The sequence below is a fragment of the Candidatus Neomicrothrix sp. genome (genome assembly GCF_035329545.1).
GTDB classification, from domain to species: domain Bacteria; phylum Actinomycetota; class Acidimicrobiia; order Acidimicrobiales; family Microtrichaceae; genus Microthrix; species Microthrix subdominans.
Window position 1 is genome coordinate 1 of the sequence record NZ_DAOLGP010000024.1, and the last position, 57,105, is coordinate 57,105.

54 protein-coding genes (1 of these 54 only partly in view) are annotated in these 57,105 nt (G+C 69.1%); 31 read left to right on the forward strand and 23 right to left on the reverse strand.

All coding sequences use genetic code 11. The annotated features are described in order from the left end of the window. The first annotated feature begins 325 nt into the window (after positions 1-325). The 7 genes from PKD89_RS13105 to PKD89_RS13135 are packed head-to-tail and all read left to right on the forward strand — an operon-like array spanning position 326 to position 6,861. Positions 326-1,336, forward strand: coding sequence for a substrate-binding domain-containing protein (locus tag PKD89_RS13105; RefSeq protein ID WP_289011431.1), 1,011 nt, complete (start codon positions 326-328; stop codon positions 1,334-1,336). Further along, positions 1,333-2,271 (forward strand): PstC family ABC transporter permease, encoded by a 939-nt coding sequence (locus PKD89_RS13110; protein ID WP_287378858.1) that lies wholly within the window; start codon positions 1,333-1,335, stop codon positions 2,269-2,271. The genes PKD89_RS13105 and PKD89_RS13110 overlap by 4 nt, the downstream gene beginning before the upstream one ends. A gap of 13 nt (positions 2,272-2,284) precedes the next feature. Then, positions 2,285-3,265: a phosphate ABC transporter permease PstA gene (gene pstA, locus PKD89_RS13115; protein ID WP_287378860.1), complete on the forward strand. Its 981-nt coding sequence runs from the start codon at positions 2,285-2,287 to the stop codon at positions 3,263-3,265. Continuing rightward, positions 3,262-4,182: a phosphate ABC transporter ATP-binding protein PstB gene (gene pstB / locus PKD89_RS13120; RefSeq protein ID WP_320413474.1), complete on the forward strand. Its 921-nt coding sequence runs from the start codon at positions 3,262-3,264 to the stop codon at positions 4,180-4,182. Before pstA ends, pstB begins: the two co-directional genes overlap by 4 nt. A gap of 23 nt (positions 4,183-4,205) precedes the next feature. After that, on the forward strand, positions 4,206-4,982 hold the full coding sequence (gene phoU / locus PKD89_RS13125; RefSeq protein ID WP_324332491.1) for a phosphate signaling complex protein PhoU: 777 nt from the start codon (positions 4,206-4,208) through the stop codon (positions 4,980-4,982). 23 nt (positions 4,983-5,005) lie between these two features. Then, entirely contained in the window at positions 5,006-6,151 is a 1,146-nt protein-coding gene (locus PKD89_RS13130) for a sensor histidine kinase (RefSeq protein WP_287378865.1), read from the forward strand. After that, positions 6,148-6,861: a response regulator transcription factor gene (locus tag PKD89_RS13135; protein ID WP_287378867.1), complete on the forward strand. Its 714-nt coding sequence runs from the start codon at positions 6,148-6,150 to the stop codon at positions 6,859-6,861. The genes PKD89_RS13130 and PKD89_RS13135 overlap by 4 nt, the downstream gene beginning before the upstream one ends. Here PKD89_RS13135 and PKD89_RS13140 read toward each other — a convergent pair. Continuing rightward, on the reverse strand, positions 6,837-7,262 hold the full coding sequence (locus tag PKD89_RS13140) for a cupin domain-containing protein (protein ID WP_287378869.1): 426 nt from the start codon (positions 7,260-7,262) through the stop codon (positions 6,837-6,839). The genes PKD89_RS13135 and PKD89_RS13140 overlap by 25 nt on opposite strands. A 55-nt stretch (positions 7,263-7,317) precedes the next feature. Next, on the reverse strand, positions 7,318-8,307 hold the full coding sequence (locus PKD89_RS13145; RefSeq protein ID WP_287378871.1) for an aldo/keto reductase: 990 nt from the start codon (positions 8,305-8,307) through the stop codon (positions 7,318-7,320). Between the two features lie 22 nt (positions 8,308-8,329). Between PKD89_RS13145 and PKD89_RS13150 the strand changes: the two genes are divergently transcribed. Next, the gene (locus PKD89_RS13150) at positions 8,330-10,912 is read left to right on the forward strand and encodes an ABC transporter permease (protein WP_324332492.1); all 2,583 of its coding nucleotides are present in this window, start codon (positions 8,330-8,332) and stop codon (positions 10,910-10,912) included. Between the two features lie 4 nt (positions 10,913-10,916). On the opposite strand, the gene PKD89_RS13155 is transcribed toward PKD89_RS13150, so the two are convergent. Then, a complete protein-coding gene (locus PKD89_RS13155) occupies positions 10,917-11,897 on the reverse strand; it encodes a fatty acid desaturase (RefSeq protein WP_289011428.1) in 981 nt (326 codons plus the stop codon). 27 nt (positions 11,898-11,924) lie between these two features. Here PKD89_RS13155 and PKD89_RS13160 point away from each other — a divergent pair, with 27 nt between their 5' ends. Genes PKD89_RS13160 through PKD89_RS13175 form a run of 4 tightly spaced genes read left to right on the forward strand, consistent with a single transcriptional unit; the run spans position 11,925 to position 15,111 of the window. Then, a complete protein-coding gene (locus PKD89_RS13160) occupies positions 11,925-12,743 on the forward strand; it encodes a PaaX family transcriptional regulator C-terminal domain-containing protein (RefSeq protein ID WP_289011427.1) in 819 nt (272 codons plus the stop codon). An 18-nt stretch (positions 12,744-12,761) separates the two neighbouring features. Further along, on the forward strand, positions 12,762-13,196 hold the full coding sequence (locus PKD89_RS13165) for a nitroreductase family deazaflavin-dependent oxidoreductase (RefSeq protein ID WP_287378883.1): 435 nt from the start codon (positions 12,762-12,764) through the stop codon (positions 13,194-13,196). Next, the gene (locus tag PKD89_RS13170; protein ID WP_289011426.1) at positions 13,196-14,242 is read left to right on the forward strand and encodes an NAD(P)H-dependent amine dehydrogenase family protein; all 1,047 of its coding nucleotides are present in this window, start codon (positions 13,196-13,198) and stop codon (positions 14,240-14,242) included. Before PKD89_RS13165 ends, PKD89_RS13170 begins: the two co-directional genes overlap by 1 nt. After that, positions 14,239-15,111 (forward strand): LLM class F420-dependent oxidoreductase, encoded by an 873-nt coding sequence (locus PKD89_RS13175; protein WP_287378888.1) that lies wholly within the window; start codon positions 14,239-14,241, stop codon positions 15,109-15,111. Before PKD89_RS13170 ends, PKD89_RS13175 begins: the two co-directional genes overlap by 4 nt. An 8-nt stretch (positions 15,112-15,119) precedes the next feature. Here the strand turns inward: PKD89_RS13175 and PKD89_RS13180 are convergent, their stop codons facing one another. The 6 genes from PKD89_RS13180 to PKD89_RS13205 form a co-directional block, all read right to left on the reverse strand. Then, the gene (locus PKD89_RS13180; RefSeq protein ID WP_287378890.1) at positions 15,120-15,755 is read right to left on the reverse strand and encodes a DsbA family oxidoreductase; all 636 of its coding nucleotides are present in this window, start codon (positions 15,753-15,755) and stop codon (positions 15,120-15,122) included. Positions 15,756-15,786: 31 nt separating this feature from the next. After that, entirely contained in the window at positions 15,787-16,521 is a 735-nt protein-coding gene (locus PKD89_RS13185; protein WP_289011425.1) for a type 1 glutamine amidotransferase, read from the reverse strand. Continuing rightward, positions 16,511-17,779 (reverse strand): DUF3089 domain-containing protein, encoded by a 1,269-nt coding sequence (locus PKD89_RS13190; protein ID WP_289011424.1) that lies wholly within the window; start codon positions 17,777-17,779, stop codon positions 16,511-16,513. The genes PKD89_RS13185 and PKD89_RS13190 overlap by 11 nt, the downstream gene beginning before the upstream one ends. A 25-nt stretch (positions 17,780-17,804) precedes the next feature. Continuing rightward, positions 17,805-18,722 carry a cation diffusion facilitator family transporter gene (locus tag PKD89_RS13195; RefSeq protein WP_287378896.1) on the reverse strand — a complete coding sequence of 306 codons (918 nt, stop codon included), beginning with the start codon at positions 18,720-18,722 and terminating at the stop codon, positions 17,805-17,807. After that, on the reverse strand, positions 18,719-19,648 hold the full coding sequence (locus PKD89_RS13200; protein WP_287389896.1) for an LLM class flavin-dependent oxidoreductase: 930 nt from the start codon (positions 19,646-19,648) through the stop codon (positions 18,719-18,721). Before PKD89_RS13200 ends, PKD89_RS13195 begins: the two co-directional genes overlap by 4 nt. Before the next feature lie 124 nt (positions 19,649-19,772). Next, on the reverse strand, positions 19,773-20,369 hold the full coding sequence (locus tag PKD89_RS13205) for an NUDIX hydrolase (RefSeq protein ID WP_287389894.1): 597 nt from the start codon (positions 20,367-20,369) through the stop codon (positions 19,773-19,775). Positions 20,370-20,389: 20 nt separating this feature from the next. Between PKD89_RS13205 and PKD89_RS13210 the strand changes: the two genes are divergently transcribed. From PKD89_RS13210 to PKD89_RS13230, 5 genes are read left to right on the forward strand one after another with little or no spacing between them, the layout of a single operon-like run. Beyond that, positions 20,390-21,976, forward strand: a complete 1,587-nt coding sequence (locus PKD89_RS13210; RefSeq protein WP_287389892.1) for a hypothetical protein — start codon at positions 20,390-20,392, stop codon at positions 21,974-21,976. A gap of 39 nt (positions 21,977-22,015) precedes the next feature. After that, on the forward strand, positions 22,016-23,056 hold the full coding sequence (gnd, locus tag PKD89_RS13215) for a phosphogluconate dehydrogenase (NAD(+)-dependent, decarboxylating) (RefSeq protein WP_287378906.1): 1,041 nt from the start codon (positions 22,016-22,018) through the stop codon (positions 23,054-23,056). Further along, positions 23,053-24,537, forward strand: coding sequence for a glucose-6-phosphate dehydrogenase (gene zwf, locus PKD89_RS13220; RefSeq protein ID WP_287378909.1), 1,485 nt, complete (start codon positions 23,053-23,055; stop codon positions 24,535-24,537). Before gnd ends, zwf begins: the two co-directional genes overlap by 4 nt. Before the next feature lie 2 nt (positions 24,538-24,539). Further along, the gene (locus PKD89_RS13225; protein ID WP_324332493.1) at positions 24,540-25,256 is read left to right on the forward strand and encodes a 6-phosphogluconolactonase; all 717 of its coding nucleotides are present in this window, start codon (positions 24,540-24,542) and stop codon (positions 25,254-25,256) included. Next, entirely contained in the window at positions 25,253-25,636 is a 384-nt protein-coding gene (locus tag PKD89_RS13230; RefSeq protein ID WP_287389889.1) for an RNA-binding S4 domain-containing protein, read from the forward strand. Before PKD89_RS13225 ends, PKD89_RS13230 begins: the two co-directional genes overlap by 4 nt. A 23-nt stretch (positions 25,637-25,659) precedes the next feature. On the opposite strand, the gene PKD89_RS13235 is transcribed toward PKD89_RS13230, so the two are convergent. After that, on the reverse strand, positions 25,660-26,046 hold the full coding sequence (locus tag PKD89_RS13235; protein WP_287389888.1) for a CrcB family protein: 387 nt from the start codon (positions 26,044-26,046) through the stop codon (positions 25,660-25,662). A gap of 69 nt (positions 26,047-26,115) precedes the next feature. Here PKD89_RS13235 and PKD89_RS13240 point away from each other — a divergent pair, with 69 nt between their 5' ends. After that, positions 26,116-26,604: a fluoride efflux transporter FluC gene (locus tag PKD89_RS13240; RefSeq protein ID WP_289011421.1), complete on the forward strand. Its 489-nt coding sequence runs from the start codon at positions 26,116-26,118 to the stop codon at positions 26,602-26,604. Here the strand turns inward: PKD89_RS13240 and PKD89_RS13245 are convergent. From PKD89_RS13245 to PKD89_RS13255, 3 genes are read right to left on the reverse strand one after another with little or no spacing between them, the layout of a single operon-like run. After that, positions 26,601-27,698 carry a Zn-dependent alcohol dehydrogenase gene (locus PKD89_RS13245; RefSeq protein WP_289011420.1) on the reverse strand — a complete coding sequence of 366 codons (1,098 nt, stop codon included), beginning with the start codon at positions 27,696-27,698 and terminating at the stop codon, positions 26,601-26,603. The two genes, PKD89_RS13240 and PKD89_RS13245, sit on opposite strands and share 4 nt — an antisense overlap. A 56-nt stretch (positions 27,699-27,754) precedes the next feature. Continuing rightward, on the reverse strand, positions 27,755-28,444 hold the full coding sequence (locus PKD89_RS13250) for a YaaA family protein (RefSeq protein WP_287389885.1): 690 nt from the start codon (positions 28,442-28,444) through the stop codon (positions 27,755-27,757). Positions 28,445-28,501: 57 nt separating this feature from the next. Then, on the reverse strand, positions 28,502-29,959 hold the full coding sequence (locus tag PKD89_RS13255) for an AMP-binding protein (protein WP_289011419.1): 1,458 nt from the start codon (positions 29,957-29,959) through the stop codon (positions 28,502-28,504). A gap of 223 nt (positions 29,960-30,182) precedes the next feature. Between PKD89_RS13255 and PKD89_RS13260 the strand changes: the two genes are divergently transcribed. After that, positions 30,183-30,647, forward strand: a complete 465-nt coding sequence (locus PKD89_RS13260; protein WP_289011418.1) for a DUF3054 domain-containing protein — start codon at positions 30,183-30,185, stop codon at positions 30,645-30,647. A 79-nt stretch (positions 30,648-30,726) separates the two neighbouring features. Beyond that, on the forward strand, positions 30,727-32,844 hold the full coding sequence (locus PKD89_RS13265) for a GAF domain-containing SpoIIE family protein phosphatase (protein ID WP_289011417.1): 2,118 nt from the start codon (positions 30,727-30,729) through the stop codon (positions 32,842-32,844). Positions 32,845-32,858: 14 nt separating this feature from the next. Here the strand turns inward: PKD89_RS13265 and PKD89_RS13270 are convergent, their stop codons facing one another. Together PKD89_RS13270 and PKD89_RS13275 are read right to left on the reverse strand one after the other, a co-directional pair. Then, entirely contained in the window at positions 32,859-34,274 is a 1,416-nt protein-coding gene (locus tag PKD89_RS13270; RefSeq protein WP_289011416.1) for a hypothetical protein, read from the reverse strand. Then, complete coding sequence (locus PKD89_RS13275) at positions 34,271-36,112, reverse strand: carboxyl transferase domain-containing protein (RefSeq protein ID WP_289011415.1); 1,842 nt, start codon at positions 36,110-36,112, stop codon at positions 34,271-34,273. Before PKD89_RS13275 ends, PKD89_RS13270 begins: the two co-directional genes overlap by 4 nt. Before the next feature lie 125 nt (positions 36,113-36,237). On the opposite strand from PKD89_RS13275, the gene PKD89_RS13280 reads away from it, so the two are divergent. Continuing rightward, entirely contained in the window at positions 36,238-36,540 is a 303-nt protein-coding gene (locus PKD89_RS13280; protein ID WP_287378921.1) for an arsenate reductase family protein, read from the forward strand. A gap of 3 nt (positions 36,541-36,543) precedes the next feature. On the opposite strand, the gene PKD89_RS13285 is transcribed toward PKD89_RS13280, so the two are convergent. From PKD89_RS13285 to PKD89_RS13295, 3 genes are all read right to left on the reverse strand, one after another. After that, the gene (locus PKD89_RS13285) at positions 36,544-37,911 is read right to left on the reverse strand and encodes an amidase (protein WP_289011414.1); all 1,368 of its coding nucleotides are present in this window, start codon (positions 37,909-37,911) and stop codon (positions 36,544-36,546) included. Positions 37,912-38,111: 200 nt separating this feature from the next. After that, a complete protein-coding gene (locus tag PKD89_RS13290; protein ID WP_289011413.1) occupies positions 38,112-38,936 on the reverse strand; it encodes an Ltp family lipoprotein in 825 nt (274 codons plus the stop codon). A gap of 855 nt (positions 38,937-39,791) precedes the next feature. Next, entirely contained in the window at positions 39,792-41,630 is a 1,839-nt protein-coding gene (locus tag PKD89_RS13295; protein WP_289011412.1) for a chloride channel protein, read from the reverse strand. A 42-nt stretch (positions 41,631-41,672) separates the two neighbouring features. On the opposite strand from PKD89_RS13295, the gene PKD89_RS13300 reads away from it, so the two are divergent. The 10 genes from PKD89_RS13300 to PKD89_RS13345 all read left to right on the forward strand — a co-directional run bounded on the left by PKD89_RS13300 (position 41,673) and on the right by PKD89_RS13345 (position 52,240). Continuing rightward, positions 41,673-42,539 carry a TrmH family RNA methyltransferase gene (locus tag PKD89_RS13300; protein WP_287389862.1) on the forward strand — a complete coding sequence of 289 codons (867 nt, stop codon included), beginning with the start codon at positions 41,673-41,675 and terminating at the stop codon, positions 42,537-42,539. Continuing rightward, positions 42,539-43,531, forward strand: coding sequence for a homocysteine S-methyltransferase (mmuM, locus tag PKD89_RS13305; protein ID WP_324332494.1), 993 nt, complete (start codon positions 42,539-42,541; stop codon positions 43,529-43,531). The genes PKD89_RS13300 and mmuM overlap by 1 nt, the downstream gene beginning before the upstream one ends. 17 nt (positions 43,532-43,548) lie before the next feature. Continuing rightward, positions 43,549-45,018, forward strand: coding sequence for an alpha,alpha-trehalose-phosphate synthase (UDP-forming) (locus tag PKD89_RS13310; RefSeq protein WP_287378926.1), 1,470 nt, complete (start codon positions 43,549-43,551; stop codon positions 45,016-45,018). Continuing rightward, entirely contained in the window at positions 45,015-45,842 is an 828-nt protein-coding gene (otsB, locus tag PKD89_RS13315; protein ID WP_287378927.1) for a trehalose-phosphatase, read from the forward strand. Before PKD89_RS13310 ends, otsB begins: the two co-directional genes overlap by 4 nt. A gap of 77 nt (positions 45,843-45,919) precedes the next feature. Further along, positions 45,920-46,810 (forward strand): AEC family transporter, encoded by an 891-nt coding sequence (locus tag PKD89_RS13320; RefSeq protein WP_287389858.1) that lies wholly within the window; start codon positions 45,920-45,922, stop codon positions 46,808-46,810. 49 nt (positions 46,811-46,859) lie between these two features. Beyond that, positions 46,860-48,131 (forward strand): cytochrome P450, encoded by a 1,272-nt coding sequence (locus tag PKD89_RS13325; RefSeq protein ID WP_289011410.1) that lies wholly within the window; start codon positions 46,860-46,862, stop codon positions 48,129-48,131. A gap of 279 nt (positions 48,132-48,410) precedes the next feature. After that, positions 48,411-49,397 (forward strand): glycine betaine ABC transporter substrate-binding protein, encoded by a 987-nt coding sequence (locus PKD89_RS13330; protein WP_289011409.1) that lies wholly within the window; start codon positions 48,411-48,413, stop codon positions 49,395-49,397. Positions 49,398-49,456: 59 nt separating this feature from the next. Further along, on the forward strand, positions 49,457-50,122 hold the full coding sequence (locus PKD89_RS13335) for an ABC transporter permease (protein WP_287389851.1): 666 nt from the start codon (positions 49,457-49,459) through the stop codon (positions 50,120-50,122). Positions 50,123-50,186: 64 nt separating this feature from the next. After that, positions 50,187-51,452, forward strand: coding sequence for an ABC transporter ATP-binding protein (locus PKD89_RS13340; protein WP_289011407.1), 1,266 nt, complete (start codon positions 50,187-50,189; stop codon positions 51,450-51,452). Continuing rightward, entirely contained in the window at positions 51,449-52,240 is a 792-nt protein-coding gene (locus tag PKD89_RS13345) for an ABC transporter permease (RefSeq protein ID WP_289011406.1), read from the forward strand. Before PKD89_RS13340 ends, PKD89_RS13345 begins: the two co-directional genes overlap by 4 nt. 12 nt (positions 52,241-52,252) lie before the next feature. On the opposite strand, the gene PKD89_RS13350 is transcribed toward PKD89_RS13345, so the two are convergent. From PKD89_RS13350 to PKD89_RS13370, 5 genes are all read right to left on the reverse strand, one after another. Beyond that, a complete protein-coding gene (locus PKD89_RS13350; RefSeq protein WP_289011405.1) occupies positions 52,253-53,080 on the reverse strand; it encodes a PhzF family phenazine biosynthesis protein in 828 nt (275 codons plus the stop codon). A 94-nt stretch (positions 53,081-53,174) separates the two neighbouring features. Further along, positions 53,175-54,239: a CPBP family glutamic-type intramembrane protease gene (locus tag PKD89_RS13355; protein ID WP_289011403.1), complete on the reverse strand. Its 1,065-nt coding sequence runs from the start codon at positions 54,237-54,239 to the stop codon at positions 53,175-53,177. Between the two features lie 27 nt (positions 54,240-54,266). Next, positions 54,267-55,271, reverse strand: a complete 1,005-nt coding sequence (locus PKD89_RS13360) for an aldo/keto reductase family protein (protein WP_287378936.1) — start codon at positions 55,269-55,271, stop codon at positions 54,267-54,269. Positions 55,272-55,277: 6 nt separating this feature from the next. Further along, the gene (locus tag PKD89_RS13365; RefSeq protein WP_287378937.1) at positions 55,278-56,468 is read right to left on the reverse strand and encodes an ABC transporter ATP-binding protein; all 1,191 of its coding nucleotides are present in this window, start codon (positions 56,466-56,468) and stop codon (positions 55,278-55,280) included. A gap of 25 nt (positions 56,469-56,493) precedes the next feature. After that, positions 56,494-57,105, reverse strand: the 3' portion of a protein-coding gene (locus PKD89_RS13370) for an undecaprenyl-diphosphate phosphatase (protein WP_287389839.1). It continues 483 nt past the right edge of the window; only the last 612 of its 1,095 coding nucleotides appear in the window; the start codon falls outside the window, past its right edge; its stop codon occupies positions 56,494-56,496.

Sequence of the window (57,105 nt, forward strand, 5' to 3'; positions counted from 1 at the left end):
AAACACAACCGCTGGAAACAGAAGGGCTTCCGGATCCAGCGGGACCCGACCGGCACGTGGCACACCACCCGCCCCGACGGCAGCCAACTCGAATGAGCGCCAACCGGCAGTGAATCGAGGTGGGGGAGTGATGAACCAATCGGCAGTGACCCACCCGGGCCTGACCCACCCGGGCTGAGGCTGTCACCCGAAGGTTCGCCATCTGTTCAGCTGGCGTTCACCTGGGCAGCACCTGCGCGTCAACTCACCTCCGTACCGTTCGTCTCCTCACCACGAATTCCGTCCTACATCTGGCGGAACACCACCTGACACCGAGGAGACGAGAGTGAAGAAGCGAACCCGTCCAGCCTTTCGATTTGCAGCACTTGCGCTGGCCGGTGGCCTTGCCGTCAGTGGTTGCAGCGGATCGAGCAATAGCGGCGGCGGCGAAGGAGCGGCCGAAGGCGAGATCGCCATCTCGGGCTCGTCCACCGTCGAGCCCATCTCGGTGCGAGTCGGCGAGCTCTTCGCCGAGTCCGGCGGCGTGTTGCCTTCCGTTGAAGGCCCCGGAACCGGCGACGGTTTCAAGAAGTTCTGCGCCGGCGAGACCGACATTTCGGACGCCTCCCGGGCCATCAAGGACGAGGAAAAGGCCACCTGCGAAGAGGGGGGCGTGACCTATACCGAGCTGCGGATCGCCAATGATGCGATCACGGTGTTGACCAACGCGTCCAACGACTCGGTGCAGTGCCTGACCTTCGATGACCTCTACGGCTTGGTGGGTCCCGAGTCCGAGGGCGTGAAGACCTGGTCCGAGGCCACCGCCAAGGGCGCCACATCCAAGCTGCCCGATGCACCGCTTGAGATCTTCGCCCCGGGCACCGAGTCGGGCACCTACGACTCCTTCTATGAGCTGGCGATCAAGGACATCGCCGATGAGCGAGGCATCCCCGAGGACGCGCAGATCCGTCCGGACTACGGAGGCCTGGCCAACGACAACGAGATCATCTCCGGGCTTCAGTCCGTGGATTCCAGCTTCGGTTGGGTGGGCTTCGCCTTTGCCGAAGAGGCGACCGGCGTGCGGGAGATCGAGGTCGATGGCGGTGAGGGCTGTGTGGCCCCGTCGGCTGAGACCGTCGCAGATGGCACCTACCCCCTGGCCCGGCCGCTGTTCATCTACGTGAACAACGAGAAGCTGGCCGACAATGCGGCACTGTCCGACTTTGTCGACTTCTACCTGTCCGATGAGGGCATGGCCGCCGTTCCCGAGGTGGGGTACGTACCGCTGACCGACGCCGACCTCGAGGCCACCCGCACCACCTGGACCCAGGCCAAGGCCGGGGCCCCCAAGTCATGAGCTCCGGGCTGACGTTGGCCGATCTGGCCGGCTCGAAGCAGCGCAACCGCATCGAATCGCTGGTGAAGGCCGGCGTCGGCTCGGCTGCGTCCCTCAGCATCGTGATCAGCGTCGCCATCCTGGCCGTGCTGGTCATCCGATCGGCCGGGTTTCTGACCCAGGTGGAGTGGTCATCGCTGGTCAGTTCCCTGGGCTGGTTCCCCCGCAGCAACCGGTATGACCTGGTGACGCTGCTGCTGGGATCGCTGTGGGTCACCGGCATCGCTCTGGCGGTCGCCACGCCTGTCGGGGTAGGAGCGGCGGTCTATCTCTCCGAGTACGCCTCGAAGCGGGTACGCCGGTGGTTGAAGCCGTCGGTGGAGATTCTCGCCGGGTTGCCGTCGGTGGTTGTGGCGTTCTTCATCCTTCAGGTGATCTACCCCACCGCACTGGAGGGCGTGCTCGACTCGAAGTACACGCTGTTCGCGGCGGGCATCGGCGTGGGCATCCTGACGATCCCCATCGTTGCCTCGGTCACCGAGGACGCCTTGTCGGCCGTGCCGAACTCGCTTCGGGAGGCCAGCGTGGGCCTGGGTGCCCGCAAGGCGGTCACCACCGTGCGGGTCGTGCTGCCGGCGGCGGTCTCCGGCATCACCGCAGCCCTCATCGTCGGCGCCAGCCGAGCGCTGGGCGAGACCATGTTGGTCACCCTGGTGGCCGGCGGTGCCAACGGTTCGGCTCGGGCGTTTGGTCCGGGGTCGGCTGGTGGTGGCGTCACGATGACGTCGGCCATGGCAAACCTCGCTGCCGGGTCGGATTCGGTGGCCGTTAGCAGCGGCGTGACGCTCAACCCGGTCAACTCCTTGTACGTCGTTGGCCTCGTGCTGTTCATGTTCACGTTGGGGCTGAACCTGATCGGCGACCGGCTCGTTCGCCGCTTCCGCCAGAGCTATTGAGAAGGACGTAGCCATGACGATTGCATTCACCCGCCGCCGCCAGCGCGAGGCCACCGCCGAGGCGGTGCGCCAGGCCATCACCCGGGGCGGCATCGATGTGTCCGGCTTGGTGTTCAAGGGCTTGGTGGCGGGATGTCTCCTGGTGGTCATGGGCCTCCTCGTGTGGCTGTTCGCCGACGTGGTCATAGCGGCCCAGCCCTACCTCGCCGAGCGAGGGTTCATGGGCTTTCTCGGTGGGACGTTGTCGAGCCAGCCCGGCACCTACGGGGTGTCTCAAGGCATCATCGGTACGGTCTGGATCCTCGTGTTCGTGGCCGTCTTGGCTTTCCCCATCGGGCTTGCCGCCGGGATCTATCTGGAGGAGTACGCACGGGACACCAGGTTCACTCGTCTGGTGAACCTGGTCATCCGCAACCTGGCCGGGGTTCCGTCGGTCGTCTACGGCATCTTGGGGCTGGCCGTCTTCAAGGAACTCCTCGGCGGCGCCGGGAAGGCCAACCCTGCGTGGTATCAGTTCACGGGCGGTCCTACGCTGATCGCCGCAGGGATGACGATGGCCATCCTGGTGTTGCCCATCGTCATCATCACCTCGGCCGAGGCGATCCGGGCGGTGCCGGGCAGCTTGCGTGAGGCGGGATTCGGCGTGGGGGCAACCCGGTCCGAGGTCATCCGCAGTCACGTGCTGCCCTATGCGGCGCCGGGCATTCTCACCGGCACGGTGCTGTCGTTCGCCAGGGCCATCGGTGAGGCCGCCCCACTGCTCATGGTGGGCGCCATCACCGGATTGTTGCCCACCTACGGCACCGTCCCCGATCAGCTCACCGGCAAGTTCACAGCACTGCCGATGGTGATCTACGGAACCCTGAGGAAACCCGAGTCCCAAGGTTGGCCCGCCGTAACGGCCGCCGTGATCCTCGTGCTGATGGCGGTGTTGTTGGTGGCCAACGCCGGTGCGATCTTTGCTCGCAACTACTTTGAGAGGAAGCGCCAATGAATTCCAAGAGCGTACGACCGGCGGCCACGACCCCACCGACCTCGTCCGCAGGTCGCACCGGCCGTCGATTTCTCGGAGGTGCCAACGCCACCGCCGTCGTCGATAAGGATCTGCACCTCATGCCTGACCTCGTGACCGCCCCCGTGTTCGAGGTGTCGGACCTGTCGGTGTACTACGGCGGGTTCCAAGCTGTGCGAGATGTTGGCCTCACCGTTCGAAGCGGCGAGATCACTGCGTTCATTGGTCCCTCCGGCTGCGGCAAAAGTACCGTGCTGCGCTGTTTCAACCGCATGAACGACCTGATCGACAGTGCCCGGGTGACCGGTTCCGTCAATTTTCGGGGCGTCGACCTGTACGACCCGGCGGTTAACCCGGTGGAGGTGCGGCGTCGGGTGGGCATGGTGTTCCAGAAGCCCAACCCCTTCCCCAAGTCGATCTACGCCAACGTGGCCTACGGCCCCAAGGTGGGTGGCGCCAAGAAGGCCGACCTCGAAGAGATCGTTCAGACCAGCCTGACCAAGGCGGCGTTGTGGGACGAGGTGAAGGATCGGCTGGGCGACTCGGCGATGGGACTGTCCGGCGGCCAGCAACAACGTTTGTGCATCGCCAGGGCCATCGCATCCCAGCCTGAGGTGGTGCTGATGGACGAACCATGTTCGGCGCTTGACCCCATCGCCACCGCCCGCATCGAGGAGCTGATGCGCGAACTTCAGCACGAGTACACCATTCTGATCGTCACCCACAACATGCAGCAGGCGGCGCGGGTGAGCGATAAAACGGCCTTCTTTACAACCGAAGTGAGCGAAGACTCCGACCGCCGAACCGGTATCCAGGTGGAGTTTGACGACACGGAGAAGATCTTCTCCAACCCGTCCGATGAGCGCACCGAGAACTACATCACGGGTCGGTTCGGGTGAGTCAGCCACACACAGGTGCGATGATGAGCGACGTGGTCGACCCTCATGACATCCGCAAAACCTTCCACGACGACCTGGATGAGATCACCAATCAGCTCGTCGCCATGGCGGCGTTGGTGACCGAGACCATTCCCAGGGCCACGGAGACGTTGCTGGCGGTCGATCTGGCCGAGGCCCAGGCGATCATCGTCGACGACGACATTCTCGACGGGCTGATGGTGGAGGTTGAGGAGTCGTGCTACCGGGTGCTGGCGCTGCAACAGCCGATGGCCGGCGACATGCGTGCGATCGTGGCCGCTATCCGAATGGTGTCGGAGATCGAGCGGTCGGGCGATTTGGCGGTCAATATCGCCAAGGCCACCCGACGCATCTACGGCATCACGATCACGCCACGTCTTCGGGGACTGATCGCTTCGATGGGCGAGGAGGCGGCCCGGCTGTACCGGTTGGCTATACAGGCCTATGCCGACGGCGATGCGCCGATGGCCGCGGCGCTGGATGATCTTGATGATCGGCTGGACTCGTTGCACCGCGACTACATCGCTGAGATCTTTGCCGCCCACGACGAGGAGCGCTTGACGTTGCAGGAGGGTGTGCAGCTGGCCCTGATCGGGCGTTACTACGAACGCATCGGTGACCATGCGGTCAACATCGGTGAGCGGGTGCGCTACATGGTGACCGGCTGGATGCCCGAGCAGAAGGGTGCCGAGCGCGCTGCCCGACGCAGTGAGGCGTCCGCTGCCGACGTCGACGGGCCCGCAGGGTCGAGCTCCAACCAAAACAGCGAAGCTGACGGGTAGCACCCCAGCTTGATCGTTCACGCGTGAGCACGGCCGCGATGGTGTTGGTGGCGCTGTTGGGCGTCGGTGCCGGGGCACTGGCGGTTGCGTGGCGCCGGACCCGCCGGACTTTGACGCTGGCACACCTGTGCGTTCGACAACTCGAGGTCGAGTTGTCGAACGCACAGGTCGACGCTGGGCCCTTCGAACTGCAGCGGGTGGTCGATGCGCTACCGGTGGCGGCCGTGATCTGTGATGACACGGGCGCCGTGCAGGTCCGCAACCCGGCGGGTGCCTCGCTCTTGGAGCCTCGCATCGAGTCGGCACTCGTGGGGCGCAGCCTGCGCGCTGCCCTGACCGAGGCCGCCGGCGGTGTTCGGGTGCGGCGCGTTGAAGAGCTCGTCGGACCTCCATTGGAGCGCCACGTCGTCACCGCCATTCCCCTCGACGGTGGCGGCGCGGTCGCCGTGGTGCAGGACGACTCCGACGTGGCCCGCACCGAGGCGGTACGTCGAGACTTCGTGGCCAACATCTCCCACGAGCTCAAGACACCTGTTGGGGCGGTTGCCCTGCTGGCCGAGATGCTCGCCGATGAGCCGGACCCGGCGACTGCGCAGCGCTTCGCCACCCGGATCGAGGGTGAGGCCCAACGCCTGGCGAGGTCGGTGGACGACCTGCTTGAACTGACCCAGATCGAGTTTGGGCTGCCGGCCGTTTCCACCGACGTCGCCCTCGACGAGGTGGTCGACGAGGTGCTGGCTCGGGTGGCGGTGGTCGCAGCCGACCGAGGGATCTCGGTTGGCGGTCCGGACGAGCGCACCCGGCTGGTCGTACGGGGCGACGCCCGTCAGCTTGGTTCGGCGCTGTACAACCTGGTTGACAACGCAGTGAAGTACTCGCCCGACGGCGGCACGGTGTGCATCGGGCTACGGCGCGACGGTGGCGGCCTGATCGATGTCGAGGTGGCCGACTCGGGCATCGGCATTCCCGGCGCCGACCTCGAGCGCATCTTTGAGCGGTTCTACCGGGTGGACCGCGCCCGCGGCCGCGACACGGGCGGAACCGGCCTGGGCCTGGCGATCGTCCGCCACGTCACCCAGAATCACGGTGGCTCGGTGGACGTTCGTTCAACCGAGGGCGTCGGCACCACCTTCCTGATGAGGTTGCCGGGCCGGGAGACCCCACGATGAGCAAGGGCACGATCCTGGTCGTCGAGGACGAGGAGTCGTTCGTCGATGCGCTCACCGTCGGCTTGGGACGGGAGGGCTTCGAGGTGGCGGTGGCCCGCACCGGCGCCGAGGCGCTGGAGATGTTTCCGTCGGTCGAGCCCGATCTGGTGTTGTTGGACGTGATGTTGCCCACCGTGTCTGGGCTGGATGTGTGCCGGGAGCTCCGGGCCCGCTCGAGCGTGCCGATCATCATGGTGACCGCCAAGAGCTCCGAGATCGACACGGTGGTCGGCCTCGAGGTCGGTGCGGACGACTACGTCACCAAGCCATATTCGATGCGCGAGCTGTTGGCTCGCATCGGTGCCGTGCTGCGTCGTCGCGGGCTGGATGCCGTCGGGCTCCGAGAGGCCGACCACGAGGAGGTTGACTTGCTGGTCGGCGGCGACGTCATCGTGGACCTCGACCGTCACGAGGTGACGGTGCGGGGCGAGCTGGTCAACCTGCCGCTGAAGGAGTTTGAGCTGCTCGCCGTGCTGATGGAGAACCCCGGACGAGTGCTGCCAAGGGCCACGCTGATCGACCGGGTGTGGGGCGGCGATTACGTGGGCGACACCAAAACCCTCGACGTCCACATCAAGCGTCTGCGCTCCCGCGTGGAGGCGGAACCGTCCGCTCCCGAACGGATCATCACCGTGCGCGGGGTGGGCTACAAGTTTGTGCCGTCCGGCTGAGGCGCCGCCCCTGGGGGATGGTCACGAAACCAGTCGACGATGGCGGGCATCGACCGCTCGAAGTTGCCGGGCGTAGCGATGGTGAACACGGCGGCCGGCGCATCGCTGCGGTTCTCGAAGTCGTGGGTCGTGCCGCCGGGCACGAGCACGAACGTGCCCACCGGAGCGTCGTCCCAACGGTCGTCGATCAAGAAGCTCATCGTGCCCTCGGTGACGAGGAAGACGTCGTCCTCTGGGTGATGATGGGCGCCGGGGCCGGTCGTGTGGGGATCGAGGCGCCACGTCGAGATCGAGTAGGCGCCGTTGGTCTCTGCCCCGTCGGCGACGAACGTGGCGGCGATCCCACCCATGTCGTAGCGGCGCCCGGCGCCGGGGGGCAGAACGATCGGTGATCGGGTCATGATCCCAACCTACGGCTGGGCCACCCGTCCGGTCTTGAACAAATGGGAACGTGGGTCAGCCGTGCTGCCAGATGCGCTGGCTGATCGTGCGCTGGCCCGACAGCGCCAGGCCGTCGAGCACCTCGAGTTCCTCGGGGGTGAGGCTCCAACCGAGGGCGCCGGCGTTCTGGGACGCCTGCTCGGCGTTCTTGGCGCCCGGGATGGGCACGGCGCCCTTGGCGATCAGCCACGCCAGCGACACCTGGGCGGGGGTGCGGTCGTGGGGCTCGCCGATGCGGGCGAGCTCGGCGGTGATCCGGTCGACCTGTTCCATCGGATGGGCCGAGAAGGTGCGCTCCTTGGGGGGAGGGTTGGCGGCGGAATACTTGCCGGTGAGGCGTCCCTGACCGATCGGGGAGTAGGCCAGCGGGACGACGCCCAGCCGGCGGCAGGCCTCGATCAGCCCGGTGGTCTCCGGCCGGCGGCGCAGCAGCGAGTACTCGATCTGGTTCGAGGACAGCGGGACGCCCCGGGCGGCGAGCTGGGCGTGGATCGAGCCCATCTCACCGATCGAGTAGTTGGAGACGCCCACCGCGTCGCACAGCTTGGCCTCGACCACCTCGGCCAGCGCGTCGGCCAGGGCGGAGTGCGAGCGCAGGCTGACCGGTCCGTGCAGCTGGTACAGGTCGACCCGGTCCACCCCCAGCCGCTCCAGCGAGGCCTCCAGTGCTGAACGGAGGGCAGTGCGCACGTTGAGCTTCCACGGCGCGGGCATGAACTTGGTGGCAATGAGCGCCCGCTCCCGCCGGGCGGGATCGCCCTTGAGCAGGCGGCCGATGATGCGTTCGCTCTCGCCGTCGCCGTACACCTCGGCCGTGTCGAACAGGGTGACGCCGGCCTCGAGCGAGGCATCGAACGCCTCGGCGATCGTCGCCTCGCTGATCCCGGTGTCGTAGCCGCCCATGCCCCATGTGGACTTGTCGCCCCACGCCCACGTGCCTACCCCGAGCGGGGCAAACGAACGGGACGAACCGGGGAATGAGAGCGAGGACGTGGCGGTCACCATCGGTACAACCTACCGGGGGTGGGTGGCTCGGTACGCTGGTCGCTTTCCCTCCTGGAGCGCCGCCATGTGGAAGTTGATCCGAGCCGGGCTGTGGTCCCGCAAGCTGCGACTGTTCACGACAGCGCTGGCGGTGGCGCTGGGCGTGGCGTTCACCACCGGCACGTTGGTGCTGACCGACACGATCGGCAAGGTCTTCGACGAGCTCTTCGACCAGATCACCGAGGGCACCGACTCGCTGGTGCGAGGCGCCAACGAGGTGCAGAACCCGTTCGGCCCCAGCGAGCGCAACCGTGTCCCCGCGGAGCTGGAGAAGCAGGTGGCAGCGCTGGACTCGGTGAAATCTGCCGAGGGCTTCATCCAGTTCCAGGCGCAGGCGACCGACATGAAGGGCGATGCGCTCAAGCCGGGGTTCGGGCCCCCGACACTGCTGCAGAACTTCTCCGATAATCCCAACTTCGCCACCTGGAAGTTGAACAAGGGCAAGAAGCCTTCTGGCCCGACCGAGGTGGTGCTCGACGTCACCACCGCCACCGAAGCCAAGGTCTCGATCGGCGATGAGGTGCAGGTGTTCGCGGCGGCAGCGCCGCGCACGATGACCGTCGTCGGATTGGCGACGTTCGGCAACGAGAACAACCTGGCCGGCGCCGCAGCGGTGCTGACCGACCTGAAAACCGCCCAGGAGCTGTCCGACTACGGCGACAACTTCTTTTCCATCCAGGTGTCGGCCGTCGACGGTGTCTCCGAGCAGCAGGTGACGAACGACATCAACCGGATGTTGCCCAAGGACTATGAGGCGATCACCGGCACGGCCTTCAACGAGGAGACCCAGAGCGCGATTCGCCAGGGCCTGGGGTTCTTCCAGACCTTCCTGTTGGTCTTTGCCGTGGTCGCAGTGGTCGTCGGTGCCTTCCTGATCTACAACTCCTTTTCGATCCTGATCGCACAGCGCACCCAGGAGCTGGGCCTGATGCGTGCGATCGGTGCCGTGCGCAGCCAAGTGCTGGGCACCGTCGCGATCGAGGCGGCGGTCGTTGGGGTGATCTCGGCGCTGGTGGGGCTCGGGCTGGGCGTGCTGCTGGCCAGCGGCATGCGCTCCCTGTTGGCCGGGTTGGGCATCGAGCTGCCCTCGGGGCCCAACGTCGTCACCGTGTCGACCATCGTCGTCGCTTTCGTCGTCGGCGTGGGCGTCACGATCGGCGCAGCGTTGTTGCCCGCCCGCCGGGCGGCGCGGGTGTCGCCGATGGAGGCGCTGCGTTCGGCCTCCCATGACGACAGCGGCTCGAGCAAGGTTCGGCTGATCGTCGGCCTGGTGCTGACCGCAGCGGGGGCGGCGCTGTTGGTGTGGGGGGCCGTCGCTACCGCCCCGTTGCTGGTTGGCTTCGGCGCCGGAACGATCCTGGTGGCTGCGGTGGTGCTGGGGCCACGTATCGCCGTGCCCGCGGCGCGACTGATCGGAGCCCCAGCGGCCCGACTGCGGGGGATCACCGGATCGCTGGCCCGTCAGAACTCGATGCGCAACCCGGCTCGCACCGCCACGACGGCGTTGGCGCTGGTGATGGGCGTGTCGATCGTCGGGTTCGTCACCGTGCTCGGGGCATCGACCAAAACCTCGGTGACCAAAACCGTCGAGAAGCAGGTGATCGGCGACCTGGTCGTGACCGCCAGCCAGTTCGACCCGACCGGTGGCCTGCCGCCCAGCTACGGCGAGCAGATCGCCAAGTTGCCGGGCGTGAAGCTGGCCTCGCCGATCAGGTTCGGTTTCGGCCAGCTCGACGGCGAGTCCGGCGGGTCGATCGTGATCGGTGCCGACCTCGCCGCGCTGTCGAAGGCGGTCGACCTGGGCACGACGTCGGGGACGACCGACCTGTCCGCCGACCAGGTGGCCGTGTCGGCTGCCGCCGCCAAGCGAAACAGCTGGAAGCTGGGCGACACGGTCACGTTCACCGGCCCGGACTCGGGCCCCCAGAAGTACACGGTGGGGCTGATCTTCGAGAACGCCGACACGCTGGCCGGCACGGTCGTGTCGCTGAAAGGTTTCGATCGGATCACCGAGACGCCCAAGGACTTTCAGATCACCGTCCAGGTGGCCGACGGCGCGTCGGTCGGCAAGGTGAAGTCCGAGATCGAGGGCGTCCTGGGCGACTTCCCGGGGGCCGAGGTGAACGACCTGTCGGCGTTCGTCAAGAGCCAGACCGCGCAGATCGACATCTTCTTGAACATGTTGTACGTGTTCCTGGCCCTGGCCGTGTTCATCGCCCTGTTGGGCATCGCCAACACGCTGGCGCTGTCGATCTTCGAGCGCACCCGCGAGGTAGGGCTGTTGCGGGCGGTGGGCATGGTGCGCTCCCAAGTGCGCTCGATGATCCGCTGGGAGTCGGTGATCATCGCCGTGCTGGGTACGGTGCTGGGGCTGCTGATCGGCCTGGTGGTGGCCGGCGCCATGATGGCCAGCCTGCGCGACCAGGGTTTCAGCGCCTTCGATCCAGCGCCGGTGCGGTTGCAGGTCATCACGGTGCTGTCGGCGATGGCCGGTGTGCTGGCGGCGCTGCGGCCGGCGCGGCGCGCCGCCAAGATGGACGTGCTCGAGGCCGTCTCCAGCGAGTAGGGCGTCAGCCCGAGCTGGCCGCCCGCCAGAAGGCCCGGTAGGTGGGGTAGGGCGCCTCGGGGGTCACCCAACCGGCGGCCACCAGCTCGGCGTGGAAGTGGGGCAGGTTGCGCCACGGCACGCCCATGTCGGTGTGGTGCGCCAGGTGCCAGCCGGTGTTGTAAGGCACCACCCAGCAGCTGGCCAGCCGGCTCTGGCCGACGTGGTGGGTGGTGCGGCGCCGGTCCTTGGAGCGCTCCATGCCCCCGTGTTCGGCGATGGCCCGCAGCCGGTTGAGCACCCTCCACACGGTCATCCACGGCGCCAGCCACAGCACCGGGTAGGCCCACCAGGCGCCGGTCGCCAGGGCGGTCGCCACCCAGATCACCGCCTGGACGGCCAGAATCGTGCCGCCGATGCGGCGGCCCTGGGCGCTGCGCAGCGAGGTGAGCAGCGGCTTGAGGTTTTTCCACCCCGAGCTGCCCAGGGCATCCCGGGTGAGCTTGCGTCGCCAGGACGCCTTGGTGATCGGGTAGCCCGAGTACAGCGCCGTGTCGGGCTCACCGGGGCCAAACTCCTCGCGGTGGTGGGCGAAGTGGCTGCGCCGGTACAGCTCGAACGGCACGAACGCGGGGCTGGCGAGTAGCCAGCGGCCGACGAGGTCGTTGGCCCGTCGATTGCGGAACAGCAGTCGGTGGGCCGCCTCGTGGGCCAGTATCGCCAGGCGGGCGAACATCGGCCCCATCCACACGAACAGGGCGGCGTAGCCGACCGGCTGGCCCCAGCGGAATGCCAGCGCCCAGGCACCAGCGATGGCGGCCCACAGGCCGAGCACGGTGCCGACGTTGCGGTATGAGGCGATGCGCCGCAGGTCGTCGCGCAGGGGTGCCTTGGCCTTGCCCGATGCGGTCAGCACCTCGGTCGGCAGCACGTCGGGCAGCGCGGAGGCGGGTGGAACCAGCGTTTGGCGGGTGGGGTCGTTGATGGGTGCAGCGGTGACGGCCACGGCCGTGATGTTACGCTTCGACGACACATGACGCCAACACGTGACACCCTGGAAAGGCCGAGGCCGCTCACCGCCCGCTCGGTGCTGGCGTCGACCCTGCTCGGCGTCACCCCACCGCGACTGTCCACCCGGGTGCTGGTGCGCTCGGGGGAGCTGTTCGGTGTGGGCGAAAGCGCCACCCGCACCGCCCTGTCCCGAATGGTGGCTGCCGGAGAGGTGGCCCCCGACGGCGACGGCTACCGGCTGGCGGGACCACTGGTCGACCGCCGCGCCCGCCAGGACCGGTCGCGTCGGGGCGGCACCGTTGCATGGAAGGGCGCATGGGTGCTGGTCATCGTCGAGTCCGGCCGCCGCTCGCCGGTCGACCGGGCCGCCTTTCGAACCGCCGCGGGCCGGGCGCGGCTGGCCGAGCTGCGCGACGGTGTGTGGTGTCGGCCGGACAACCTGGGCGACTCCCGGTCGCTCGAGGTCGACCCAGTGCTCACCGCCCCGCACCGCTGGTTTCGTGGGGCCATGCCGGTTTGGGAGGAGGATGGGCGTGAGCTGGCGGCCCGCCTGTGGGACCTCGACGGCTGGGCCGCCACCGCCAGCGAGCTGATCACCGGGCTGGACGGCCTGGCCCCTCGCCTCGTGGCCGAGGACCTCGATGCCTTACCCGCTGCGTTCGTCGCCTCCGCCGATGCGCTGCGGCACCTGGGCGGCGACCCGCTGCTGCCGGCCGAGCTGTGCCCGGCGGACTGGCCGGGGGCCGAGCTGCGGGCGGCGCACCGCAGCTTCGACGGCGCATTCGGGGTGACGTGGCGGCGCTGGCATCGTGGCGTCGACGGCGCGGCGCCGGGGCGGTAGTTCGCGTACCGTGTGGACATGCCACTCACCGGAACGTACGTGCCCAGCCCTTGGGAGCCGATCGCCACGCAGGTCGCCCAGTACGAAGCGACCGGTGGGGTCGAGGGAGGCGAGCTGCAAGGCGCGCCGTGCATCATCCTCACCACGGTCGGCAACCGCTCGGGCAACCTGCGCAAGACCCCGCTGATCCGGGTGGAACACGACGGAGCGTACGTCGTGATCGCCTCGATGGGCGGGGCGCCGCAACACCCGGCCTGGTACCACAACCTGGCCGACGGGTCGGCCGTGACCGTTCAGGACGGACCCGACGTGCACGACCTGGTCGCCCGGGAGCTCGACGGCGACGACAAGGACACCTGGTGGTCTCGGGCCACCGAGGTGTGGCCCGCCTACGACGACTATCAGGCATCGACCGACCGGCGGATCCCGCTGGTGCTGCTGGAGGAGAGCTGATGACGATCAAGGTGATCCAGTGGGCCACCGGCACGGTGGGCGAACACGCGGTGCGGGGCATCGTCGCCCACCCGCAGCTCGAGCTGGCCGGGCTGTGGGTGCACTCCGAGGCCAAGGAGGGCGTCGACGCCGGTGAGCTGGTCGGCATCGACCCCACCGGGGTGATCGCCACCCGGGACGCCGACGAGTTACTCGCCTCCGACGCCGATGTGGTCTGCTACACCGCCAACAGCGACCTGCGGCCCGACGGCGTGATCGACGATCTGGAGCGCATGCTGGCCCTGGGCAAGAACGTGGTCAACACCTCGTTCGTGCCGCTGCTGGCCCCGGAGCTCGCCGGCCCCGGCGTGGCCGACCGGCTGCGGGCCGCCGCCGTCGAGGGTGGGGCCACGCTGTACACCTCCGGCATCGACCCCGGCTACGGCAACGTCGGCATCACGGTCGGCGCCCTGGCACTGTGCAGCCGGGTCGACTCGGCGCGCATGACCGAGATCGTCAACTACGCCACCTGGGACAACCCCTTCACCATGTTCGACATCATGGGCTTCGGGCGAAGCTCAGAGTCCGAATCGATCCTGTTGGCCCCGGGTTCGACGGCGCTGGCCTGGGGTCCGGTCGTCTCACTGGTCGCCCGGTCGATCGGGCTGAGACTCGACGACATCGTCGAGCGCCACGAGGTGATCTACGCCGACGAGGACATCGAGATCGCCTCGGGCACCGTGCCGAAGGGCGGCCTGTCCGGCATGCGCTTCGAGGTGATCGGCATGGTCGACGGCGTCGAGCGGATCGTGCTCGAGCACGTCACCCGGCTGCTGGATGAGGACCGACCCGACTGGCCCCAGGGGTCGGGCTACCGCATCGACATCTCAGGCGACCCCAACGCGCACCTCGAGCTGGAGCTGAGCTCGCCCAACGGCGACCACAACTACGCCGGGTGCCTGGCGACCGCCATGCACGTGCTCAACGCCGTGCCGGCGGTCGTCGCTGCCGAGCCGGGGCTGGTGACCATGCTGGACCTGCCGGTGTACTCGGCGGATGCACGATGATCGACGCCGGTATTCAGGTGGGGGTGGTGTACCCCCAGATCGAGTTGGGCGGCGAGGCCGACGCAGTGCGGGCGATCGGCGACGCCATCGAGGCCCAGGGGTACCGCCACCTGGTCGCCTACGACCACGTGCTCGGGGCCGAACAGGCCGACCGGCAGCCGGAGCTGACCGGCCCCTACGACGAGAACGATCCGTTTCACGACCCGTTCGTGTTGTTCGCCTACCTGGCCGGTCGCAGCGACACCCTCGAGTTTGCATCCGGGGTGCTGATCCTGCCCCAGCGCCAGACCGCGCTGGTCGCCAAGCAGGCGGCCGACCTGGCCGTGCTGTCGGGCAACCGGCTTCGCCTCGGCGTCGGTGTGGGCTGGAACTGGGTGGAGTACGAGGCGCTGGGCGAGGACTTCGCCACCCGCGGCCAGCGTGCCAACGAACAGATCGAGCTGTTGCGCCGCTACTGGACCGAGCCGACCGTGAGCTTTGCGGGCCGCTTCGACCGGGTGGAGCGGGCCGGCATCGTGCCCCGGCCGTCCATGTCGCCGCCGGTGTGGGTCGGCGGGTTCGGAGCGGCGTCGCTGCGCCGGGCGGTGCGCCTCGGTGACGGCTTCATCTTCGGTGGTCCCCGCATCCACGTGGCCGAGCAATGGGCCCGGTTGAAGGAGCTGCTCGCCGAGGCCGGACGACCGCTCGAGGGCTTCGGCGCCGAGTACCTGATCCTGTCGAACAAGGGGCCCGCCGACGTGGCGGCCAAGGTGGGGCAGTGGCGCGATCAGGGTGGCAGCCACGCGGCGATCGTCACGATGGGCCTGGGGCTCGACTCGACCGAGGCCCACGTCGACTATTTTGGCTCGGTGGCCACCGCGCTGAGTTAGCCCAGCCCTCAGCTGATTCCGGCGAGCACCTCGGTGGGCACGCTCTCGAACTGGGGTCCCTCGGAGCGGTCCCGCTTGGTCTCCCAGAAGCCGAGGGTTTGGGCCAGCGTGACGAACGCGTCCCAGGCTGCCACCGCCCCGTCGCCGGTCGGCACCCGCGAGATCACCGGGCCGAACAGCCCGACACGTTGCCCGTCGGTGCCGTCGAGGGCCATCAGCGGCGTGCCGACGTTCCCGCCGGTCAGGGCCAGGCCCTCGTCCATTGCCGCCTGGATCACCTGATCGAAGCGGTCGTCGTCCTGGGCCCCGGCCAGCTTCGGGTCCAAACCCAGCGCCTCGAGGTCGTCGGCGACGTGAAAGTCGTGGTCGTCCTCGTGATGGATGTGGGTGCCGAAGCGGGTGTACAGCTCGCCGATGCGGTCCTCGTGGCCGGCCTCGCGCACCGCTTCGACGACGCGCAGCAGGTTGCGGCTCCACAGGGTGGACTCATAAAACTCATCGTCGGGTTCGGGGGCGTTCTTGAGGAACAGGCTGATCGGGCGCCACGTGACGTCCAGGTCCCGCTCGGCGGCCACGGTGGCGACCCACCGCGAGGTCAGCCAGCACCACGGGCAGATGGGGTCAAACCAATAGTCGATCTTCACGCGGCGCTCTCCTCGGGGAGTTTCGGAGGCCCTAGTCTGGCGCGTTTTCGGGAGTGCTCCCCAGCGTGTCGATCCAGGCATCGAAGAAGCGGTGGGACGATGCGTCGAGGTCGGCCTCTGACTCGCGCAACTCGTCGGTGAAGTGCTCGAGCGTCACGTCGGCCCGTTCGAGTACCGGCGCGACGAGCGACTGGGCCCATGCGACGGCGGTGTTCGCGTCGGTCTCGGGATGGAACTGCACGCCGAGGGCGGAACCGACGCGGAAGGCCTGGATGTAGTCGTCCGAGCTGGCGAGGAGGGTGGCATCCGGTGGCAACTCGAAGGTGTCGCCGTGGACGGCGAACACCGCGTCCCCGGCGTGGGGCATCACCGCGTCCCGCCGTCCGGCCTCGGTCGGGTGCAGCCGGTACACGCCGGCCTCCACCCGGCGTTCGGAGCGGAAGGCACGACCCCCGGTGGCGTCGGCGAGCAGCTGGGCCCCCAGGCAGATACCCAGCATCGGCACGTCGTCGCTGGCCACCTGGGCGATCCAGGCCTTCTCGTCGACGAGCCAGGGATGCCCGTCGACCTCGTAGGCGCCCATCGATCCGCCGAGCACGATCACACCGTCGATACCGGCGGTCGGCGGCAACGCGTCGCCGCCGGCAGGCCGGACCATCGTGACCTGGTGGGCGGCCAGGTGCGGCGCCAGCCGCCCGACCGACGCGTCGGGTTCGTGCTCGATCACGAACAGGTTCAACTGAGGAAGGCCTTGTTCACTGGACATAGGCTTTGGTCTGAGCGGTGACCAGGGCCTGAATGTCGCCCATCACCAGGCTGAGGTCGAGCAGGTGAAGGCCCCACTCGGGGCTGAGATCGCCGCCGATGTCGTCGGCCCGAGGGTCGGCGGGGTCTCCGTTGACCGTGACCTCGAGCCAGTCGGTGCGATCGTCGCCGGTGCACTCACCCGAGGTGAGGCCGGGAAGGGTGACGTAGGGGGTGTCGACCACCGCTACCTCGGGGTCGACCCAGGAGTTCTCGACGGTCGGATCAGGCGGCGCTCCGTCGCTGCCCGCCAGGATCGTGCCACCCCGGTTGGCGGGGAAGAACCCGCTGAGTTCCGCCGACCCGCTCGACAGCCCGGCGGACAAGGCGGCCGGGTTGATGCACGCCGCCCTCATGGCGTCCTCGGCAGTACGCCCGAAGATGGCGTTGTCCGGCGGGGGAGCGGTCGAGCGGTAGCTGGCCCAGCTGAGGAAGCAGCCGGTGTCCTCAGGCGAGGAACACGGCGCCACGTTGTCGAAGTCGCCACCGACGTCCTGGCCCTCGGGCACGTTGACTGCGGCGCCGGGCAGGTAGGCGGACACCAGGCGTTCCCGGACGTCGTCGTTGGGGTCGATCTCCTCGGCGATCAAACGCTTGAGCAGGCTGGAGCCTTGCGAGTGGCCGATCAACACCACGCCGCGGCCGTCGTTGGCCTCCGCCATGTAGCTCTTCCAGGCGTCGAGCACGTCACCGTAGGCGGTGTCGCGAGCCTCTGGCGTCGCCGCACCGCCGATTCCGGCCAGCGTGACCTGCTGGTATACCGGGGCGAACACCCGGCACTGCTCGCCCAACCGGGCCACCTGGTTGCGGGCGGCGTAGCCCTCCTGGTCGGGTGAGGCGTCGAGGTCGCTGTTGAGGCCAGCGTCCCGGCTGATCGTCGGGTAGACGTAGAAGCAGTCGATCGGTGCGTCGGGGTCCGCCGTCCACGGCAGCTCTCGGGTGGACCCGTCCGCCTTGACCTCGGTGGCGTCCAGGTCGTCGTCGCACAGGTCATCCGCATCGGGATGGCACAACCAGTTGTCGGTACCCGCGTACTGCTCCGGGGTGTAGTCGGCGTAGCGCTCGAGGGCAGCCGGGGTGGTCGTGTCCGCAGGCCCGGAGCGGTCGGGGGTGCTCGTCTCGGATGACTCGTCACTGCATCCGACGGCGACAAGCGCAACGACGGCCAGCCCGCAGGCAAGCCGCTTCGGCAGTGACGTGGCGCTCGTGCGGGGGAACATGGTGGCGATCGTAGGGCGCTCGTCGTTACCAGGTGACCTCGGATGGGACCGGGTCGCCGTCGGCCTCGACGAGCAGCGTGCCGTGGGAGATGTCGCAGTGACGCTCAAAGAGCTCCTGGGCGCGCTCCAGCACTGCGTGCCGATCGGTGTCCCGGGTGACGCCCAGCCGGGCGGATGCGGCATCGAGGTCGGCGCTGAGGGTCCAGACGTCAAGGTCGAGCACGTCGAGTACCCCGTCGATGCGGCGGAGCGCCGCCTCCAGACCGACGAGGTCCAGGTCGGGCGGGGCGGCCTGGCGGAGGATGCGCACGCCCTGGCGGCCAAGGCGAAATCCCCTCGGCAACAACCACAAGGCCAGGCCGATGCCGATGATCGGGTCAACCCAGCTCCAGCCGGTGACCTCGAGCACGACCGCGGCGACGATGACCCCGACCGAACCGATCGTGTCGGCAAGCACCTCCAGGTAGGCGCTACTCAGCCGGAGCGACCCCTGGGTGGGATCCCGCAGCAGGTAGAACGCGACGATGTTGACCGTCAGGCCCACCAGGGCGACGATCAGCATCGGCAGGCCGCGCACCGTCGCTTCGCCGGTCAGCTCGATGACCGCCCGCGCGACGACGTACATCGCCATCGCCAGCAGCAGCGCCGACGCGATGACCCCGATCAGGATGCGGAGGCGATAGGGCCTGGAGGCCTTCGTGCTGGGGAGGTGGCGCACGATCGCTCTCAGGTCCCGCCGGGAGGCGAGCTGGATGGCGGCCAGCGACATGCCCATGCCGACGACGTCGGCGAGCATGTGCCCCGAGTCGGCCAGCAGGGCACTCGACCCGGTCAGCACGCCGGCGACCAGTTCGACGACGAAGAAGACCGCGATCAGCCAGAAGGCGATCATCAGCCGCTTGCGCTGGCGGAGGGCGGCAGGATCGAGCTCCGATGGCGTCATCGGGCGGGGGCCAGCGCCCCGACGACGTTGGCCATCAGCTCACCACAGCGTGGGTCGACCGTGGCGGGCACCAGGATGACCTCGTCGACCACACCGGTGTCGGCCAGGCCGAGCAACGCGTCGGTCAACGCTGAGGGGTCATCGAGGGTGGCGGTGGCGGCGGTGTCGGCGGCGAAGCGCCGCCCGAAGATCGCCAGGTAGTTCTCGGTGAAGCTGCGCAGCGTCGGGGTGGACCCTTCCCCGAGGGCGACGAAGCAGGCCACCTTCAGATGGGGTCGGCCCTTCCGTCCGGCGTCGGCCCAAGCGTCGGCGGCACGCCCGGCCGCCGCGGTCACCTCGGTCGCATCCAGGCTGAGGTCGAACCAGCTGATGCCGTCGGCCCAGCGCGCCGCCCGCGCGGTGGCCTTGGGCCCCATCGCTCCCGAGTACAACGGCGGGCCGCCCGGCTGCACCGGCGGAGGGCCGAGCGGCGGAGCGCCGTCGAGCACCGAGTCGCCGGCCCACCAGCGCCGTAGCTCGGCCACCTGGTCGTCGAGGCGCTGGTGGCGGTACGACCAGTCCACACCGAGCGCCTCGAAGTCCTGGGGGCGCCCACCGACGCCGAGGCCCAGCTCGACGCGTCCGTCGGTGATCACGTCCAGGGTTGCCACCTGCTTGGCCAGCAATGCGGTGTGATGCCAGGGGCCGACCGCCAGGTTCAACAGCACGCGCACCCGGTCGCAGCGGCCGGCCGCGGCGCCCATCGTCGTCAGCATCTCGGTGTTGTGGAAGGTGATCCGTTCGCCGCAGCTGATCGAGGAGAATGGCCCGTCGTCGATCAGATCGCACCAGTCGACCAGCGTCGACCGGGACCAGCCTCGCGCCATCGTCGGGAGGGCCGCACCCACATCGAGGGGAACCGCCGGGGCGTCGCTGCGTTGCGTCATGGCCCGAGCGTAGGTTGATCCCATGACCGAGGGTGCCGCCACAGGTAACGAGTTCACAGATGAGGGTGGCGATCCGGCGTGTTGGGCACACCTGTTCGCCGACGACGAGGAGCTCGAGGGGGCCTCAGACCGGGGTGAGCGCGATCGCCCGGCGCACGAGCCAGCCGGTCAGGTCGTCGATGGCGGGGTCGAGTGAGTCGAGCTCGTCGACGCTGACCCAGGCGAGCGCATCGCTCTCCTCGTTGCCCACCTCGACGGCGCCGGGCGGTGCGACGACGAGAAACCGCAGGTCGAGATGATCGTGGGCGGGCTCGTTGCGGCGGCCCGAGACCGTATGGGCGTCGACGTCGATCGCCGGTGCGTACAGGGTGAGCCCCTCGATGCCGCACTCTTCGGTGGCCTCCCGCAGGGCGACGCCGGCCAGGTCGCAGTCGCCATCGGCGTGACCGCCCATCTGCAGCCAGCGGCCGACCTTGGCGTGGAGCATCAGCAGCGCCCGGGTGCCGGTGGCGTCGACGATAACCGCAGAACCGGTCAGATGGCCCGGCGCGCAGCTGCGGTGGGCGGCGTCCGGGTGATCGTCGAGAAACGCCAGGATGCGGTCGCGGTCGTCGGTCGCCCCCTTGCGTCCGACCAGCGTTGCCCGCAGCTGTGCCCGGGTGACGTCGAGGTCCGACGACCCCGAAGGTGCCGGGCTCACGGAAGCGAGAAATTCGTTCATCGTCTCGTTATCCTGCCCGAGTGACCCCCTCAGATGCCCAAGCTGGGCCCGACGAGCGCCCGGCCACAGGGTCGATGGCGCGGCTGGCGGAGCTGGCCGGGGAACCGCTGGCGTGGGTGGGGTTGATCGTGGCGACGTTTGGGGTGATCGCTCGCGCCTGGGTGATCTCCGGTCCGATGGGCACCCCCGACCTGGACGCGGCCACCGTCGGGATCCAGGCCCAGCAGTTCCTGGACGGCCATCTCCAGGTGTTCTTCCTCAACCAGCCCTATGGGGGAACGCTCGAGGTGGCGATGGTCGCGGCTGCGTTCGTTGTTGGTGGCGTCAACGTCGCCATGATGAAGCTGGTGCCGTTGGCGCTACACGCGGTGGCGGTGGTGCTGACGTGGCGTATCGCCCGTCGGGTCACCGACGACCGGCTGGCACGGTTCCTGGCGCCATGTCTGCTGTGGATCTTCCCGGCGGGCATGGTGTGGAACTCGACCAAGCAGCGCGGCTTCTACGGCATCGCCATCGTGCTGGCGGCGCTGACGCTGCTCTTCGCCCTTCGGGTGGTTCAGGAGGGCACCGCGACGGCCGACCTGGTGGTGTTGGGGCTGGTCGCCGGTCTCGGCTGGTGGACGACGCCGCTGCTGGCGCCGATCGCCCTCGCCTCGGGTGGTTGGGCGCTGATCGAGAGCCCAGATGCTCGGCGGAGGGTGGCGTGGCTGGTCATCCCGGCGGCGCTGGGGGCGGCGCCCTGGTTGGGTTGGAACGCGGTCAACGGCTGGGAATCGCTGAGCGGGGGGCGGGCGGAGGGGTGGGACTGGCTCGAGGGGGCCTCGGGCTGGCTGCGCAGCCTCGGCATGCTGACCGGAACCGCCACGCCGTGGGACCTGAGCCGAAACCTGGTCCCGTGGTGGCTGGCAGCGCTGATTCTCGGGCTCGTCGTCGTCATCGCCTGGCTCCGAACGCGCGAGGCGGTCGGTTGGTTGCTGCCCGGCATTGTCGTGATCGTCGGGGTGACCGCCCCGCTCAACCTGGTCTTGGCGCTCAGCCCCGGCGCTCCTCGGTACCTGTACCCGCTGATGCCCGTCGTCGCGGTCATCCTGGCGGTGCTCGTGCCCGACCGGTCGCCGAGTCGGGCCGCCTGGGCCGCCGCCGGGGTGCTCACCATGGCGGCCGCGCTGACCGCATGGGGGCTGGTCGGCATGGACGAGCTGGCCAACGAACCAACGCCCAACTTCTTCATTGCCTCGCCGGGCATCGACCGTGTGGTGCACTACCTCGAGCGTCGCGGCATCGATGTGGTCACCACCGATTCCGCCGGAATGCAGATCACCTTTCTGTCCGGAGGCGAGATCGTGGCGTCGTCGTTCGGGTCTCCTCGGGTGGAGGACTTCGAGCGGCTGGCCGCCGCCGTGCCCGAAACCACCTTCGTGCTGGCCGGCGGCCCGCCCGACAACCCCAAGCGTCTCCGCACCTGGGCCGACTCCTCGGGCGCCACAGTGACCGACGAGGCCCACATCGGTCAGTACTGGGTGATCAGCTTCGATCAGCGGGTGACGGCCAATCAGGCGGACCTGCAGGTGTTCGGTGGCGTCGCTCCCCCCGCGTCCGGGGAGTAGACCTGAAGGAGGACAACGAGCGAACTCGTGGGGGGATTGATGCAAATCGGAATGATCGGCCTCGGCCGAATGGGCGCAGCGATGGTGCACCGCCTGATGGGGGCCGGTCACGACTGCGTGGTCTACGATCCGAACCCCGAACCGGTGGCGGGGCTGGCTACCGACGGCGCCACCCCGGCGGCATCGCTGTCGGAGTTTGCCGCGGCGCTGACGCCGCGCCGCGTGGTGTGGGTGATGGTTCCCGCTGCGGTGGTCGGCGCCGTCGTCGATGAGTTGTCGCCGCTGCTCGAGCGGGGCGACATCGTGATCGACGGCGGCAACAGCTACTACCGCGACGACATGGCCCGGGCGGCGCGGCTGGCGGAGTCGGGCATTGCGTACTTGGACGCTGGCACGTCCGGCGGCGTCTTCGGCGCCGATCGGGGCTACTGCCTGATGGTGGGCGGTGATGACGAAGCGGTCGCCCACGTCGAGCCGGTCCTCGCCGCGCTGGCGCCCGGGATCGATGCCGCCGAGCGCACCCCGGGGCGAACCGGCGAACCGAGCACGGCCGAACAGGGGTACCTCCACTGCGGGCCCTCCGGCGCCGGACACTTCGTCAAGATGGTGCACAACGGCATCGAGTACGGCCTGATGGCCGCCTACGCCGAGGGCTTCAACCTGTTGCACCACGCCAACGTCGGGGCCGAGCAGGTCGACGTCGACGCCGAAACCACCCCGCTGCGGGACCCGGATGCCTACCGATTCGAGCTCGACATTCCCGAGATTGCCGAGCTGTGGCGGCGGGGCAGCGTGATTCCCTCCTGGCTGCTCGACCTGACCGCCGCCTCGCTGGTCGAGGCGCCGACGCTCGACGGCTTCGCCGGCCGGGTGTCCGACTCGGGCGAGGGGCGCTGGACCGTGCTCGCAGCGGTTGAGGCCGGGGTGCCGGCACCGGTGTTGTCGGCTGCGTTGTATGAACGTTTTGCCAGCCGTGGAAACGACGACTTCGCCAACAAGGTCCTGTCGGCGATGCGCTACCAGTTTGGCGGCCACCACGAGAAGCCGGCCGACGGCTCGACCGGCGGGGCGGGAACGTGAGCGCCCGCCCGGCCCCCGGAGGCCTGACCTGCGCCGGCGACGCCGCTCACTCCGACGCCATCATCTTGTTTGGCCCCACCGGCGACCTGGCCCGCAAGAAGGTGTTTCCCGCGCTGTACGACCTGGCGCTCGCCGGCCGGCTGGACGTGCCGATCGTCGGGGTGGCCAGCAGCGACTGGAGCGTCGACGATCTGCGTGACCGGGTGCGCAGCTCGCTCGACGAGGAGGTCGACGGCCAGCTCGACCCGGCCGCCCTCGGGGCGATCGTCGACCGGTTGAGCTATGTGTCGGGCGATTACGGCGACGACGGTATCTTCGACCGGGTGGGCGAGGCGCTCGACGGCGCCGAAGCGCCGCTGGCGTATCTGGCCATCCCTCCGTCGATGTTCGAGACCGTGATCCTGGGCCTGGCCCGCATCGGCGCCAACGACTCCGGCCGGGTGGTGGTCGAGAAGCCGTTCGGTCGCGACCTGGCCAGCGCTCAAGAGCTCAACGCCACGCTGCTCGCCCATTACTCCGACGACCAGGTGTTTCGCATCGACCACTTCCTCGGCAAGGAACCCACCCTGGACCTGCTGGTGTTTCGCATGGCCAATGCCATGTTCCACCCGGCGTGGGACCGTCATCACATCGCCAGCGTGCAGATCACGATGGCCGAGGACTTCGGCATGGAGGGTCGGGGCCGCTTCTACGAGGAGGTGGGCGCTACCCGGGACGTCGTGCAGAACCACCTGCTCCAGGTGCTCGCACTCGTTGCGATGGAGCCGCCGATCGACACGAGCGCCCGCGAACTGGCCGAGGAGAAGCTGAAGGTGATGCGGGCGATGCGAACCGTCGAACCCGCCGATGTTGTGCGGGGCCAGTACGACGGCTATCGGGACACCGACGGCGTGGCCCCCGATTCCGAAGTGGAGACCTACGTGGCGCTGCGGGCCTGGGTGGACTCGTGGCGCTGGGCGGGCGTGCCGTTTTTCATCCGGGCCGGCAAGGCCATGGAAGAGACCGCCACCGAGGTGGTCGTCGAGTTTCAGAACCCGGCCCGCATGTTCTACGCCGACCCGCAGTCGCTGCGCCCCCACTCCAACCACCTGCGGTTCCGTATGAAACCGGGGGAGGGGGTGTCGCTGCTCGTCTCGGTGAAGGGCCCCGGCGAATCGATCGTGTCCCAGCCGGTCGACCTGCGCTACGAGTACGACTCCAACCGCGACGGACCCCACCAGGATGCCTATGCCCGGCTGATCGGCGACGCGCTGCGGGGCGACCAGACCTTGTTCGCCCGGGCGGACGCGGTCGAGGAGGCGTGGCGGGTGGTCGACCCGATGGTGGCCGAGGGCCCGCCGGTGATGCCGTACGCACCGGGGACCTGGGGTCCGGAACTGCACGAGGACCTGCGACCCGATCAGCTGACGGCGATGTTGAACGCCACCCCGGAGGGTGGATGGCACCGGCCGCTGCTGCCCGACGACGCCGGACGGGTGTGACCGTGCAGGTCGAGTACACGTCGCCGGACCAGTTCGCAGCGACGTGCGCGCAGGTGACCGCCCGCCTGATCGCTGTGGCGCAGGCCGAGCGCGGCTGGGCCTCGGTGGCGTTCTCGGGCGGATCGACGGTTGGCCCGGTGTTCGACGAGCTGGTGACGCTGGCCGCCGATCCGCCGTCGCCCGACCTGGTGGTCGACTGGGGCCGGGTGGGGGTGGCCCAGGTGGACGAGCGCGTCGTTGACTTCGATCAGCCCGACCGCAACGGCGCGGTGCTCGTCGAGCGGCTGCTCGACGCCCTGCCCGTGCGCCCGGCGATCGTCGAGCTGTTGCCGGTCGAGCTGGTCGACCCGGGCGGCTGGCTCGACGCCGCCCGAGCCGGGCTGGCCCGGGCCACAGGTGTTGGGTCGAGCTTCGATGTGGTCCAGCTGGGCCTCGGCCCCGACGGCCACACCGCATCGTTGGTGCCCGGCGATCCGGTGCTTGAGGTCAGGTCCGACCCGGTCGCCCTCACCGGGCTCTATCAGGGACATCGGCGCCTGACGATGACCTACCCGGTGCTCGACGCCGCCGGGGCGAGGGTGTGGTGGGTCGAGTCGGCGGCGCCGGGGCAGGCCAAGGCGCAGGCGGCGTCGGCTCTGCTCGCCGGGGACCGCTCGGTGCCGGCCGGTTGGGTCGAACGGGCGGAGACGACCGTCGTGATCGACGCAGGCGACGGGTGAGTGACGGCGCCACCCGGCTGGACGCCTGGGTGTGGGCGGTACGCATGGCAAAAACTCGCAGCGCTGCCAACGAGGCGGTGAAGGCGGGCCGGGTCCGTCTCAACGGTGATGCCGCCAAACCGTCGGCCCGGGTGGTGGTTGGCGACCGGGTGGAGGTGCGGCGCGGCACCTGGCGTCTCGAGGTGGAGGTCCTTGAGCTGCGCTCCAAACGGGTCGGCGCGCCGCTGGCCGAGGCCAGCTACCGGGTGCTGTCCGAGGACCGACCCGAGCGGGCGGGTCCGGTGGCGGCCTGGGCTCAGCGCGATCGTGGCTCGGGCCGACCAACCAAGCGCGACCGTCGCCAGCTGGAACGGTGGCGACACGAGACCGGTGATGCCTAGCCGTTCATCGCAGGGGGTGCCGTTCAGAACAGCACGGTAGCCAGCCGCAGCCCGACGGCGCCCAGCGCGACGCTGAGGATCAGGTTGGTGAGGGCCACCGTTGCGGCGCCGGCCCAGCGATCGTCCTCGACCAGGCGCACCACCTCGACCGAGACGGTCGAAAAGGTGGTGAGCGCCCCGCACAGGCCGGTGCCCAGGGCGGCGGCGGGGAGCGGGCCCAGCGAACCGTCGCGGGTCGCCCCGACGATCAGGCCGAGGATGAACCCGCCGGCCAGGTTGACCACCAACGTGCCCAGCGGCCAGGCGTGGGACTCGTGGTCGCCGAAAGCCCACCACTGCATCCACCGGTCGGTCAGGAAGCGCATCGGCGCGCCCAGCGCCCCGCCGATCCCAACCATTAACCAAACCACGGCTGGGATCCTACGGGTGGGGGCGGTTCACCGGGTGGGACGGACGGCCCGCCGGTACCCTGGCCGGCGATGCCCGCTGATCTCTCAGCCGGAAACGGCGAACGCGGCCCGTCGGTCGACCCCGACCTGCTCGAGCGCCCGGGACACGGCCCGCGCGGGGAGGTCTGGCCCGGATTCGACGTTCTGCTGGCCGTCTCGGTCGGTGGGGCGCTCGGGGCCCTCGCCCGCTTCGGGTTGGCCAGGTTGGTGCCGCCGGACGATCTTGGCGTCCCTTGGGCGACGTTGATCGCCAACGTTTCCGGCAGCCTGCTGCTCGGACTGTTGACCGCTGTGGCGATCGACCGGTTCCGCAGCCACCGGTACCTTCGCCCGTTGCTGGGCGTCGGGTTGCTCGGCAGCTTCACTACCTATTCGACGCTGGCGGTCGAGCTCGACACCCGGCTGGGGCAGGGGCGCGTCGGCCCAGCGGTGGCCTATGGCCTCGCCACCATGGTGGCGGGCATCGCTGCGGCGGCGGCTGGGCTGTGGCTCGGGCGGGGGCTGGGTCGCCGGCCCTAGACCGAGAGCAGCGTGCGAAGCCCTTCGCCGGCCTTCATCGCCTCTGCGGCCCGGTCGAGCTCGGCCAGCGGCCGACGGTCGGTGATCAGTGACTCCAGGTCGAGGCGGCCCGATCGGTACAGCTCGAAGATGATCGGGATGTCGCGCAGCGAGTTGACGCCGCCGAGCAGGCAGCCCATCAGGCGCTTGCCCGAGATGGCGAAAAACGTCGGCGACAGCTCGATCGTCTCCTCGATCGGGCCGGCCCCGACCAGCACCGTGGTGCCACCGTTGCGGGTGGCAGCCAGCGCTGTTTCGACCACCCGGGCCGAGCCGACTGCCTCGAAGGCGCAGTCGACGCCGATCCCGGCCGTGACCGCCTGCACACGGGCGATTACGTCCTCGCTGCTCGGATCGATAAAGTCGGTGGCGCCAAAGTCGGAGGCGAGGTCCAGGCGGTGGCGTTGCGGGTCGGACACCACGATCCGGTTGGCCCCGGCGATGCGGGCCCCGGCGACGATCGACATGCCGATGCCGCCCAGGCCGAGCACCGCGACCGTGTCGCCCGGACGCACACGAGCGGTGTTGAACGCCGCACCCAACCCGGTCTGCACAGCGCAGCCGACCACGCTGGCCACCTCGAGCGGGACGTCCTCGGGCACCCGGACCACCCCGGTCTCGGTGGTGAGAACACGCTGGGCGAAGCCGCCCACGCCGAGGCCGCGGTAGACGCTCTGGCCACCCCTCGACAGGCCGGTCGAGCCGTCGGGGAGGGCGTTGGTGAGCAACGACGCCGAGTTGACGCAATGGCTGGCCTGGTCGCGCACGCAGTGGTAGCAGCGCCCGCACGGCGGGATCGGGGTGACGACGACCGGGTCGCCCACGGCGATGCCGGTGACGTCGGCGCCCAGCTCGGCGATCCGGCCGCCCACCTCGTGGCCGAGCACGATCGGCATCGGGGCGGGGTGGCTGCCCTCGAGCATCGACAGGTCGCTGTGACACAGCCCGCACCACTCGACCTCGACCGTGACCTGCCCCGGGCCGGGTCCGGCGACCTCCAAGTCGTCGATCATGGTCACCGGCCCCCCGGCGATCTCCAACAGCGCTGCTCTCATCGGTGCCCCATGGGCGCAGTGTGCCACGGGGCGGGGTGGTGCCGGCGAAGTGGCACTCAGAAGTCGGCGCGGAACACCACGTAGGGCTCGGGCCCGTCGAGCGTCGAGGCCGCGGTGTCCAGTCGGTAGCCCGCCGGGTGACGGAACCTGACCAGCGCCTCCGGCTCGACGAGGCGGTTGGTGACCAGGTGTCGCACCAGGGCACCCTTCAAGAGCTTGTTCCAGTGCGACACGGTGGCACCCTCGACGTTGACGAAACGCACGGTGATACGCAGGTGGGTGTCGACGGCGGTGGGGTCCCACGCGGCCGAGTGCTCCTGGGGGAGCAGGTCCCACACGATGGCGCCCTTGAGATGATCGGCGAGCACCGGCGTGAGGTGCGGCTTCCACCACGAGGCCAGGCGGCCCATCGGCTCCAGGCGATCGCCGGGGCCGAGGCGATGGTCGGGCATTGGGTCGCTCAGGCCGGATGCGCCCAGCAGACCGTTGAAGATCAGCACCGAGGAGCGGGCCCGACGCCGAGCGGCGGCGTTGAGCGAGGGGTAATCGAGCTCCCGATACAGCACGCCGTCGAAGCGCTCGATGCTTCGCTTGGTCGGAGCGTCTCCCAGGTCGGCGGCCGACACCACCTGGGCGCGGAACTCGTCGAGGGCGGGCAGGCTGGAAGCCCCAGGTGACCACGGTGCCCCCGATCCGCCGTGGCGGGTGCCACGGCTGTGGGGGAGGAGGATCGAGAGCTTGCGCATGCACTCTGGGTTAGGCCCCAGCGGGTCGGCCGGGCAAGTCCGATGCCGGCCGGGCGGCTATGGCCGGCCGAAGGCGTCACGCAGCGACACCTTGTCCACCTTGCCCATCGCGTTGCGGGGCAGGGCATCGGTCCAGTGCAGGCGGCGGGGGATCTTGTAGGCGGACAGCTCGGAGCGCGCCGCCTCGACCAGCTCGTCGCCGAGGGCGTCGAGCGGACGATGATCCGGCGATGGCACGACAATTGCGGCGACCACCTGCCCCCACTCGTCGTCGGGGAGGCCGATCACCGCCACCTCCACCACCGACGGGTGGCGTTCGAGCACCGCTTCCACCTCGGCCGGGTACACGTTGAGCCCACCGGAGATGATCAGGTCCAACGAGCGGCCGACCAGGAAGAGGTAACCGTCGTCGTCCCAGCGCCCCAGATCGCCGGTGCGAAACCAGGCGGCATCGCCGGGGTGGGCGGGCGCGGTGCGGTCGCTCGGGTCCGGCGGACGCCCCCAGTACCCGTCGAACACGCTCGGGCCGCGCACCTCGACCATCCCCACGACCGAGTCGGGGTCTGGCTTGGCCGGGTCGGCCGGCCCGAGCCGCACCTCGACGCCGGGCAGCGCTTTCCCTACCGAGCCGGGCCTGCGCGGCCCGTCAAGCGGGTTGGAGGTGAGCATCAGCGTCTCGGTCATCCCGTATCGCTCGACGACCTCGATGCCGGTCCGCTCGGCGATGCGGTCGAAGGTCACGGTCGGGAGGGGGGCCGACCCGGAGGTGAACAACCGAATCGAGGTGCTCGCGCCCCGATCGAAGCCGGGCTCGTCGAGTAGCCGCACGTAGTGGGTGGGCACGCCCATGAACGAGGAGGCGCCGGGGAGCAGGTCCGCCACGATCGCAGCGTCGAAGCGGTCGACCCATCTCAGGGTTGCCCCCGAGGCCAGCGCACACCCCAGGGCGACGAACAATCCGTGGGCGTGGTTGGTGGGCAGCGAGTGGACGAGGGTGTCGTGTTCGCTGAAGCCCCAGGCTTCGACCAGCGCCGTCGTGTTGGCGCCGAGCGCAGCGCCGGTGATGGGGACGCCCTTGGGTCGGCCGGTCGTTCCCGAGGTGTACAGCATGGCGCAGGGTCGGTCGCCGTCGAGCTCGTCGAGGTCGACGGCCGGGGGATGGTGCTCGTCGGCGCAGGGCCGGCTGCCGACGAGGTCGTCGACGGCCCCGACTCCGTCGATCACCAGGGTCGGCGAGGCGTCCTCCAACACGTAGTTCACCTCGGAGGGAGTGGCCTGAGGTGCGACCGGCACCCACACCGCACCCAGGCGCAGCGCCGCCAGGTAGGCGATGAGCGATCCGATGGACTTCGGGGTCCTCACAACCAAGCGTTGCCCGGGCGCGGCACCGGCGCGGCGCAAAGACTCGGCCGCCGAGCCGGCCCAGGCCCACGCCTGGGCATAACTCAGTTCGGTCATGCGGTCGTGTGCCTCGATCAGCGGGCGATTGCCGAATCGATCGACCGTATTCGCCACCAACTCGACGAAGTGGGGAGCGGAGGGTGGCGAGATGTCGACTTGGGTCGATGGGTCGATGACGGCCTCGTTCGGGTCCGGACGGTTCGGTTCCGGGTGTTAGGTGGTCGCAACCTAGCGGCCCACCCGACGGGCGGGTCATGGCGGCGAGGGCTTCGGCGGCCCGACGGGGCCGCAACCGGCGCTCCCCGGCGATCGCCCGAGCGGCCTAGCCTGACCGACCATGGCCCTCGAGACCGAACCGGTTCCCCAACGTTCCGATGCCGCCAAGAGGCGTTCTCCGGGCAGCGCGCTGGCGTTGACCGCCTTGGCCGATGTCGCCGTGATCCTGGCGTTCGTCCTCATGGGCAGAAACAGCCACGAGGAGCGGCTCTCGCCGGCGTCGGTGCTGGGTGTCGCTGCGCCATTCCTGATCGCAGCCGCCCTGTCATGGGCAGCGCTCGTGCTGTGGCACCGCTCGAACGGCGGTGAGGCCGCAACTGCAGCCCTCCCATCGCTGCGCTTGGTGTGGCCCGATGGCGTGACGGTGTGGCTGGGCACGGCGGTGCTCGGCCTGGTGTTGCGCGGGTTGGTGTTCGGCGATGGGACGGCGGCCAGCTTCGTGATCGTGACCGGCGCCGTGCTCGGGGTGGGTCTGGTCGGCTGGCGAGTCGCAGTTGGCGTTCGCTCGAACCGCGCCGGCAGCTGAACCCGTCGAAGTGCGTCGCAGCCCATCGCAACGTGAGGTTGCCCCGGCGGCTCGGTGCGAACTCACCTAGTGTCTACCGGTGTCCCACGACTCGACCGGCTCGCTTGAAGCGTTCTTTTCGATGGTCGCTGCACAGGTCGCCAACCCCGAACGGCTGGCGGCGGTCGGCGCCACCGGTCTGGCGACTAACACCGATGATCCCGCCTTCGATCGAATCGCCAAGCTCGCTTCTCGGCTTCTCGGTGCCCCATTTGGGTTCGTCACGCTCGTCGATGACCATCATTCCAACTGGTTGGCCTGTGTCGGGATGCCGAGCGACGATCGGTCGGAGCGCCACACCAGGGTGGAAGAGTCGTTCTGTCAGTACGTCGTCGGGCTGGGCGACGTTCTGCTGATCGACGACGCTCGAAGCGACGCGCGAACGCGTCACAACCCTTCGATCGAGTCGATGGGGGTGGTCGCGTGGGCGGGGGCGCCGCTGCGCTCGACCGAAGGTGATGTGCTCGGCACCGTGTGCGTGGTCGACACCGAAGCTCGCAGCTGGACGGCCGACGACGCAGCGCTGCTGATCGAGCTGGCAGCCCTCGCCGGGGAGTTGGTGGAGCGTGACCGGCAGGGGGTCCTCGACCATCGCTCCCGGTCGATCCTCGAGGCGATGATGGCCCGTTCTCCCGGCGGGTTTGGGTTCCTCGACACCGAGCTGCGGTTTCGGTTGGTTAACGAGGCGCTCGCAAAGATCAACGACACCGCCGCCGCCGATCACCTGGGGCGCAGCCTGGCCGAGATCGTTCCGGAGATGGCAGAACAGCTCGACCCGCTGATTCGCAGCGTTCTGAGCACCGGCGAACCGATCGCCGACGTCGAGGTCACCGCCCGGCCTTCGGCATCGCCGAACGACGAGCTGGTGTGCTCGGTCGGCTACTTCCGTATCGACGATGGCGACGAGCCGCTCGGGATCGGCGCCCTGGTCGCCGACGTGACCGAACGGGCCCACGATCGGCGGCGCCTGGAACAGTTGGCGAAGCTCACGCGGCGGATGAGCTCTGCGGAGACGGTCGACCAGGTGGCCACGGCGATCGTTCATGATGGCCCACCGGTCGTCGGCGCCGACCGAATGGTGGTGGGCCAGGCCGACTCCCAGACCGGAGTTTTCGAGCTGCTCGCCGCCGAGGATCCGACGAAGATCAGCTCGTTCCAGCCGGTGCGAGGCGACCGACCGCTGTTCGACCGCGTGCTTGCCACGGGCGAAACCGTGCTGGTCGGAAGCCGGACCCAGCGGCTGATCGAGTACCCGAGCGACGTGGAAATCGCCGATGCCGTGGGTGTGGTCGCCACCGCCACCGTCCCGTTGCGGCGACCGGACCATTCGATCTTCGGGCTGCTGACCGCCGGCTGGAACTACGAGGTGGCCCGGGACGACTTTCCGGTGGCCCAGCTCGAGGTGATCGCCGACCTGTGCGCCCAGACGCTGGGTCGTGCCCGGGCGGGCGTCGATCGGCGTGCGCTGGTCTCGTCGCTACAGACCGCACTGCTCAGCCCGCCCCCGCTGGTGAAGGACATCGAGGTGGCGGTGCGCTACGTCCCAGCGATCGACTCGCTGGGCTTCGGCGGCGACTGGTTCGATGTCGTGCCGATCGATTCCCGGCGCACAGCGCTGATCGTCGGCGACGTCGTCGGCCACAACGCCGGTGCCGCTGCGCGCATGTCGCAGTTGCGCACCGTGATCTCCACCCTGGTCCAGACCGGCACGTCACCAAGCGAGCTGTTCCGCCGTTGTGACGAGGTGCTCGGACTTCGCAACCAGACGACGATGGCGACGGTGGCCGCCGTCATCGTCGACACCGAGGCCAAGACCTTGAGCACGGTGCTGGCGGGGCATCCGCCGCCGCTTCTGATGCCGCGGGACGGCCCGGCCGCCCGCCTGCCCGCTGGCCTGCGTCCGCCGCTCGGAGTCGGGGCCGATCGACGAGACCCGGTCACCGTGCCCTACGAGCCCGGCTCGACGCTGTTGGTCTACACCGATGGGTTGATCGAGTCGCGCGGCGGGGACATCGATGCCGACATCGAGGCGCTGACCGCCCGCTTGGGTCGCGTCGGGCGCGGCACCCCCGAGAACGTTGCCGAAGGGCTGCTTCGCGTCGGCGCCGACCGGGCTTCCGACGGCGACGACATCGCGCTGGTCGTGGCCCGCCTTTAGCGAACCGGGCGACCTCAGCGCGAGATCGCGGCCCGGATGTTGGCCAGCAGGTCGTCCTCGGCATCGTGGTACACCGTGGTGATGCCGGTGGCCCGCTGGTGGGCGGCGGCGATCCAGTCCATCACCCGGTGGCAGTCGTCCTCGGTGCGGACGCGGGTGATCGAACCCAGCTCGGTCGCCGGGTTCTTCGGGTCCATGCACACCGCCAACGGCAGCACATCCTCGCACTCCAACATGATCTTCATCGTGCCCGAGTAGAGCGGCTGAAGGTGCAGGCTGGGCCCCTCGTTGTCCTCGCCACGGAAGCCCTGCCATGCGTTGCGCACGCGAGCGGCGAAGTTGACCGCCAGCGACAGGTCCTGGGAACCGCTGGCCGCCATCGCCAGCAACTGCCCGCCCTTGGCCAGCTGACGCCCGAGGTCGGCGCGCATCAGCACGTTGGAGGCCCGTACCAGATCGGGATCGATCCGGGCCCGTCGACGGGAGTGGGTCTGGGGGAGCGACAGGAAGGTCCGGGCCATGTTGGACACGACCGACACAGCGGGAATGCCGAAGGCGGCGCGGGTGGTCACCATGCGGCTCACCATGATGTTGAAGTGGTCGGCCAGGTCGACCAGATCCAGCTCCTCCTCCAACACGCCATAGGTGCGCCCATCACACATCGCAACGGTCAGGCCGGCGAGCACGACGGCGATGTCGACGATGTCACCGTGGTTGGTGATCAGGGCCACGTTGCGCCCGTCGATCATCAGCCGGTGATGGATGTCGGCGAGCAGGTCCGCCCGCCCGGGATCCGCGAATGGGGCAGCGATCTGGCGGTCGAAGAGCGGGGAGGCGGTCTGGGCGTAGAGCTGGACCGTCTCGATGCCCTGCGGCTCCGGCTCGACGGTGGTGGCCGTTGGATAGTGAAACGGCACGTCCGGGTCGAACTCCAACGGCGACAGCAGTGAGCTGTGGTCCGAACGAGCCAGGCCAGACACGCTGTCGAAGTACTCCTTGGGGTCGGCGGTTTGGAGCAGCGCGCTGGCCCAACCCTCCGGGTCGTCGGACTCGGCGTCGTGTTCGAGCTGTTCCTCATGGCGCCGCTCACGGGCATCGTCCCAGGCCTCACCGAGCCGTTCCCGGATGGTGGCACCCCGCCGCTCATCGGTGGCCGCGTCGTCGGCTGGGTCGTCGCTCATGTCGTCGATCACCTCGTCGGTCGGGTTCTCGGGGTAGGCGTTGTCCTCGTCGGCGGAGCGCTCGTCCAGGGGCGCTCGCCGAGCGTCGTCCCTCCCGGGAGCGAGGGGGGCTGGCCCCGCCGCCACGCTGGATGGGGTGGGGTCGTCGCCGGGGCGGTCGGCGGGGGTTCCGGCCTGCGCCGAGGTCCGGTCGGGGGCGTGGTCACCGTTGCGGTTCGGGCCGCCGGCGACGTCGTGTGGTGAGGTCATCGGCGTTCTGACCCGCCCGAGTGCGCCGAGGTCACATTTGGTCCGAGCAGAGCGGCGCACACCCAGCGTCGGGTGTCGGCCGGGTCGATCACGTCATCGATCTCGAACTGGGCGGCCACGTTGGTGGCCCGCCCGTGGTCATAGGCCGCCGCGACCAGGTCGTCGAAGAGTGCCTGGCGTTTGGCCGGATCGGCCTCGGCCTCCAGCTCGGCCCGAAACCCCAGCCGGACCGCCCCCTCGAGTCCCATGCCGCCCAGCTCACCGGTGGGCCAGGCGACGACGAACTCCGGCGCCTTGAAGCTGCCAGCGGCCATCGCCTGGGCGCCCAGCCCGTAGGCCTTGCGCAGGATGACGGTGCCGCAGGGCACCGACAGGTTGGCGCCGACGACGAACAGCCGGCTCATGTGGCGCACGGCGGCCGCCGATTCCGACTCGGGGCCGACCATGAAGCCGGGGGTGTCGCAGGCGAAGAGGATCGACAGCCCGTGCGTGTCGCACAGCTGGAGGAATCGGGCGGCCTTCTCGGCACCCTCGGCGTCGATCGCCCCGCCAAGGTGGGCGGGATCGTTGGCGACCAGGCCGATCGGGTGGCCGTCGATGCGGGCGAGCGACGTGATGATGCCGGGGGCGTAGCCGTCGCGCAGCTCCATACGGCTGTCGACATCGACCAGCGCGTCGAGTACCGCCCGCACGTCGTAGACCTTCAGCCGGTCCTCCGGGATGAGGTGGCGCAAAACCTGTTGATCGGCGACGAGGTCGGCATCCGGCTCGATCGGGCCCTGGAAGTAGCCCAGGTAGCGGCGGGCAGCCGCGACGGCGGCAGCGTCGTCGACCACCCGGACGTCGACGACGCCGTTGGCGTGCTGGGTGTCGATCGGGCCGATGTCCTCCGGGGTGAAGGTGCCCAGGCCCCCACCCTCGATCATCGCCGGGCCGCCCATGCCGATGTTGGCGTCCTCGGTGGCGATCACCACGTCGCAGCAGCCCAACAGGGCGGCATTGCCCGCAAAGCAGCGACCCGATGCGATGCCGACGAGCGGCACGGTTCCCGCCAGGCGGCCGAACAGGTGGAACGCCATCGTGTCCAGGCCCGATACCGTGGTGGTGTCGGTGTCGCCCGGCCGGCCGCCGCCCCCCTCAGCGAAGAGCACCACCGGCAGGCGCCGCCGCTCGGCCAGCTCGAAGAGTCGATCCTTTTTCCGGTGGTTCTGATACCCCTGGGTGCCGGCCAGCACCATGTAGTCGTAGGACAGCACCATCGCTCGGGCCCGGTCGGCTCCGACCGCCTCGGCTCCGATCGTGGCCAGGCCGCCGACCAGGCCGTCGGCGGGGGTGCGTTCGATCAGGTCGTCGACGCTGCGACGTTGGCGCTGGGCGGCGATCACCAGCGGTCCGTACTCGACGAATGAGCCGTCGTCGACCAGGTCGTTGAGGTTCTCCCGGGCGGTTCGTCGGCCCCTGCCGTGCACCTTGGCGACCGCATGGGGCCGGGCGTCGTCGAGCCCGACGTCGTGGCGGCGTCGCACTGCGTCGAGGTCGTCGCGCACGAGTTCGAGGTCGATCTCATCGACCGACGCCTGGGCCGCATTCGCCTCGCCCTCACCTTCGCCCGCGCGAAGCGTGGCGATCACGGCGCCGCGCCCGATCTGGAGGTTCGCTGCGGTGGCGACCTCGACGATCACCCCGGCGGCGGGTGCCACCACGTCGTGGTGCATCTTCATCGACTCGATGATGGCGAGCATCGAGCCCGCACCGACCCGGTCCCCGGCGGCGACGGCGAGCTCGACGACCCTGCCCTCGAGGGGCGAGGTGACGGTCAATAGTTCCGCGGCGGCCATCGGCCGAGCCTGCCAGGTTGGGCAAGGCGTTGCCGACGATTAGGCCGGCGGCGGCGGCCTATGGTGGCCAGATGACCAACGTCACCATCTATCACAACCCCAATTGAGGCTCGTCCAACAATGCCGTGAGCATTGCTGAGGAACTGGGCGTCGACTACGAGCTTGTCAACTACCGCAAGGACCCGCCGGACGAGGCGACCCTGCGTGACCTGATCGCCAAGCTGGAGGACGAGCCGACCGCCCTGGTGCGCCGGGATGCGCTGTTCAAGAAGCTGGAGCTGAGCGACGCCGACGTGGCGACCGAGGATCAGATCGTCGAGACGATCCTGGCCAACAAGATGATCATGCAGCGGCCGGTGGTCGTCGCCGGCGACACCGCCATCATCGGGCGCCCCAAGGAGCGCATTCGCGAGCTGCTCGGCGGCTGAGGTTCAGAAAGGCCCAAACGGCGAGTAACCGGCAGGGTGCAACGGCCAGGGCGCCACCTCCTCGAGGAGCGCCGCCGCGCCGAGCGCCAGTCCGTCGTCGTAGCGGGCCGACACCAGCTGCATGCCGACCGGCACGCCGTGGTCGTCGAACCCGGTCGGCACCGACACCGCCGGGTGACCGGTCATGTTCAGGTCGGTGGTGTTGGTGGCGATCGCCAGGTCGTCCGTGGTGCCGGCGCGGGTGGGCAGCGGCCCCTCCGGGCCCCATGACCCGACGTTGGTCACCGGCGACATCAAGATCGTGTCCGGAGCCTCCGGATCGCAGACGACGGCGTCGATTGCTGCGCTGAGCAGCCAGCGGGTGTCGTCGGCGGCCAGGTAGTCGGCCGTGGTCACCGCCGCGCCGAAGCCCAGCATGAGCGCCAGGCTGTCCTCGGCCTCCTCCCAGCGGTTGCGGTGAGGCTCGAGAGCGTGGGCGAGATCGGCGCTGGCGATCGTGAACCAGGCGAGCGTGGCGTCGGTCGGCACCAGGCCGCTGCGCTGAACCACCTCGACGCCGGCCGCCTCGAACGAGGCACAGGCGGCGTCGAACGCTCGGCGCACGTCGGCGTCGACGTCGGCCCGGAAGGTGGGGGTGGCGATGACCCGGCGGGGCCGACGGGGCTGGAGGTCGATCGCCCCTGAGGGGATCGACATCGGGTCGCCGGGGGTGCCGCCGAGGATCACGCTGGCCTCGACGGTGACGTCGGCGACCGAGGTGGCGGTGGCGCCCAACGTCGACAGCGACGGCCAGGCAGGTTTGACGTCGCGGCCGACTGCGCCGGTCGTCGGCTTGTAGCCGACCAGGCCACACGCCGAGGCGGGGATGCGAACCGAGCCCCCGCCGTCGGAGGTGGTGGCCAGCGGCACCATGCCGGCCGCGAGCGCTGCGGCCGACCCGCCGCTCGACCCGGCTGGTGACCGGTCGCGGTTCCAGGGGTTGCGCGTGCTCCCGAAGAGGCGGTTGGTGGTGAACCCGGTGTGGGCGAACGCCGGAGTGTTCGACTTTCCGACCACGATGGCGCCGGCCGCCCGCAGCCGGGCGACGACCAGGCCGTCCGCAGCTGCGGGTGGAGCGTCGGCCAGCCAGTCGCTGCCCATCGTGGTGGGCATGCCGGCGACGTCGATCAAATCCTTGACCAGGACCGGAAGCCCGGCGAGCGGTCCGGTCGGGTCGACCCTTTCGGCATCGGCGAGCGCCTCCTCCGCCCGCAGGCCAACGACGGCGTTCATCGCTGGGTCGTCGGCCTCGATGCGCCTCAGTGCCTCGGCGACCAGCTCCCTGGGGTGCAGCTCGCCCGTTCGAACCCGCTTGACCAACTCGGCCCTCATCGCAATCTCCCCCTGGTAGAGCAGTGAACCGTCGTTCCACGGGGGAGGGTATCGGGCCTCGTTTGCTGGAGGGGCCCGCAGCAAATGCGACAAGATGCGGCACCCCCCAGTCGAGGACCGGGCGGATGGGGAGCGATGATGTCCTTTGGCTGTGCATTTGCCGTCGGCTCTCAGCCGGGTGCACACGTTTCATCAGACTGTCAACAGAGCCCCACTTGACTCGCTGCGAAGTTCGCCTGATCGATCGTGTATTGGTCGCCGTACTCGGACGAAAGCTGGTCGATCAGCCCTTGGCAGGAAAAGCCGGAGAACTCAAGGTAGGAGCTTGCGCTTTGGACCGCTTCGGCGTTGTAGTCGACGTTCAAACTGTCAACAGCGGCCGTGGCGTCCTGCACGCTGAATTGATCACCATACTCAGATGAGATTTGGTCGATGAGTCCTTGGCGGGAAAAGCCAGAAAAGTCCAAGTATGACTGAGCAGCGCGAACCGCCTGCTGCTCCGAGACCGACCGGGCCGGCTCAGTTGGCGGTGGGGCAGCGGTGGTTGGCGGTGGGGCCGCGGTGGTTGGCGGTGGGGGCGCGGTGGTTGGCGGTGGGGCCGCGGTGGTTGGCGGCGCGGTTGTGGTTGGTTTCGCGGTTGTGGTTGGTTTCACGGTTGTAGCGGACCCGCCGGCCTCATTCATTTCAACTGGCGGGCTCGAGGAATTGGTGATCCCAGCGATCGTAGCTAATGCAAGTACTACCGCAGTGACAACAATTTTGGTGGTCTGACTGAACCGCTTGTTGATCCACACAAAGATCAACCCAATTGGGAAGCAAAACAGTAATGACAGGGCGAGAACCCAGATTTGTTCGTACCAGGGCGTTTGCTCGTTTACTCCGATATCTCCCGAACCTGGATTCGGACCGGTGGCAATTGGTACGCCTTGAGTAGTGGGCGGAAGCGGTTGAGGGGCGGCCTGCGGCGGGTACCAGTTGCCGTCCGAGGCTTGCCACCACCCCGGGCCCTGTGCCTGATCACTCATTACAATGCCTCCTGGATGGGTCACAGAGCTGAGGGAATTGTCTACTACCGAGGTGGTGAGAGGCGCAGTTCGAGGATCGCTATTTGATTTGGACTATGCCGTCCTAAGTCTCTTTACCGTTGCTTCCGCCCGTTCCGGAGACGCATTCATGCCTTTCATCTGTTGCCCACCCGGTCCGGCTTGAACCGGGGCCCACCCTTCCCCGCCTTGACCACCCCTCTCACTTCGAATGGCTCCTCCATGCACCTGTGCCGGGCCTCGATGGGCAGATCCGTCCAGGTCCCGCAACGTGGCCGGTTCCTGGCCCACCGCCGGCGCTTTCGCCACCACGGAGTTACGCCGCAGCCGCCCGGCTCGCTCCGCCGGTGCTGACCGGGACGAGACGGGGTCGAGCTCGCCACTGCCCAGCATCCCACCGAAATTGTGCAGGGGCGCTTCCGCTTCAGCCAGTTCCACGGCGACCGCCCGCCTTGCCGCCACTGATCGTCGAGCGCCACCCCAAGCCGGACGAACCCGACACAGTCGAGCAGGGGCAGGTGCTCGAACTGCTTGAGCCACACGCAACCTGTAAACCCATCCCAACCGAAACTTGGGAGCTCAAAGCGCGCCCTGACGTACCTCTCCACTCCCGGATGGCCATGGCTGGGGACGACGCGTGGGCAGGGAATCGGTCTACCCTCTTATGCCAACGGCACGTTTGCCGTCGAGCTCAGCGCCGTACAGCGCCAGGGACTCGAGGCGATCTTCGAGGACGGGATCTGCGACTACTCGGCCGGGGCGATCGGCGCAGTGCCGGTCGGCGGCACCTGGCAGCGGTACTCAGGGCCGACCCGGAGGGGCGATCACCGGCGCGGACTATTCGGCGTCGAAGTCCTTGGGAAACGGGTCCCTGGCACCGGTCTCGGTCGCGGTATCGGGGCCGGCGTCGGCCGCCGCTTCGGCTTCGGCATCGACGGCTTCGGTCTCGGCGTCAGCATCCGGATCGGGGGCCAGCCACTGACGGGTCGACGGCAACAGCACCTCGCCGGGCAGCGCAGGCGGGGGAGCGGCGGGTGGCAGCGGGGGTTCCCGCTCGGGCAGCTTGGCATCCCCGACCGGAGGGGGCCCCTCGGATTGGCCCTGGCCGGTGATCGGCTTCATCTCCCCGGTCAGGTGGCGGACCTCACCGGTCACCTGACGGACGCCGCCGGTGGCCAGCTGCTGGATTTCCGACGTGTCGTTGCGCTGATCGACCAGCTTCGGTCTGGTCGGCTCACCGACGGGAGGCCGCACCACCTCGGCGACCGGCGGTTGCTCGCCGGTGACGACGGGGCGTCCGGTCGACAGGGGCGGCGCCCCGTCGGCGTCGGGGCCGACCGTGCGTATCTCGCCGGTCAGCGGATCGCTGCCCCGCCCAGCGCCGCGGCTGCGTCGATTGCCCGACACCAGCTGCGCCTTCTTTTGGTAGGCGGTGAAGCTGTGGGAGCCCATCATCAGTTCGGCCGCCACCGCTGCGAGCAGCCCCGGCACGACGAAGCCGGGCCGCCCGGTGGTCTCGGCGACGAACATCACGGCGGCCAGCGGCACCCGGTATCCGGCCCCGAGCACTGCGGCGATGCCGATCACCGGATACAGCGTGGTGCTCTCGGTGCCGATCAGCTCCCCACACAGTCGCCCGAGCAGCGCACCGGCGACCACCAGCGGCACGAACAACCCGCCGGGAACGCCCCCGGCCACCGACGCAGCGGTGCCCAGGTTGCGGGCGATCAGAATGATGACCAGCGCCCAGATTGCCCGGTTGTCCTCGAGCGCCCAGTTGACCAGCCCGTAGCCGGGGCCGAGCACGCCCGGGGTGTCGGCGGCCAGGCGTACCGCCACGCTGGTCGCCGAGATCACCGTGCCCGCCAGCAGCAGACGCCTCCAGTCGGGGCCGCGGGTGGAGAGGCGCTTGGCCAGCGCCAGGGCCGATGCGCCCCAGCGGGCGACCAGACCCGCGACGGCCCCGACGAGCAGGGCGATGCCAAGTTGGGGCACCATCACGTCGGTGGCGCCCTCGACGGGAAACAGTGGCTCGTTGCCGAGGAGCAGCGAGAACGTGACGTAGCCGGTCGACGCGCCGATCAGGGCCGGCAGCAGGGAGCTGTGGGCCAGGTCCCCTTGATAGGGCGACTCGATGGCGAAGATGGCGCCGGTGGCCGGTGCGCGGAAGACGGCGGCGACACCGCCGGCTGCACCGGCGACGAGCAGCAGCCGATGGTCGATGCGCCCGAACAGGCGGGGCAGGCGGCGTTGCACGGTTGCGCCGGCCGAGGCTCCGAGGTAGATCGCCGGGCCTTCGAGACCCAACATGTTGCCCGTGCCCAAAGCGACGGCGCTGGCCAGCACCCGACCCCGAAACGGCTTTCCGCCCAGCACGCCGCCCTCCTGGTGGAAGCGTTTCAGGTACTCGTCCGAGGTCGATGGCGTCGCCCCGCCCCCGACGGTGCGAAGGATGAAGTGGGCGGCGACCATCCCCAGCGGCGGCCCGATCGCCACGGTCCACAGTGGAAGGTCACGGAACAGTCCGAGCATCTCGAAGACCGCCACCTCGAAGACGACGGCGGCCAGGCCAGCGATGGCGCCGACCAACGCCGAGACCAACAGCACCTCACGACTGGCGCGAGCGAGTTCCTTCAGCTCCTCCGGGTCGGGGGTCGATGGCAGGAATCTCCACACGTGGCCCGACGGTACAGCCTGGCTGGACCTAGGTTGGGGGCGGTGGCCACTCCAGCGGCAGCGCAGCTTCCCGGGGCCATCACGGTTGCCGATGCGGGTGACCGGTTGGTCGCCGACTTCGTCGGGCTGCGGGACCGCCGGCTTGCGCAACGCCGACGCACCGAGGGGGGGACGACGTTCGGCCGGTTTCTCGCCGAGGGCGACCTGGTGACCGAGCGCGCCCTGCGGGCGGGGCACCGGTTGGTCGCCCTACTCGTCGATGCCGGGAGGACCGATCCCCTTCCCACCGGGGCCGACCAGGCGATCGCGGCGGGGGCCAGCCTGCTCGCAGCGGGACCCGACGTCGTCGAGGCGATCACGGGTTCGAGGGCCCATCGTGGGTCGATGGGGCTCTTCGAGCGCCCCGAGCCGCTGACTGTGGCGGCGGCGGTGGGTAACGCCCGCACAGTCGCCGTGCTCGAGGGCGTGGTCAACCCGGTGAACCTGGGGTTGATCGCCCGCAGCGCGGTGGCAATGGGCGTCGAGGCGCTGTTGTTGGACCCGACATGTGCCGACCCGTGGTACCGCCGGGCCTCGCGGGTGTCGATGGGGGAGGTGTTCGCCGTACCCCACGCATGGCTCGACGCCCTGCCCGGTGGCCTGGATCCGTTGAGCGCAGCGGGCTTCACCCTGCTGGCGCTGACCCCCTCGGAGGATGCCGTCGACATCGGGGCGGTGGCGCTCGGGCCAGACGACCGGGTGGCGCTGCTGCTCGGAGCCGAGGGACCGGGCCTCAGCGCGAGCGTATTGGCGAGCGCCGACGCGTGCGTGCGAATCCCGCTCTCCGCAGCGGTCGACTCGCTCAACGTCGGCGCCGCTGCGGCGGTGGCCGCTTACGCCGTCGGGAGAAATCGCAGGGAGCGCCCTTGATGGCGCCGGTCCCGGGCTCGCTGGCCGAGGCGTTGGGCCGGGGGCCGGTCATGGCGGACGGCGGGCTGTCGACCGTGCTCGCCGAGCTGGGAGCGGCGCCGTCGGGCGGCGGGTCGGCGCTGTGGACCGGAGAGGCGCTGGCCACCCGGCCCGCCGCGATCGAGGAGGCCCATGCGCGGATGATCAGCGCCGGTGCCCGGGTGGTGCTCGCCGCCGGCTATCAGGTCAGCCGCATGGGTGCGGTGGCTTCCGGTCGTCGGCCCGAGGAGGCCGATGAACTGCTCGTCGAGGCGACGCGCCGGGCGGTGACGGCCCGGGACAGCATGAGGGCACAGCGGCCGGGGCCGGCGTGGGTGGCGGCATCGATCGGCCCCTATGGGGCGGCGCTGGCCGACGGGTCGGAGTACCGGGGCCGCTACGCCCTCGCACGAAGCGAACTGGCCGAGTTTCACCGGGGCCGACTGACGGTGTGGGGCGAGGCGCAACGGCGACCCTCGACGAGAGCCGACGTCTGGTGGTGCGAGACGCTCCCCGACGGGATCGAGGCGGAGGTGCTCGCCGATGAGTTGGTCCGGGCGTCGACGGCGCTCGGGGAGCAGGGACTGCCCGTCCCCGAGATCGTGGTGACGATGACCGTTCGCTCGGACGGACGATGCCCGACCGGCGAGCCGGTCGACGAGGCGTTGGCTCCGATCCTCGGCGGCGGAGCGCTGAAGCCGATCGCGGTCGGGGTCAACTGCTGCGCACCAGCCGACGTCACACCAGCGTTGGAGCGCCTCGCAGGGGTCACACGGCTGCCCCTGGTGGCCAAACCCAACCTGGGTGGCGCATGGAACGCAGCGGACGGCCGTTTCGACGGGGCGGGGCCCTCGACCCCGGATCCGGAGCGCCTTCGACGGTGGTTGGACGTCGGCGCACGGCTGATCGGTGGCTGCTGCGGTACCGGCACCGCCGAGCTGGCCGATCTGGCCCGTCTGCTCTCGGCACACTGAAGCCTTAGTCTGGGGTGATGGCCACAGACGATGCGGTTCAGAAAAGCGAGGTCGACGAGGCGGACGGGGGAACCATTCCCAAGCACGGGACCTCCGGGTTGTTGGTGCTCGCCAATCGCCTGCCGGTGCGGCGGGTGACCTCCCCCGAAGGCACCCATTGGGAGACCTCCCCCGGTGGGCTGGTGACCGCCCTGTCACCCGTCCTCTCCCAGAGGAGCGACGCCATGTGGCTGGGATGGTCCGGCACCACCGGTACCGACGAGGAGGAGCCCCTGGTGGTCGACGGGCTGGCGCTGGCCCCCGTGCCGCTGTCGAGGGGGGAGGTCGAGCTGTTCTACGAGGGGTTCGCCAACCGCACCCTGTGGCCGCTTTATCACGACTCGATCGTCCGCTCGGAGTACCACCGCACCTGGTGGGACGCCTATCGGGCGGTCAACCGCCGCTTCGCAAAGGCGGCAGCGCTGTGGGCGGCCCCCGGTGCGGTCGTGTGGGTGCACGACTACCACCTGCAACTCGTTCCCGGCATGCTGCGCGAGCTACGACCCGATCTGCGCATCGGCTTCTTTCTCCACATCCCTTTTCCACCGGTCGAGCTGTTTCTCCAGCTGCCGTGGCGACGCACGATTACCGAGGGGCTTCTCGGCGCCGACGTCGTCGGGTTTCAGACCCAGGGCGGTGCCGCCAACTTCCGAAGCCTGGCCGCGCTGGTCGCCGACGCCAAGGTTGAAGGTTCCAACGTGCGCCTCCCCGATGAAGCCGGTGGGCGCACGATCCGGGTGGAGACCTTCGGCATCGGCGTCGACACCGCCACCCTCGAGCAGATGGCGACCGACCCGGAAATGATCGACCGGGCACGGGAGGTACGCCAAAGCCTGGGCAACCCGGAGCGGATCCTGCTCGGCGTCGATCGGCTCGATTACACCAAGGGCCTCGCCCGTCGCCTGCGGGCCTTCCGCGAGCTGCTCGAGGAGGACCGGCTCACCGTTGGGCGTCACGTGTTCATCCAGGTGGCCGAGCCCACCCGGGAGAACGTCAGCGACTACGCCGACTTCCGGGACCGCATCGACCGCATGGTCGGCGAGATCAACGGTCATTACGGCGAGGTCGGCGCCGTCCCGATGCAGTACCTGCACCGTCATCACAGCCTCGATGAGTTGGTGGCGTTGTACCTGGCCGCCGACGTGATGCTGGTGACGGCGGTGCGCGACGGGATGAACCTGGTGTGTAAGGAGTACGTGGCCACCCGCGTCGACAACACGGGGGCGCTGGTGCTGTCCGAGTTCGCCGGTGCGGCCGAGACGATGGGAGATGCGTTGATGGTCAACCCGTACGACATCGACGGCCTGAAGCTGGCGATCGAACGGGCGGTCAACATGCCGGTGGACGAGCAACACCGGCGCATGAGCCTGCTGCGCCAGTCGGTCATCGACAGCGATGTGCACCGTTGGGCCGAAGACTGGCTGGACGCCCTCGGTGTGGACCGATGAGCGCGCAGGTCGGGGAGCCGACCCTCGATGCCGCCCTCGTCGCCGCCCTCGACCGCGCCGCCGCTTCGGGCACCCTGCTGGTGGCCTGCGACTACGACGGCACGTTGGCACCAATCGTCGACGACCCCGATCGCGCTGCGCCGCTGCTCGGTGCCATCGACGCGCTGGCGGATCTGGCGGCGCTCCCGGCCACGTGGGTCAGCTTGGTGTCCGGCCGATCACTGGACGCGCTGGTGGCGCTGGCTTGCCCGCCCCGTGCGATCGGGTTGATCGGCAGCCACGGCGCCGAGCGTGTCGCCCCCGCCGGGGCGGCCGACCGAGAAGCCGGCCATGACCCCGCCGGGTTGCCCCGGCCGCCACACGATGAGGCGGCACAACTGTTGAAGGAATTGGTCGCCGAGGTCGGTGCCGAAGTGGCGCTGGTGCCCGGCAGCCGAATCGAGACCAAACCCGTCGGCGTGGCCTTCCATTACCGCCTCGCCGACCCTGTCGCCGGCGCACGCGCCGCCGACGCCCTGATCGAGCGGCTGGCAAACCGGCCGGGGGTCCACGTGCGTACGGGAAAGATGGTGGCCGAATTCGCGGTGGCGGGTGCCAATAAAGGTGAGGCGCTGAAGGCCTTGATCGACCAGACCGAGCCTGACGTCACCGTCTTCGTCGGCGACGACGTCACCGACGAAGACGGCTTTGCCGTGCTCGGGGACGCCGATATCGGAATCAAGGTTGGCTCCGAGGTCACGGCGGCGACCCACCGCGTGGCGTCGCCCGACGAGGTGCTCGCTGTGCTGGCTCGCTTGATCCAGCACCGTTCCCTGCGCGGCTGAACCCGTTGTGATCGGTCCGTGATCCGTACGCTCCGAGGTCGCGGCCGTCCCACCGCCCAGGCGGTCTCGTGATCGCAGTGGCGGTGATCCTGGGAGTGGCGGTCGCTGCCGGGCGCTGGCTCGAACCACCCCCGGGTGCGGCCGCTGGGACCGACTGGGTCGTGTTGAACCTGGCGTTTCCCGCACTGGTGCTGGCCACGATCCCAGGCCTTGAGCTCGACCGGACTGCGCTGGTGCCCGTCGCCGTCGCCTGGTCGATCGTCGTCGTGAGCGCCCTGGTCGTCTGGGTGGTGGCCACGCGCGCCGGATGGTCCCGGCAGGTGACGGGCGCCTTGCTGTTGGTCGTGCCGCTCGGCAACACCAGCTTCCTCGGATTCCCGGCGGTCGAGGCCCTGCTCGGTCCCGAGGGGCTGCCGACCGCCGTGCTCTACGACCAGCTGGGGACGTTCCTTGCGCTGTCGACCTATGGAGCGGTCATCGCCGCCCGTTATGGCGGCTCGGAGGCCGCCTCCCCGGGGGGTGCTGCAATGCTGCGCCGGACGGTGAGCTTTCCGCCCTTCGTCGCCCTCGTCGTCGCCTTCGCTCTTCGGGGTGTGGCGCTGCCCGGATCGCTCACCTCGGCCTTTGACGTGCTGGCGGCCTCGCTGACCCCGCTGGCGATGGTCGGGATCGGGCTTCGGCTGTCCCAGCGTCGCCTGAGCGTTCCCGACGGTCCGGTCGTGTTGGGCCTGGGCCTCCGCCTGTTCGTGCTTCCCGCCGCCGTGCTCGCCGTGGCGGTGGTGGTCGGAGGTCGTTCATCGATCGAATGGGACGTCTCGGTGCTCGAATCGGCCACGCCTCCGATGATCACCGCCGGCATCGTGGCGACGGCGGCCGGACTGGATGAGGACACGGTGACCTCGCTGGTCGGCCTGGGGGTGGTGATCGCTCTGTTCACCTTGCCGGTGTGGGCCGTGCTGATCGGTTGACGCCGATCATTCGGTGACGCGCTGGAGAGGGTCGGATTACCGTACGGACGTGAGCGCCGTCCCACCCACCGATGTAGACAGAGCTCCCCGAGGTCGGCTCTCGCCGGACGAGGCCGATATCGCGTTGTCGAACGCGATCCTCACCGACGAAGGCCGTCAGGATCCCTACGGCCCGTACCGGGAGATCCGCGAGGGGCTCCGTCGTTATCGCTCGGCGATCGGATCGATGATCGTCGCCGACTACGAGAGCTGCCTCGAGGTGTTGCGCAACCCCGCGTTGGGCCGCCCGGAGCCCGACATGGATCTGCCCCCGGGCCTGAGCGGACGAGAGCGACGCCCAGAGGACCGTCGCGGGTCGATGCTGTTCGCCAACCCGCCCGATCACACCCGGTTGCGGGCACTGGTCAGCCGTACGTTCACGCCGCGTCGTATCGAGGCGATGCGGCCGAGGATCGAGGCGCTGCTCACCCCGATCCTCGACGAGATGGCAGAGGCGGGCACGGTCGACGTGCTCGAGGTGCTCGGGGCCCGCCTGCCGGCGGCGGTGATCTCCGATCTGTTGGGCGTGCCGCCCGAGCTACACGAGACGCTGGCGCCCCACGTCCGGGCGAGCACGGCCTTCATCGATGCCGCCGCCGACGACGAAGCGATCGCCCGGGCGGAGGCGGGCGTGGCGGTGATGGCCGAGGTGTTCGAGCAACTGATCGCCGACAAACGCCGGGTCCCCGATGATCGGCTGCTCAGCGCCCTGATCGACGTGGAGGAGGCGGGCGACCGCCTCAGCCACGAGGAGCTGTTGGCCAACACCGGGCTGATGTACGCCGCAGGCTTCGAAACGACGACCAACCTGATCGGCAATGGTCTGTTCGCCCTCCTCACCCACCCTGATGAGATGACGCGCCTTCGGGCCGATCACACGCTGATCCCCTCGGCGGTGTGGGAGTTGCTGCGCTGGGATTCCCCGGTGCAGCTCAACGTGCGGGCGGTGCTGCGCGAGGTGGAACTCTTCTACGAGACGATGCCGTACGGCCAGCTCTTCACCGTCCTCCAGGGCAGCGGCAACCGTGACGAGGCGGCGTATCCCAACGCTGACACCTTGGACGTCGGCAGGTTCGTCGACCGCGCGACGCCACCGCCGCTCAGCTTTGGATGGGGGCCCCACCACTGCCTGGGTGCGTCGCTGGCGCGGGCCGAGGGCGAGATCGTCTTCGATGCGCTGATCGACAGGTTCGGCTCCCTCGAGCTGGTCGATCAGCCTCGTTATCGAGCCAGTTTCACCTTGCGGGGATTGACGTCGTTGATCGTCGAGTGCCAGCAATAAGCGCGTCGGGATCGACCCCTCGGCGGCTTGACCCGCCAGTGCAAAGTTACCCAATCTTAACGTTGAGTGAGCTTCAGTGGGATCGGGTGACCCATCGCGCTACGGTCCTTTTGCGCCATTTGACCGCAACGTGCGGTGAGGCGCTGTGACCAGGTGAGGGAAACCGTGGTCCGGAAGGTGCCCCGCGCAACGACGCGTGAGCAGGCCCCGGAGTGTCCACGCAGGTTTCGCCGGTCACGGGGTCAACCCCCCGTTGAACGACAACCGAAAGGACTGTTCATGACTCAGAACCGACGATTTGGGAGGTTCGCCGTCGCCGCAGCCGCGCTGGTGGTCCTGCCGTTGGCCGCTTGCGGTGACGACAATGGCGAGAGCAGCGGTGGCGACACCGCAGCCGCCGACAGCCCACTCGCCGACGCCGACCTCAGCGGGGTGAGCCTCTCTGTCGGCTCGAAGGACTTCGATGAGCAGTTGATCCTGGGCAACATGTTGGCCGACGCCTTCGAGGCCGCCGGTGCCGACGTCGACCGCAAGATCAACCTTGGTGGCACCAACGTGGCCCGTGCGGCCCTCCTGTCCGGTGAGATCGACAGCTACGCCGAGTACAACGGCACCGGCTGGACCGAGCACCTCAAGCAGGAGGATCCGTCCAGCGACGGCGAGGAGCTCACCGAGAAGGTCCGCCAGATGGACCTCGAGAAGAACGACATTGTGTGGGTGGGGCGTGCGCCGTTCAACAACACCTACGGCTTCGCCACCGGTCCGGACCTCACCGAGAAGAACGGCGGCGCCTTCGACTTCGACTCGATGGCCGCCTACCTGAAGAAGAACCCCGACGCCAAGGTGTGCATGGAGTCCGAGTTCCCCAGCCGTTCCGACGGTCTGGTGCTCTTCGAGGAGGCCACCGGGTACAAGATCCCCAAGAGCCAGCAGGAGATCCAGGACACCGGCATCATCTACACCGAGACCCAGAAGGGCAACTGCGACTTCGGTGAGGTGTTCACCACCGACGGTCGCATCTCCGAGCTCGACCTGAGCGTGGTCGACGACGGCGGCGCGATGATCATCTACAACATCTCGATCAACGTTCGCAAGGACGTCTACGACGAGGCGCCCGAGGCGTTCGACACGATCGCCGACGCGGTGCTCGGGTCGCTCGATCAGGAGACGATGACCGCGCTGAACGAGCAGGTGTCCGCCGAGGGTGAGGATCCGGCCGACGTGGCCAAGCAGCACCTGGTGGACGCCGGTCTCATCGACGGCTGACGCCCCTGGAGGGCCCGCACCGGGCCCTCCGTTCACCTCGAGAGGAAGAACAGCACCGGATGGTTGAGAGCCTGCAGAGCTTCTGGGAGTACTTTCAGAAGCAACTCGACAACGACAGCTTCACGGAGGCGTTGATTCAACACGCCACCTACGTCGTGTTGGTCACCATCTCCGCCACCGTCATCTCGGTGTCGTTGGGGGTGGCGGTGAGGCACCGTCCGGTGGCCAGGGAGGTGGCGTTGGGAATCGCCAGCGTGTTTCTCACGTTCCCCTCCCTGGCACTCTTCACCCTCTTCATCCCGATCCTGGGGCTTGGCTTCAAGCCCGCCTTCGTCGCACTGTTGCTCTATGCGCTGCTGCCGATCATGCGCAACACGGTGACCGGGCTCAACGGCGTCAGCCCCGACGTGCTCGAGTCGGCCAAGGGCATGGGCCTGTCGAGCACCGAACGGCTTTTCAAGGTGGAGTTGCCCCTGGCCTGGCCAGTGATCATCACCGGCATCCGGGTCTCGGCGCTGCTCACCACCGGCATCGCCGCCATCGCCACGCTGATCGCCGGCGGCGGTCTCGGCGACTTCATCAAAAAGGGGCTCAGCCGTTTGGGGCTGCCCAACTCGCTCGAGGCGATCTGGGTGGGCACCCTCGGCACGATCGCCCTGGCGCTTGTGATCGACCTCATCTTCGTCGGCATCCGCCGCGCCACCACGCCCCGCGGCATCCGCTAGCGCCCACCGCCCGTTCCCCAGTTCGCCCGCACCGAAGTTCGCATAGCATCCACAGGAGACCATCGTGTCCGAAACGCTCATCCAGTTGCAGGGGGTCTCCAAGACCTACCCCGGCAGCAAAGCTCCGGCGGTGTCCGACCTCGATCTCGAGATCAAGAAGGGCGAGATCCTTGTGCTCGTCGGGCCCTCAGGCTGCGGTAAGAGCACCACGCTGCGCCTGATCAACCGCATGATCGAGCCGACCGCCGGGCGGATCATCTTCGAGGGTAAGGACGTCACCAACGTCAACCCCGACCAGCTGCGCCGACAGATGGGCTACGTCATCCAGCAGATCGGTCTGTTCCCACACCGCAACATCTATCAGAACATTGCAACGGTTCCCCGCCTGCTGGGCTGGAACAAATCCGACATAGAGGAGCGGGCCAAGTACCTGCTCACCATGGTGGGGATGGACCCCGAGCAGTACCTCAGCCGCTATCCCAAGGAGTTGTCCGGCGGGCAGGCCCAGCGGGTGGGCGTCGCCCGGGCGCTGGCCGCCGACCCCGACGTGTTGCTGATGGATGAGCCCTTCGGTGCCATCGACCCGATCACCCGGGATCGTCTGCAGAACGAATTTTTGCGGTTGCAGGCCGAGCTGCAGAAGACGATCGTGTTCGTCACCCACGACATCGACGAGGCCGTGAAGATGGGCGACAAGATCGCCATTCTGCGGGAGCAGTCCAAGGTGGCCCAGCTGGATACGCCCACCAATATCCTGGCCAGCCCGGCCAACGCCTTCGTCAAGGAGTTCCTCGGCTCGGGTGCCCTGCTGAAGGGGCTGACGCTCGAGCGGGTGCGCGACCTCGACATCCCGCAGTACCCAACGGTCAGCCTGCCGGCCGACCGCCCCAAGGTGCTGGCGGCGCTCGAGCAGGCCGACGACGATTGGGTGGTGCTGCTCGACGAGCAGCGGCGCCCGATCCGCTGGCTCGACCGGGAGGCGGTCGAGGGAGGCAAGTCGTCCATCGCGCAGTCGGGGTTACCTGTGCGTGTGGCGGTCGAGTCCGACCACACGCTCCGTGATGCTTTGGAATCGATGATTCGCTCCACCTACGGATCGGCGGTGGTCGTCAACACCGACGGCACCTACCGGGGCGTCATCACGCTGGAGGCCCTGGCCGAGATGGTGCGCAAGACCGAGGCCACCGCCCGGGACGAACAGGCGGTCTATCGGGCGGAAGCACGACGGGCGGCCGCCGCCGGTGTGGATGCACCCACTGTCGACCCGACGGCAGACCTGGCCACGCATGCATCGGCCCGCAACGGCGACACGGCGAAGGGCACCTCATGAGCGATCTGGCCATAGCGGCGGCCGAGGCACAGTCGCCCGACGACGTCGAGTCTGACGCGCCCGGCCGCACGTGGAACTTCGACCTGATCATCACCCCGATCGCCATGGGATTGTTGTTGATCCTGCTCATCACCGTGTGGCAGTTCGCCGACATGGACGTGACCACCAAGAAGATCCTCTCGCCTGCCAACCTGCGCATCCAGACCTGGCAGCACCTGCAGATCACCTTCTGGTCGACCCTGCTGGTGATCTCGATCGCCATCCCGCTCGGCATCTTCATCACCCGCGAGGGGTTCAAGAAGTTTTCCGGGCCGATCCTCACGGTCGCCAACTCCGGGCAGGCCATTCCGGCTTACGGCCTGTTGGTGCTGTTTGCGGCCTGGATCGGCACGGGCATGCGCACCGTGATCATCGCGCTGATCGTCTTCGGCATCCTGCCGGTACTACGCAACACGATGGTGGGCCTCGAACAGGTCGACCGCTCCTACATGGAGGCGGGCAAGGGCATGGGGTACTCGGGGTTCCAGGTGCTGACGCGCATCGAACTGCCCCTAGCGGTGCCGGTCATCCTCGCCGGGGTGCGCACTGCGCTGGTGATCAACGTGGGTACCGCTGCGCTGGCAACGTTCATCGGTGGTGGCGCCCTGGGCGAAACGATCAACTCGGGGCTGAAGTTGCAGCGCAACACGGCGCTGTTCGTCGGTGCCGCTCTGGTCGGCCTGCTGGCGCTGACCATCGACTGGCTGGCGGCCCTGGCCCAGTACAAGCTGAAGCCCAAGGGTATTTAGCTCACTCCAGCGTTACTGAGCGGGCGAGGCCATCTGGGTGAGTATCAGATGGCCCATGACGACCGCCCGGCCGGTCAGAACGACGCGATCGTCGGCGACGATCGCCCGCAGGTCGCCACCCCGTTGTGACGCCTGGTGGCAGGCCAACGTGTCCCGGCCCAGCCGGTGCGCCCAATAGGGCGCCAGCAGTGCATGGGCCGAGCCGGTCACGGCGTCCTCGGCGATGCCCAGGCTGGGAGCGAACACGCGGCTGACGACATCGAGGTTGCCGTCCCCTGGGGCGGTGAGCACCAGCGGACGGTCCTCGGAGCGCGCCAGCGCCGACGGGTCGAAGCGGGCGGAGCGGACCGCAGCCGCATCGTCGAGCACAGCGATCAGGAAGCCCGTGGCGCCGGCCCCGGGTCCGGCGAGGATCTCGCTCGGGTGCTCGGCCAGGCCGAGTGACGCCCAGTCCAGCGAGGTCGTCGTCGGTTCGGGTTGATGCGCCGGAAGGTCGAGGTCGATCTCGCCCGATGCGATGCGTCGGCACACCAGCGGCCCGGATCGGGTGAGAAACGTGGCCTCCTCGTTGCGATGGAGGTGGCCGTCGGCCCACAGCGTTGCCGCCGCCGCCAGCGTGGCGTGCCCACACAGGTCCACCTCGACCTCGGGGGTGAACCAGCGCAGGCGGTGGGCGTCATCCTCGGGCCAGCAAAAGGCGGTCTCCGACAGTTGTAGCTCGCCGGCGACCGCCTGCATCCAGGCATTCGGCGGCTCCTGGTCGAGCACGGCGACCGCCGCCTGGTTGCCTGCGAACGGCAAGGCGGTGAATGCGTCGATAAGCGTGAGGGTGGTCGGCATGACGACGATTCTGTAGGCCGGCGTCGGGTTATCGGTGGATGCGACGGCACAGGAGCGGTCACGGCACCCAGTACCGGTGCGGGGTGCGTGGTCGCTAGTCGCCGAAGGCGGTCGACTCCGGGGCCGTTGAGCGACCGGACGGTGGCGGCCACGGCGGTGGTCGTCCGTGGGGCCAGGGATCGGCCGCCCCTGCGGCGGGGGGCACGGGCGCGGCGTAGCCGCCGGGGGAGTGTGTGGGCGCGGCGTAGCCGCCGGGGAAGGTGTGCTGGTTGCGTTCCCAGGTGAGGTAGGCGTTGACGCCCAGCGCAATCGCCGAGCTACCACCGAGGAGGATGATCGACCCCACGATGGCGACACCCACCACTGCCTGCCCGCCGTCCTGGCCGACCAGGCGGGGCAGCAACCCGAAGCCGACCGCCACAGCGTTGTTCAGCGCATGGATGGCGACGCCCATCCACCAGCTTCGGATGACCCGCACGTAGGCGAGCACCATGCCGACCAACACCTGGGGCAGGATGAACGCCGGAAGAAACCAGGTGAACTCCGCGAAGTTCCCCAGGTGGGCACCGGCGAACACCACGGTCAGGGTGACGATGACCCCAAAGCGCACCCGGGTGGGCACGAGTGCCGGGCCGTCGTTGGTCTCGCGGGGCAGCAGGCGGCGCAGGATCAGGCCGAGCACGACGATCACGCCCACCGTCAGAGCCACCTCGACGACCGCAGCGAGCGCCTCGTCGTCTCCACCAACGATCGCCTGCCCGAGTGACACACCGAACAGGCTGGGCACGAACATGACCGACAGAACGCCGATCCCACCGGCGACGTGCCATGGGCGCAAGGACATCGGCAGCCGAAAGGCCACTTCTTCGATCAGGGGGGCGAGCACCACAGCCGTCAGTATGAGGCTGATCACCGGACCGGATTCAACCAGGTCGCCGATTGCGTTTTCGGGTGGGTCACTTCCGAAGGCGACCACTGCGATCGTGACGACGATCGACGACGCGTAGGCGACGGCGAGCGACACGCCCCACAGCGGCAGGAACCATCCGGTGCTCGGGGTGGCACGGGGACGAAACGAATCCCGGCCCGACCAGAACCGCAGGTAGTCGCCCAGGACACTGGCCGTTGACCGAGTTGAGGTCGGTTGTTGGTGACTCACCCGCTGGTCATTCACCAACCGGGCGCCTTAGAGACGTTCCTTGGGCTGATCCTTGAGCGTTTTCCCCGGGTCGGTGGTCGTGACCGGTTGCAGGATCGCTTCGACCTTGGCGACCAGGTCGTCGTCGAGGGTGATGTCGATCGCCTGCACGTTGCGGGTGACCTGCTCGGCCTTGGACGCGCCCACGATCGCCGAGGCGACGTTGGGGTTGCGCAGTACCCAGGCCAGGGCCAGGTCGGCGGTCGAGAGACCGGCCTCGTCGGCCAGCGCCGAGACCTTCGCCACGGCGGTGAGGACGTCGTCGCTCATCCACCGGGAGATCATGTTCTTGCCACCGGCCTCGTCGGTGGCCCGGCTGCCCTCGGGCGGCGCCTCGCCCGGGCGGTACTTTCCGGTGAGCACCCCCTGGGCCAGCGGCGACCAGACGATCTGGCTGATGCCCAGCTCCTCGCATGTCGGGACGACCTCGGCCTCGATGACCCGCCACAACAGCGAGTACTGCGGCTGGCTGGACACCAGTGGCACCTTGAGCTCGTCGGCCAGCGCCGCGGCGGAGCGGATCTGGTCGGCGGTCCACTCCGACACGCCCAGGTACGCGACCTTGCCTTGGTGGACCAGGTCGGCGAACGCCGACATCGTCACCTCGAGCGGGGTGCGGTGGTCGTAGCGATGGGCCTGGTACAGGTCGATGTGGTCGGTGCCCAGGCGGCGCAGCGAGCCCTCGACCGATTCCATGATGTGCTTGCGGGACAGCCCTTGCTGGTTGACGCCCGGACCGGTGGGCCAGAACACCTTGGTGAACAGCTCGATCGACTCGCGCTGCACGCCCCGCAGGGCCTCGCCCAGGACCGATTCGGCCTTGGTGCCCGCGTAGACGTCGGCGGTATCGAAGGTGGTGATGCCGGCGTCGAGGGCCGCATGGACCGCCTCGATGGCGACGTCGTCGTCGATCTGCGAGCCGTGGGTCAACCAGTTGCCGTAGCTGATCGCCGACACCCGCATGCCGGAATTACCAAGAAATCGATGCTCCATGGCGGTTCACCCTACGGGGCCGGGCGGCTCCTCCGCAGGCGCCCATGCGACGGCAGGCCCGCCGGAGTAGGTCACGTCGACCACCTCGCCCGGTCGGGCCGGCGGGGCACCCCCCGTGCGGATGCTCAGCGTGAGCGCTTCACCATCGCTGGCGGCGACGGCACCGCCGATCGGCGTCACCCGAGTGAGCGTCGAGTGTCCGAGGAACTCCGCTTCGGTGACCCGCCAGCCGGTACCCGGGTCGGTTCCGTCAAGGGCGCCGTCGTCGGTCCCGCCGCTGCCGCCGGCACGGCCGTCGATCGTCGATCGGATCGTCAGCGCCTCCGGACGTACGAGCACGCTCACCGGACCCGGGCCGACGATGCCGCGGATCGGCAGGGGGCCGAGAGGCGACACCGCCACCGACGGCCTGCCCGCCTCGATCGTTCCCGGGACGAAATTGGCGTCGCCCAGAAAGCCGGCGACCCAGCGATCGCTCGGCGTGGCGTACACCTCTTCGGGCGTCCCGACCTGGGCGATCCTTCCCTCGTTGACGATCGCCACCCGGTCGCCCAAGGTGAAGGCCTCGTCGCGGTCGTGGGTGACGAAGATGGCGGTGACCCCGATCGAGCGCAACGTTCGTCGAACCTCGCTTCGCACGTCGGTCCGCAGCCCGGCGTCCAGGTTGGAGAACGGCTCGTCGAGCAAGAGCACCCGGGGACTGGGCGCCATCGCCCGGGCCAGGGCGACCCGCTGCTGCTGACCGCCCGAGAGGGTGTCGGGGCGCCGGTCACCAAAGCCGACCATGCCCACGCGGGCCAGCGCCGTGTCGATGCGGGGTGAGGCCCGGCGTTCGGGCCGGGGCAGTCCGAAGCCGACGTTGGCGGCCACAGACAGGTGAGGGAACAGGGCCCAGTCCTGAAACACCAGGCCCACGCCGCGGCGTTCGGCCGGGACGAACGTCGAGCCGCCGGCCACCCGCCGATCGCCCAGGTCGATCGTGCCCCCGTCGGGACGGTCGAGGCCGGCGATCAGGCGTAGCAGGGTGGTCTTGCCCGACCCGGAGGGGCCGAGCAGCGCCATCAGCTCGCCCGGTGCCACGCTCAGGCTCAGCCCGGACAGCACCTGGGCTTCGCCGAAGCGGCGCACGACCCCGGTGATGGTGACCCCGGTCGCGGTCGCAGTCGCAGTCGAAGCCCGGGAGCCGGGCGCGCTCATGGCCTGCCGCCCGGCGGCTTGGCGATCATCCGGGGGTGGAGGTAATCGTGCCGGTCAGCAGCAGCACGGCACCCACCCCGGCGATCGCCAGCCGGTACCAGCCGAAGATCGCCAGCGATCGCCGCTCCAGCCAACGCACCATCCAGGTGATCGCCACCGCAGCGGTGATGAACGCGACGACCAGCCCGATGACGATCTCGGCGCCGCCGTAGGAGTCGACGAGCAGCGACCCGTTCTTCAGGGCCTCGTAGGCGGTCGCTGCACCCAGGGTGCCGAGGCCGAGCAGAAAGCTGAACTCGACGGCGGCCGACACGCTGAGGCCAACGAGCACGGCGGCCACGATCGTCACCAACGAACGGCTGGTGCCCGGCCACATCGCCACAACCTGGGCCAGGCCGATGATCAAGGCCTGGCGGGGGGTGATCGCCTCGAGCGCCGTGCCGATGACGTTGGCTCGGCCGGCCGACTGGGTACCGCCGGCCGCCCCGTCGACCGCTGCCGCGTCGGAGGGCCGGCGGTGCTGCAGGCGGTCGGCCAGCACCAGGATGGCGACGCCACCCACCGCCCAGGCGACGACGATCGGCCAACCGGCGAACAGCTTGGACTTGATCGCATCCTCGGCCAGTACACCGATGAT

Coding starts and splice junctions, on each gene's coding strand:
- PKD89_RS13285 (WP_289011414.1), bottom strand. CDS start 37,911: ATGAGGGCCGAGTTGGTCAAGCGGGTTCGAACGGGCGAGCTGCACCCC.
- PKD89_RS13175 (WP_287378888.1), top strand. CDS start 14,239: ATGATCGACGCCGGTATTCAGGTGGGGGTGGTGTACCCCCAGATCGAG.
- otsB (WP_287378927.1), top strand. CDS start 45,015: ATGAGCGCGCAGGTCGGGGAGCCGACCCTCGATGCCGCCCTCGTCGCC.
- pstB (WP_320413474.1), top strand. CDS start 3,262: ATGAATTCCAAGAGCGTACGACCGGCGGCCACGACCCCACCGACCTCG.
- PKD89_RS13140 (WP_287378869.1), bottom strand. CDS start 7,262: ATGACCCGATCACCGATCGTTCTGCCCCCCGGCGCCGGGCGCCGCTAC.
- mmuM (WP_324332494.1), top strand. CDS start 42,539: ATGGCGCCGGTCCCGGGCTCGCTGGCCGAGGCGTTGGGCCGGGGGCCG.
- PKD89_RS13160 (WP_289011427.1), top strand. CDS start 11,925: ATGACGCCAACACGTGACACCCTGGAAAGGCCGAGGCCGCTCACCGCC.
- pstA (WP_287378860.1), top strand. CDS start 2,285: ATGACGATTGCATTCACCCGCCGCCGCCAGCGCGAGGCCACCGCCGAG.
- PKD89_RS13165 (WP_287378883.1), top strand. CDS start 12,762: ATGCCACTCACCGGAACGTACGTGCCCAGCCCTTGGGAGCCGATCGCC.
- PKD89_RS13310 (WP_287378926.1), top strand. CDS start 43,549: ATGGCCACAGACGATGCGGTTCAGAAAAGCGAGGTCGACGAGGCGGAC.
- PKD89_RS13185 (WP_289011425.1), bottom strand. CDS start 16,521: ATGTCCAGTGAACAAGGCCTTCCTCAGTTGAACCTGTTCGTGATCGAG.
- gnd (WP_287378906.1), top strand. CDS start 22,016: ATGCAAATCGGAATGATCGGCCTCGGCCGAATGGGCGCAGCGATGGTG.
- PKD89_RS13245 (WP_289011420.1), bottom strand. CDS start 27,698: ATGAGAGCAGCGCTGTTGGAGATCGCCGGGGGGCCGGTGACCATGATC.
- PKD89_RS13270 (WP_289011416.1), bottom strand. CDS start 34,274: ATGACCTCACCACACGACGTCGCCGGCGGCCCGAACCGCAACGGTGAC.
- PKD89_RS13190 (WP_289011424.1), bottom strand. CDS start 17,779: ATGTTCCCCCGCACGAGCGCCACGTCACTGCCGAAGCGGCTTGCCTGC.
- PKD89_RS13250 (WP_287389885.1), bottom strand. CDS start 28,444: ATGCGCAAGCTCTCGATCCTCCTCCCCCACAGCCGTGGCACCCGCCAC.
- PKD89_RS13195 (WP_287378896.1), bottom strand. CDS start 18,722: ATGACGCCATCGGAGCTCGATCCTGCCGCCCTCCGCCAGCGCAAGCGG.
- PKD89_RS13290 (WP_289011413.1), bottom strand. CDS start 38,936: ATGAGTGATCAGGCACAGGGCCCGGGGTGGTGGCAAGCCTCGGACGGC.
- PKD89_RS13205 (WP_287389894.1), bottom strand. CDS start 20,369: ATGAACGAATTTCTCGCTTCCGTGAGCCCGGCACCTTCGGGGTCGTCG.
- PKD89_RS13260 (WP_289011418.1), top strand. CDS start 30,183: ATGGCCCTCGAGACCGAACCGGTTCCCCAACGTTCCGATGCCGCCAAG.
- PKD89_RS13170 (WP_289011426.1), top strand. CDS start 13,196: ATGACGATCAAGGTGATCCAGTGGGCCACCGGCACGGTGGGCGAACAC.
- PKD89_RS13200 (WP_287389896.1), bottom strand. CDS start 19,648: ATGACGCAACGCAGCGACGCCCCGGCGGTTCCCCTCGATGTGGGTGCG.
- PKD89_RS13350 (WP_289011405.1), bottom strand. CDS start 53,080: ATGCCGACCACCCTCACGCTTATCGACGCATTCACCGCCTTGCCGTTC.
- PKD89_RS13275 (WP_289011415.1), bottom strand. CDS start 36,112: ATGGCCGCCGCGGAACTATTGACCGTCACCTCGCCCCTCGAGGGCAGG.
- PKD89_RS13365 (WP_287378937.1), bottom strand. CDS start 56,468: ATGAGCGCGCCCGGCTCCCGGGCTTCGACTGCGACTGCGACCGCGACC.
- PKD89_RS13145 (WP_287378871.1), bottom strand. CDS start 8,307: ATGGTGACCGCCACGTCCTCGCTCTCATTCCCCGGTTCGTCCCGTTCG.
- PKD89_RS13345 (WP_289011406.1), top strand. CDS start 51,449: ATGAGCGATCTGGCCATAGCGGCGGCCGAGGCACAGTCGCCCGACGAC.
- PKD89_RS13135 (WP_287378867.1), top strand. CDS start 6,148: ATGAGCAAGGGCACGATCCTGGTCGTCGAGGACGAGGAGTCGTTCGTC.
- PKD89_RS13360 (WP_287378936.1), bottom strand. CDS start 55,271: ATGGAGCATCGATTTCTTGGTAATTCCGGCATGCGGGTGTCGGCGATC.
- PKD89_RS13240 (WP_289011421.1), top strand. CDS start 26,116: ATGCCCGCTGATCTCTCAGCCGGAAACGGCGAACGCGGCCCGTCGGTC.
- PKD89_RS13110 (WP_287378858.1), top strand. CDS start 1,333: ATGAGCTCCGGGCTGACGTTGGCCGATCTGGCCGGCTCGAAGCAGCGC.
- PKD89_RS13330 (WP_289011409.1), top strand. CDS start 48,411: ATGACTCAGAACCGACGATTTGGGAGGTTCGCCGTCGCCGCAGCCGCG.
- phoU (WP_324332491.1), top strand. CDS start 4,206: ATGAGCGACGTGGTCGACCCTCATGACATCCGCAAAACCTTCCACGAC.
- PKD89_RS13335 (WP_287389851.1), top strand. CDS start 49,457: ATGGTTGAGAGCCTGCAGAGCTTCTGGGAGTACTTTCAGAAGCAACTC.